Source organism: Xylanibacter caecicola (assembly GCF_013166515.1).
Lineage (GTDB): Bacteria > Bacteroidota > Bacteroidia > Bacteroidales > Bacteroidaceae > Prevotella > Prevotella caecicola.
In genome coordinates this window covers 1-45,591 of the sequence record NZ_JABKKJ010000020.1, presented here as the reverse complement: position 1 = coordinate 45,591, position 45,591 = coordinate 1, and the positions used below count along the sequence as shown (strand labels likewise).

The following is a 45,591-nucleotide window of genomic DNA, read 5'->3' as shown; positions in this document are numbered from 1 at the left end:
TGCATAAAGGTTGTACATACGATGGTTTGAACTTAATGTTTTAATCACCACTAAGTTACTAAAAATCAGCGACATGTACAACTTTTTACTCATATTTATCAACTTAAATTAATTCCGCCAACGGGTAGTTATTGTATCATTGTAGATATTAAATTCTTTGGCAAGAGCAACACAATCTTCATAAAGTAATTCATAGTATAGTTCTCCATTTTCTTTCTGATATTTATCCGATTGAGACATCAAAACTCCCATTATTTTATTATGATAATATCCTAAGGAGTCCTCTTGACTGACACTGTTTTCAGGAATATAATAATCGATACTATCTCCATTACAAGAATAATTATTTACATAGATACGAGGTGATTTAAAGATATTTCTGACACCTTCTTCCATTATTTTTACGGCAGCGTATGATGCAACTGCAGCCCCGAGTAACCTCCCAACACATCTACCTCCTGCATATCCTAAAATAGCACCGACAGGATTGCCTGTAAGACAGCCAATTGCACATCCAACTTGTTGCCCTATATATCCACCGGCTATAAACCCTCCATGGTCTGCATATTTTTCCAAACGCCCTTTACCGACATATTCTAAAAAGCCTCTTGATTTTTTCACTGTTTTTATCTTTTTGTAACAACGGCTTATACTATCAATATTTTGAACAAAAACATTGTAATCTGTTGTTGTATATGCTTTTTGAGGTTGGGTAATAAAATCTTCAGAATTATTACATGAATAAAAAAACATAATCATAATAAACAAGAAGTAAATAGAATTCTTTTTCATAAATTTATAGTTTAATTGTCGTTAATCAAAATATCCCTTCATACACTCTTCATCTACATACACCTCAATAGTGTATTTGTCAATACCCTCTTCTTCCGGCATCGTGATTGTGTTGCTTGTCTTGTCTATCGTTGTCCAACCATTATATATAATGTTGCCGTCAAAGTCTTTTATCACAACATATACATTGTCCAACGTCTCTTGGGCTTTAAGGGTGACGCTTGTGTCGTCATAACTCACACTAATTTCGAAGCGATGTCCTTTTGTACATCTGGCTCCGTCTCCATAGAGATGCATTTCCTGACTGTTTGCATGTACACAACTTAGCATGCAAAGGCATAAAGCTGAAAGTAGTTTTTTGTTTGTCATTTTGCGGTGTTTTAAAGTTCATCGCAAAATTATGTATAAAGAATAGCTAAGGCGTAATTTTTCAATTCACAAATAATTCACAAATGACATCTCAATATAGGACAAATTGACAAAACAGCATACATGAATTTTGTATTGCCTTGATTTATAACGATTTGACAAATTCATCAAAGTCGTTGCCGTTTCCGGATTTTCCTAATATTTTTGTATGTAATCGCTTGCGTACCATTGTTATGGCACTTGAACTACGCCCCACGAGGACTGCTATATCTTTCATTTTCAAGTCCAATCTTATGAGCATACAGATATTATATTCGTGACTGCTCATTTTACATATATCATATAAACGTTTGCGAAAATTTTTTATATTGTTGTTTATAACGACATCAAGTACTTCCCACTCTATGTCAGACAGGGGTTTGTCGGTTCTTGCTTTATTGAGAACAGATTTATAAATTGCCGTGTCATATATGCGTTGCATAGATGATATTTTGTCGTTGTAGTCTGTTTCAGACTTTTTGTTAGCAGCGATGAGCAATGTCCGTTGTTCTTCAAGCATGATTACAAGTTCGTGGTTCTTGTCCTTGAATGTGCTTATCTGCTGTTCCAGTCTGTGTATTTCTGCAAGGTTCTCCTTTCTGTAGTCTTGCGACATTTCATATTGATATCTTCTCAGTCTGTGAAAAAGTTCCTTTTGCCTCTCATTCCTGCGTATGATCTTGTGTAATATATAAAGAGCAATACATGTGCATAAAGATAAAAAAGATATTATCGATGCAAAGATTATTAAATTGTGGGCGCGCTTTGCTTTTAACCGTGCTATTTCCTTTGTGCGAAGATTATAGTTGAATATGGCATGTATATTGGCGACTGCTTCCTGTGCTCTGATTCTTTCAACGGAGTCACAATATTCTTCATATTTATCTGAATATATGCTTACTTTTTCATATTCTTTTTTCTTGCTGCATATTCTCATCAGATGTTTGTATGCAACCCTTTTCGCATGTATGTTTCCGTACATCCTTAGAGAATCACAGTATTTTTCCGCCTTATCATAATCCTCTGTTCCCATATATATGGCGGCTGCAATGTAAAGATGGGCGCTCTTGTCTGTATTGTCAGCAAGAATATTGTATTTGTCTAAAATCATTAATGCTTCTCTGTATTTTCCTCTTTCCACATAGATACCGGCTATTTGTCCTTGTATGTCCCGTTCAAGTTCCTTGTCGCCTTTGTCCTGTGAAAGTACCAGTGCCTGTCTGAAAACTTGTTCGCATGAATCGTTCTCTGCCTTCTTGTTGTATGCGTATCCGATATCGCGCAAACTGTATATCATATTTGCGGTATCTTTCAGGAGCGCATCTTTTTTATATGCTTCCTTATATGCAGAGACAGCCATGTCTGTTAGACCTTGCGACATGAAGACTTGTCCTATCTGGTTGTATATTCGGCTTTTCATTCTCAAATCCTTATCCGGAACATGCTCCAGCGCTTTTTGGAAATACTCCACTGCCTGTGGTGCATCGTTGAGGTCGCGGTATACGCTTCCGGCATAGAAATATGCTTCGGGAAGCAGGCGACTGTCGCCGCCGTTTTCATAGTGATTTAATATTTCGTTTATTTCTTTCGGTGAGGTATGCTTGATATATGCCTTGTCGGCAGCCTTTACGCACAGCAGGCGGTAATACCACAGTGCATCTTCGTCCATTGCACGGCAGCTGTCTTTCATACTGTCCAACATGTGCAGGGCACTGTCCGGACAAGTGCTGCAAAGGCTGTCAACCGTGATGAGCTGCGGAGGATAGCTGTGGCGCACACACGACGGTATGATAAGGACAAGAAGTATCAGTATGCCGTAAAGGTTTCTCATGTTGCAAAAGTAATATTTATTTGAGAAATAGCATTCAAACGCTTTCGGAATTGCATGTTAATGCGATGTCAACGAATTCATATTCCTTGTTATACAACAAAAGAGGTGACAGGATTTTTGTCCTGCCACCTCTTTATATAGATACTTCTACCCTATCTTATTTTATAAACTTTCTACCGTTCTGGATAAGAATACCCTTTGCATCCTTGCCTACACGCTGACCTGCGAGGTTGTATATAGGAGCGTTTTTATCAAGACCGGCATTTACAGTTACATCATTGATACCTGTGCTACCGGCTGTAAATTCAAAACCATAAAGACCTATCTGGCTCTTCGGATTAAACAAGAAATATGTCTTTCCTGCCTCAACTGGGAAACTTATATATCCCAATACCGGACGGTTCTGTGTTACGCCGTTTGTATGCTGAAGGACATAATCATCAGCCATCTTTCCTACATTCAGATATTTAGCTGTACCTTCATCAGCATTTCCTTCATAAGCAAAGCCTGTGTTCTGATAGAATATAGCAACATCTACACTTGCAGGGGCAAGAGGCTGTTTTGTTGACGCATCTACAATATAAGTAGGATTAGTATTTTTATTACCATATATTGCAACTTTCAATGTTCCACCCGCATTAGTGTCAAATTTCCAGTACGAGCCTTTAGCAGGCATATCATTACCCGGTTCCCAATAAGTTCCATATACTCTATGAGATGTTCCATTATCCGTTTCTTCATCAAATTCCCAGTGGGCAAGCTCGGGATTTCCCTGTCCCATCAAATACTTCGCAAATTGTGGTGTGCAACCGTCCACAATAAGAGCATCATTGCCATCAACAGTTCCTTTCAACTGCCATGCATCAGAACCGGCATTAATCGTTTTGTCTCCATTGGGAGTAGAAAGTGCCGTCATAGAAACACTTGCTGTATTAACCTTAATAACAGATGTCATCAGTTCACCCGGAACTGTAACATCTGGAGCATCAGCTGTACCGGCACCATATATACCTTCTGTTAGTTTTTCAAGAGTTGCCGTTCCAAGATCAAAATCAGCAGCCTTCCATATTTCCTGTGCATTAACAGACATTGCCATGCAAGCCACGGCAGCAAGAGTAAAAAATTTCTTCATATACTTCAATATTTTTTAGTTAGTAATTTATTCTTTTAAGCCCAAACGGACTTGTTTATAATAAGACGGATTTATTAGTGTAATGTTATCACACAACATTATTATTTAAACCATTTTAACATAATTAGAAGAAGATATGAGAAGATATAAGAAAATATGTGGCTTGTGCCACAGAAGATAAAAGAAAATAGTTTTATGCCAAGCAACAGGACACGGTTATGATACCTCCATTCTGTCGTCCGTGACACTTGTGACACTTATGACACTTTTCTATATAAAGAGCTGTGGAATATAAAATGTATGTCCTTTAAAGGAAAGGTATTTTTTAATATATATAAATGTTATAAGAACTGGTGTCAAAAGTGGCACAAGTGTCACAAATGCTATTTCATGTTTATAAATTCCATCCTCCCACTATCTCATAAAATTCGCCACTTAAGGCTGCAAAGTGCGCCACTTAACATCGTAAACCTACGCACTTTGCACTGTAAACCTGCGCACTTTGCAACCTAAAGTTACGCACTTTGCATGGGGAATGAGCCTCAATCAAAAATCATACCGATTGGGATTTAAACAGAACGACACAGGCTATACAAAAAAGGAACGCATCTCCAAATGCGAGATGCGTTCCTTTGTGTATTAAATATATTACCGTATTAATATATTCTATTATTCAGCCAGCGGATCGAATGTCCCGGCAGCATTTCCTCTATTGGTATCTGCCCATCCGATGGTCTGCTCTATACCTGCATTGTTACCAAGTGCACCAGAACTGATACCCATGAAGTAATAGTAAGGCTGATACTTCACAAACAGGTCAATCTTGTCGGATGTGCGCGCATCACCTTTCTTAAGCTTACGCACAAGATAAGTATCGTAGAACTCTTTCAGTCTTTCCTGCTCTACTGTAATATCCTTACGCAAGTCTATTGCATAAGCATCACGCTGCGCAACAGTAAGAGCCGGTGTCTTTCCACTAAGCAGAGGGTCAACCTCTGTGCGTGGTCCCTGTTTTGTAGCACCTACTGCATAAGGCTCCTTAAGACGGAATTCAAGATTCTCACGACGCTGGTCGTTCATCGGCTTAACACCGAGCCATGTACATGTGTTTCCGCCCCAGCCGGTAAGTGTCCATGAAGCAGGAGCACCGTCTACAGTCACAGCTCCGCCGTCGAACAACATCCAGCGACGCATGTCGTCAAAGCGCTTACCCTCGTAAGCAAACTCTATCTGACGTTCGTATAGAATTGCAGACATACATGCAGCCTGATCTGTAAGAAGATTTGCCGGCAGGCCATAGTTGTTATCAGCCGTATAGCCTACACGTGCACGGATTTTCTGAAGCATGTCCACTGCAACATCCAAATGTCCTGCACCGCATGCTGCCTCTGCAAGGTTAAGCATAACCTCTGTATAACGTATCTCTATATAAGGAGCGGCATTACGCTTGAACGAACGACCTGTATTCTCAAATATATAGCACGGCGACTTATTTACGTCAGCATCGTCAGAACGTTTACGCACATAGAAGCCCTTACCGTTTGTAAAGAGGTTGTCAGCTCCGTAAGACTTACCCTCCACATTTCCGGCATCATCGGCATTCTCATACCACATATAGTTCCAGAGGATGTAGTCGCCACCCTTGTACGGGTTATAGTTCTGGTCGCTTGTAGGATCACCTTGGAACGCCCAGCGTACACCCGGGAAAGCAAACGTACGGTAGAAACGCGGATCACGGTCCATGAAAGGAAGCTCCGGATCATAAATCTTACCGGATTTCTCAAGTTTTGTGTAAGTTCCTGCTGATTCCGGAACCTTACCGTCTGACATTGGGAACAGGTCGACAAGCATTGCAGAAGGAATGACACCGCCACCTCCCATGGTATTAGACGGACGCACTGCATTCTCCCAGTTGTTGTTACGGCTGTAGTCAGGTGCACCGCCGTCAGCAACATTGTTGTTTATCTGAATGAACACCGCCTCAGGATTGCGCTCTGTGGTAGTAAACATATTAGCCCACGTAGAAGCGTTTGTCCCGGGATTGCCTTCACCATAAAGTCCGTGACCGCACTGTGCCATAACCGTCATGGACTGGTTGATATACTCATAAGCGTCTCTCCAGCGCTGCTCGTCGTTGGCACGGTTGAAAAGCGGGCTTGCCCAAAGCAGCATCATACGTCCCTTCACTGCCATCGCCGTTCCGGCTGTCACACGTCCGTAGTCCTCGGCCTTTGTCCATCCACCGTCAGAAGTATACGGCAGAAGCAATTCTACAGCCTTATCAAGGTCGTTACAGATAAATTCATAAGTAGCCTTTGAAGTAGAACGCGGTGTAAAAGACGAAGCCTCTATAGGAACAACCTTATCTATTACAGGCACACCGCCATACCACTTGAACATCAGATAATAGCACCATGCACGGAAGAAATAAACCTGTCCGAGATACTTGTCCTTAGTAGCCTGGTCAAGCGTACCTCCGGATATACCGGCTATTACATCGTTTATATTTCTGACACGTCCCCATACAGACTGCACTATATTGTTGGCCTGTCCCTGGAAATAATCAGGAACATTGCCAACTTCTGCCTGCATAGGATTCTGCGGATTTACAAAACATCCGAAACCACTGAACTCTTCTGTAGACTTGCTCTCGTCATCGCTCAGTCCGTTCTGTGGCTGCTTCCACAACTGACGTGAGTTAGGCGTAGGAAGACACCACTGATAAACATCGTTCACACGTCCGGCCACACCTTCTATATCGTTGTAGACCTCAGAGCCAACTTGCTCGAAATTCTGCTTTTCCTCAAGGAAAGAATCGCTACATGAGGTCATTGCCACAGCAGCAAGCATAGCCACACCGACAAACTTAATATTTCTATATTTCATTATTTCCACTTTTTAGAATGATACATTAACACCTACAGTCCATTTTCTCAATGCCGGATAGCTTCCGTATCCGCACATCGGATCTATATAGTTGTCAGGATAAGGATTGTAGAAGCTCAACAGATTCTGCCCTGTGACATTCAGACGTACAGACTCTATGCCTATAGGCTTCAGCCAATTCTTAGGAAGAGAGTAAGCCAATGTAAGACGGCTGAGCCTTACGCGCGTTCCGCTTATTCTCCAGAATGAGCTCTGAACAGAGTTCACATTAGAGTATTTCAAGTTCGGCAGATTACCATCCCTATTAGCTTTCATCAGCAAGTTACCGCTTGCATCATATATATCCTCGTATACGAACATGTTGTCCGGATTCCAGAAAGAAGGCATATTGGTGTACTCGATACTATTGCCGGGCTTCAGCGCTGCGCTCTCAACAAAACTGTAACCACCCCAGCTTGCACCAATCTGTGCAGTAAGGGCTACACCCTTCCACTCAGCACTGAGATTGGTCGTAAATCCGTAAGGATTGCTGCGGTTTGACAGACATACCTTATCTTCCGCTTCTGAAACGATACCGTTAGGACCTGCATATATACCGGTCTCTTTATCATAAGCACCACGGACATCCTTGTAAATAAGCATACCAGGACGGACTTCGTCTCGCGACATACCCATATATGATGTGATATTGTACTTGTCAAAATATTCATAGATTTCCTGGAAGCTGCGGAACATACCCATACATTCCATTCCCCATGAACCCATATCCGTACGATGACCGTAATGTATCTGGCGATAAACCTCACTGTTTGTATTCCAGTCCATCAGCAAAACTTTGTTATCATGATATCCGGTATTTATACCAACCTTATACTTAAAGTCCTTGCCAATCTTGTCACGCCATGTAAGGCTAAGCTCATAACCCCAGTTGTCCATCTTTCCGTAGTTGATAGGTGCTGAGATTGTACCCACGGTACCCGGTATCGATGCAGAGTTCTCCAACAACATCTCACGGTTCCACTCATAATAGGCATCGAAGTTTATTGCCAGACGGCTGTCAAGGATATTCATATCAAATCCCAAGTTGCCCTTATAGCTCTTATCCCAGTGGGCATCACGGTTCACACGTGAATTGTTCTTATTAAGAGTAATATGGCTTCCGGCATTATTACCGTTTCCTGTACCGAAGGGTGCGCCCTTGTCCTTATCCGTGGCATACGTCTGCATCCACATCCACGCAGTAGTATTGTCGCGTCCGGTAAGACCGAATGAACCGCGTAGTTTGAAGAAGTCTATTTTCGGCATGGCTTTCTTGAACCATTTTTCTTCAGAAACCACCCATCCCGCAGAGAATGAGGGGAAATAGCCCCAATAATTCTCCGGTGCGAACTTGGTAGAGGCATCCGAACGGAAAAGGAACTCAAAGAGATATTTATTTGCATACGAGTAGTTCACACGACCGATGTATGACAACATACCGGATTCAGCGCGTGTAAACGTAGTAGACATCTCAGAACCCTGTGCAACAGAGTTGGACTGTCCGGTGCTGAAACTGTAAGGATTGGTAACATAGCCGTAAAGATACTCACTTTCGGACTCGCCTTTTTCTATTGAGAAAAGACCAGAAACATGGTGTTCACCGAAATCACGTGCATAAGTCATGGTGAAGTTCATCTGATAATTGTCGCTACGCAACATGTTACGGCTCAGATATCCCGAACCGGAGCCACCATTCAGCACAACTGCACCACCGTTGGCAAGTACAAAATTACCGTCGGTCATAAGTGCATCATAATCTTCGCTTCCGGTAGGAGTATAAAGGTGATTGCCACTTCCGGCACGTTCCGTCATCTGATAAATCTTATAAGACGAACCATATTGGTTACCCTTGTCATTACCTATGCTCTTTGAATAAGAGAAACGCATCTTAAGACCTTTAAGGGGCTTGTACCATCCGAAATCATAGTCAAGGGCAGCATTGATTGTCATATTATTTGTCTGAGTCTTGCTGTAGTCACCTGAGTTCTGAAGAACATCAAAAGCATAATTCTGATCGCCGTTCTTCTGAGTGTTACTCGGACCGTATGCTGCTATCGGCAGACCGTTTACATATTCGGGAATATAGTAAGGACGGGTCAAAAGCAGATTATAGTCCTTCTGGTCATTGGTTCCGCCAACCTTCACATTCGGCTTGTTCTTCTTGCCATAGTCACCACTAACCTGCATCGAAGCCTTAAGCCACTTGCTTATCTTCAAGTCCACACCGGCACGATAGTTCCAGCGGTCATAGTCCATGACTCCAAGGTTACCTTCTTGTGTAAAATAGCCGATGTTTGCATAATAGTTAGCCTTTTCCGACGCTCCACTAAGATTTACACTGTGCTTCTGTGTGACACCGGTTTCCCAGTATTTGTCAAGCAGGTCATAGTTAAGACCTTTCATTGCCTCAAGCTCATCAGCCTGGAACAGGTCTGTCCTAAGGTTCAGGTTTGTCTGCAACGGGTCACCGGCAGCTATAGCATTGTACAGACGGCCATAGTTATAAGCACTGAGCATCTTGGGATGAGACACGGCATCGGTAATACCAAACTGTCCTGAATAAGAAATTTTCGGAGCACCAAGCTTACCTTTCTTCGTTGTAACGAGGATTACACCGTTGGCAGCACGTGCACCATAGACCGCTGCCGCTGCATCTTTCAGCACTGTAATGCTTTCAATGGTCGACGGGTCGAGGTTATTGAATGCCTCAGAGCCGGGATTTGTCTCAACATTGCCGGCTTTAAGAGAACTTGGATAAATGAATCCATCGATTACATAAAGAGGCTCTTCACTTTTGCCACCTACAGAACCAACCGAATTCGCATCACGGATACTTATTCGGGATGGTTCTCCCGGACGGTTGATTGTAGGCGAACTTACATTAAGTCCGTTTACAAGACCGCTCAAAGAACTTGCGACATCTCCTGAAGCAAGATCCTGTATCTCATCCACAGGAACAGTTGCGATAGCACCCGTAAGGTGTGCCTTCTTCTGGGTTCCATAACCTACCACAACGACCTCCTCAAGGTTCTGCGCATCTTCTTTCAGCTGCACGCGCCCACCAGGGGCTACAGTCTGCGAAAGATAACCAATATAAGAGATGACAACCTTTCCGCCTTTAGGTACCGAAATTGTATAATTGCCATCAAGGTCGGTGATGACACCTGAACCTGACTGTCCGGCAACAACAACTGAAGCACCGATAACAGGCTCACCTTTCTCGTCAACGACAGTTCCCTTTACTGTCTGGTTTTGTGCAAGAGCAGGCATGGCAAACAGCGCCATGAAACTGATGCATAAACTTATTATGACTTTTCTTTTCATAATGATATGATTCTTTAATATTAGATTATTCTTCTACTACCGCCGGCAACCAGCGCGGGTCGCCGGTTCTCTTCGCAGCCTGCTCGGAAGATGGATTCACCGTAAAGTCACCATTTGCCGGGTCTGCAAATCCTGGATTGCTTTTTATCGCCGTGGCTGACTGATCATAATTCTCCTCGTTGTCGTATGCATCCGTGGCAACATCCTGTAAATATGTGTTGTTTGCAAAAACATACGTCGGACTTTTGCTAAAGTTTCCACCAATGAATCGACGGGCAATCTCCTTTGCACACTCAACAAAAATACTGTTCGTCATCTCAAACACAGAACATGCCTGTCCACTGAAACCGGAATAGTTGCTCCATTGTCCGGTTTTAGCCACATTGTAGAACGTTGAGTTTGAATAAATAACATAATTCTTCTGATAACCAGCACGAGTGGAACGCCCTGAATTGCTATATTGCACAAAGTACTTTGAATTGGAAGCACCTGCCTGATAGAATGTTGAATTTTTAATGTTAAGCGTGTTGGCAAAACCATTCTTGAAATATATAATGGCATTCCCGGACACTCCGCTTTCCTGGGTTGTAGTCAGTCTTACCACCGTATTGTCTATAAGAACCGTCTCTACACAATACTTAATATTATTATCGTATATGAACTGTGCATTGACACCATCAAATTCGCAATTTGATATATACAGCGTTCCCATGATGTTATAGTAGTCTCCGGAACCAGTTGCCCCTTTCAGTCCCTCAACAGGATTCTTACTGAGACCTATTGCCGCATCTGCCGAAGCGCTACAGTTAACCTTAAGGTTTTTCATTGCCAGAGGAGCAGAAGTACGTATAGTACCTGCATCACCGTAAACTACGGTAGGCTTATTGAATTTATTTGTACAACGAAGCGTCACCTTGTTGCCACCAAAATCAAGAATACCCGAAACGGTGTACTCACCACCTGCCTCCAAGTCAATAGGCAACTCTTCCGTATTACCCTCAGGAAGAGGATTGTTTTGGAAGTATTCATATAAGTCTGTTCCAGACGGTATTGCGGCGAATGCCGGAACGAACGAGGAAAACGCAACCTCAGTGGCAGTCTCCGCATCCTTATTGTTAAGTGCGGTATTGCCGAGAGCCTTGATTGAGAACATATAATTGCTGTCATCTGCACGTGGCACCACAATTGAACATCCATCAACCAGTTTATTGTTCATTTCACCAATTACGACCGGAGCCTCCGGATTGGTGATATCATAAACAGAACACAAATAACCACTGGCTCCCTGCACTACAGGCCATGTAATCTTTGTCTGTGTTCCGTCTGGACTGGCCGTAACCGTTATGTCCTCAGAGTTGGGCGACAGAAGAGTTTCATTCCTTACTCCGGAGCTAAACGCTTCTCCGTCAAAAGGGTCGTTTGTGCACGATGCAAAAAACAACGCACATACCGCAACCATAAGACAAGAGTACCCCTTACCTCGCGGGAGAACATCTTTAATCTTGCAAATTAATGATTTTTTTCTCATAAATTATTATTTTTGGTTAAGTATTAAATTAAAAGTCTATAACAAATGTACATTAATATGACAAATAACGTATTAATCACGCAAATGTAATCAAAAAATAATAAAAAGACAAAAATGTTTTAAACTTTTTGTTAACTGCACATGGCGTTTTGAACAATTTTGAACAATAAAGGAAAGGAGATATTTGTGTTAGTTTATTTTAATTTATGTTTTTTTACATCTTGCAAAACTATCATCGCTTTACCAATTTTCCTTTCTTTTTGATTTTCCATAACCCCGAAATACTGCGATGTTCAGAAAAAAGAAGCTTGTTGGTGCTAAATAACGCCAAAATTCGTGTGCAGATATAATACACTTGATATCAATATGTTACGTGTAGAAGTGAGAAAATGTGCATCATTCGGGATAAGAAAGTTGCCTGATTACTACATGAAAGTTGCCTAATTACATTCCAAAAGCAGCCATTTTACCCTGCAAAATGCGGCATTTCAGCCCCTAAAGACACGTGCTTTACTCCCTTTTGGACGTGCTTTTAGCAAAAAACGCACGTTAGTTTATCACAAGACGCACGCCTTTTCATCAATTACGACCGCTCTTAACAACTTTTAAAACGTAGAACGAGACTTTCAGATGACGGTTTTGAAATGACAAAATGACACGAAAATCTAATTTAACGTGAATTCGATGAATTCAAAATAACACTATAAAAATAAAACAATTTTCGCTAATCACAAAGCTATCAGACAATTAAATTCATCGAATTCACGCTAATAATAAGGGTTAATAATAAGGGAAGAAACGGAGACTTATTTGCAAGATTAAGGATACCTTGTCGCCCGGCAAGAAGCTCTCTTTGCCGGCTGTGGCGGTTCTTGGTCTTATGCTTGCATCGTGTGCGCAAGATGGTTTCGACGAGGACGAGAAGTGGCAATCGAGTGTCATGAACTCTCAACTGGAAACTCCAAAGGTTGATGATATTAAGATTACAGCTTCTCCCGATGAGACAAAAACCATCATTTCATGGCCTGTTGTTCACGGCGCGGGCGGATACATCTGCTCATTATTGGATGTCTCCGACCCTGAAAATCCGGTTCCGGTAGACGGAATGAACGGCAAACTTGTGGACGGATGTTCAATAACCCTTACACGTGAGGAAGATGTGAAATATCGTTTCACTATAAAAACAGCCGGCAACGAAAAACTTAACAACACTGAGGCGGAAACAACATCGGTAAAAGATTTCTCTATATTCACGCCTACTTACAGAACCATACCTGAAGGAACGGATCTTTATCAGTGGTTCATGGACAACCCCGTTCCACAGGGAGATGAGGCTGACGCCATAAAGGCAGAGCTTTATGACGGCATGGGAATTGCCCCGGAAGAGATTACAAACCAAATGCTTAACTATGACCTTGTACCCGGCGGAGAATATACGCTGTCTCAAACAATGGATTTCCTTGGGGGAAAAGTAGTGTTACGCTCAAGCAAGAAAACAGAATTTTCAAAACTTAAACTTATCGGCGACGGCACAAGCTTTAAGACTTATACATCTTTTGGTTTGAAGTATCTTGACATTGACTGTTCTGATACATATAAACCGTTAGTGGAATTAAGTGCGACACCCGACGAAAGCATAAAAGGGGCAACCGGAAAAGGAGATTATTACAACATATTAGGCACAATAATGCTGAGCGGTTGTAATGTGAAAGGTGTTAACGGTAACCTCATTTTTGACGGCAATAAAAAATATTGTCTGCGAACACTGATTATTAATAACTGTAAAATCCAACTCACAAGCAATTCACTGACCAATATAAGCGGAAATGCCGTTATATATTTCGGTAAAGGCTATGCAAACGACTTAACAGTACAAAACTCTACATTCTGGAATACAGGCGAGACAGACGCAAAGTATTTTATAAAATATGATAATAGCGGCAGACCCGACCGTGCCGGTCATGAAAACGGTTCTGTAAGGCATAAAAACTGCACATTCTACAATGTCGCAAGATTGGGCGGCAACGGACAATGGGCTAATTATGACGGAATGGCAAACTGGCAAAATACATTTGAAATGACAAACTGTATCTTCGTTGACTGCGCCAAGGACATTGCACGCCGCTTCATAAAGAATTATAGCACAAAACCGACTTATCTGTTTGCCTACAACACATATCTTCAGGATATGGCGACAGGCACGTTTGACAGCAATGCAACGACGTACGACAGGAGCGGAAGTATTATCACAAGCATACCAGACTTTGCGGATCCTGTAAACGGCGACTTCACACTTACTTCATCTGAACAGGCAGAGAAGCGTACCGGTGATCCACGCTGGCTACCGTAAAGAAATTAAGAGTTAAAAATTAAGAGTTAAGAGGTTAATAATTGGGAATTAAGAGTTAAAAGTCAAGCATTGAGAACTAAGAATTAAGTATATAAGATATTTTGCTTATACATAATGGAAAATATCATTCTTCATTCTTTATTTTCTCTTTATTCCTTATTAAAAGAACAAAATATGAAAAGAAAATTTATAATCGGTTTATGTATGGGTGCAGCGGCATTGTTCGCCACCCCGGCTCTCGCACAAAGCCAGACAGTAAAGGGAACTGTCGTGGACGATAAGGGAGAGCCTGTCATCGGTGCTTCAGTTATTGTTGCCGGACAGCCCGGCTCGGGTGTAATAACCGACCTTGACGGAAACTATACTATCTCTGTTCCCAAAGGCAGCAAGGTGACAATCTCTTATATAGGCTATCTTTCACAAACTGTGGCTCCGGGCGGAAGGGTGCAACTGAAAGAAGACTCGCAAAACCTTGAAGAGGTTGTCGTTGTAGGATACGGAGTACAGAAGAAAGCCCACCTCACGGGCTCGGTATCGACAGTACCGGTGGATGAAATACAGGATCTTGCTTCAGCCGGACTGGCAAGTACACTCAGCGGACTTGTAAACGGTCTAAGCGTAAGCGGTGGCGACGGACGCCCAGGAGAAAATGCGAAAATGACCATCCGCGACACAAACTCATTAGGAGAAGTCGGTTCTACGGCACAGCAGCCTCTTTTCGTAATCGACGGATATATCTATCCCAACGATGTTAAAGTGGGTAACGTTTCACAGAACCTTGGTGCTGAGGCATTCAACAATCTTGACCCAAGCGAGGTAGAAAGCATCTCTGTATTGAAAGACGCTTCTGCTGCTGTTTATGGTGCACGTGCCGCAAACGGTGTAATCCTTGTTACAACAAAGAAAGGTAAGCTTGGTGCTCCACGAGTATCGTACAGTGGCACATTCGGTTTTACAGACGAAGTGGCACGTCCAAAAATGCTTAGCGCATACAACTATGGACGTCTTTACAACGCAGTTATAGCTGCCGACCCTACAAATACATCCCTGAACAAATCGCTCGAACTGTTCCAGGCAGATGAACTTGAAGCCATGAAGAGTCTTAACTACGACCTTCTGGATAAATATTGGGAAACAGGTACAACAATGAAACACAGTGTCAATGTGAGTGGTGCCACAGAGAATGCAGGGTATTTTGCCGGCATATCCTATTTTGAACAGGATGGTAACCTTGGAAGACTTGACTACGATCGTTGGAACTATCGTGCCGGTGTGGATGTTAAAATAAGCAAGTGGCTTAAAGCAAGCCTTACCGTCAGCGGAGACTATGGCAAGAAGAACACTCCGCTTGTAAAGGTTGGAGGTTCCGGTAACGAAAAAGATTACAACTTGTTGCTGACACGTCCGCAATACATGCCGGAAAGTGTGGGTGGCTATGACATTGCCGCTTACGGTCCAAGCAATTCTGAGAAGAACCAGAATCAGAATTACAACTTCAATGTTCTGCAAAACAACGGCGACTATAAGCGCAACATGAATTCAAACATGAACATCGGCGGAAACATTGAATATGATTTCGGTTGGAGTAAAGTGCTGAAAGGACTTAACCTGCGTTTTTCTTACTCTAAGAGTATAAACACAGACAAAGGTAATGAGTATGGCTCGGCATTTACCCTTTATAAAATGAACAGACGTTTCGGAAGCGGAAATCATCTTTATACTCCGGTGGGAGATGAAATGGCGGACGACTATATATACAAGGACAATTTCTCACCGATGACACTTAATAACGGTAACTATCTATATCGCAGCATGACGCGTACGGACAATTATCAGATAAACTTCACGGCCTCTTATGCACGCGACTTTGGCAAACATCATGTAAGCGCACTCTTCTCCATTGAGAAATCGGAGGCGGAAAGCGAGTATCTGGTAGGACAGCGCGAGGCTCCATACGAATTCACGACAGGTAACTCAAACTCGGCAACGGGTGAAATGACAACAACATTTACACGCGCCGAGTCGGGAACATTATCTTATATAGGACGCATCAACTATGCGTATGAAAACAAGTATCTGTTGGAGTTCCTGCTACGCTCGGACGCATCGACGAAGTTTGCACCGGAGAACTATTGGGGAACATTCCCGGCATTAAGTGCCGGTTGGGTCATATCGGAAGAGAATTGGTTCAAAGACAAAGTAAAATGGATCGACTTCCTGAAAGTCCGCGCATCATTCGGTCTTACAGGTCGTGACAACACCGCACCGTGGCAATGGATGCGTGTGTATGCCCTCGATGCCAACCGTGGTGTGGTATTCGGCGAAGGAACCGGAAACGACTCAAGCAACCGTATCACCATAAACAAGAACAATGCAGACGTCAACCGCGATGTACATTGGGACAAGTCATATAAGGCAAACTTCGGTATAGACATGAACGTGCTGGACAGCCGTCTCTCCATAGGTTTCGACGCCTATAGGGAGTGGAACCGCGAAATGCTTATGAACATCAATCAGTCAGTACCGTCTATTGTAGGAACACAATCGGCGGCAAAGAATCTTGGAGAGATGGATAACTGGGGTTATGAGCTTAGCCTTACATGGCGCGACAAGATTGGTAAAGATTTCAAATATCGTATCGGTCTGAATACAGGATACAGCGACAACCGTGTGCTCTTTATGGATTGGGAAACAGACTACATATATCGTCAGATAGCATATAAGGGACGCACCGACATCGGTGTTTGGGGTATGCAATGCATAGGTATGTTCCGTAGCTTCCAGGATATCGATGAATATTTTGACCGCTATATGGTAAAATCAGACGGTACATACGGCACATACATGGGACTTTCAAAAGATCAGGTTCGCCCCGGTATGCTCATGTACAAAGACGTCAGAGGCGCGTATAACAATGAGACCGGTAAATACGCCGGTCCGGACGGTATTGTAGACGAGAACAACGATCAGGTTTGTTTGTCTAACCGTAAGAACAATCCTTATGGATTTACAATAAACCTGGGTGCAGACTACAAAGGTTTCTCGCTGACGGCACAATTCAATGCCAACTGGGGCGGTTATACAATGCTTCCCGGTGCAGCTCTGAAGCCTACGGGAAGCCTTGAATACTGCAATATGCCTTCTTTCTGGAATCCTGACAACATGTTTGTATATCAGGATATTCTAGACGGTTCGGACAACATGATAATGAAAGAGAATCGCAACGGAAGTCTGCCCAACCTTGCTTATACAAGTGTGAACTCAGTTGCATCTTCATTCTGGAGAGTAAGCAGCACCAGAATTACACTTAACCGTTTGACGATTGCATATACAATACCAACAAATATAGTGAAGACCATTGGTCTTTCGAGTGCAAGAGTAAATGTAACAGGACAGAATCTGATTAACTTCTACAATCCTTATCCGGACAATTTCATGAACCCGATGGCAGGTTCGTACGGCAGTTATCCGAACTTAAGAAAATTCACCGTAGGTGTAAATCTTTCGTTCTAAAAAAGAATATAGAATATTAAAAGACCTATTAAAAATGAAGAAAAATAATATAAAGATATTTTGTATAGCCTTAGCGTCAGTCATGTCTTTGACTTCGTGCAGCGACTCTTTCCTTGAGGATAAGAAGAATAATGACAATGTAGGCACAGAAATATACGAATTTACAAGCGGATGTAACGGTCGTCTCAATGATCTTTACAGCTGGTGCCTGCCCGCAATAAACGGTCAGTCATCCAAATATTCTTCAGACGGAAGTGCCGATATATGCGGAAAATCAACAGAGGAATACAGTGGGTTCAGCGATTTTGTAAATCCGCAAATAGAACTGTCTTCAATGAGCACCACCAACAGTGTGCCCGATTATTTCATGAATAATTCCGGCAATATACAGGAAGCCGTTTACGGTCGTATACGTAACATCAACGATTTTATCGGTTATGTTGAAGCTGGACCTATAAGTCAGGAGGACAAAGATGTGTATCTCGGTCAGGCTTATTTCCTGCGTGCATGGTGTTACTACAATCTCCTTAAATGGTATGGTGGAGTTCCTATAGTGACAGAAGTATTGGAAGCATCTGAAACATCATTAAAGCCACGTTCATCTGCAAAAGCATGTGTAACGTTTATTCTTGACGACTTGCAGAAATCGGCAACCATGCTGGCAGCAAAGACAAAGAACGGAGGTTGGAAAGGTTCAGACTACGGTCGTGTCACAACCGGCACGGCACTTGCACTTAAAGGTCGTGTGCTGCTGTTGTGGGCAAGTCCGCTGTTCAACCGTGCCAATGACATGCAACGCTGGACAAACGCGTATGAGGCAATGCAAAAAGACCTTGCAGACATAAACGCATGCGGATATGGTCTGTACAACGAAAGCGGCAATATAAACGGTTCTGCCTTTGCTAATATGTTCCTGCAAAGCAAGCAAAATCCGGAAGCCGTATTTGTTACATTATATAATAATGTGCAGGGCGACGGTCTTGACAATCAAAAGAACAACCGTTGGGAACGAGACATCAGACCTGCCAATACAGGCGGAGGAGGCAAAAATGCTTCGGCAATGCTCGTGGACATGTTCCCTATGGCTGACGGGAAAATACCGGCAACGGTCGGCACATATACAAAACTTGAAACATCATCGATTACGTATGAGAATGCTTATCCGTTCATGAATCGCGACCCGCGCTTTTATCGTACATTTGCACTTCCCGGTTTTCGTTGGACTTATAATGGAAATGCGAGTGAGAAAGACAAGAACAATCCCGCCGACGGCAAGAATTATGTTCTGTGGAACTATGTATGGTATAAGAATGCCAATGATATGGGCAATGCTGAAAGCGGAAGTTCGTATGCAGCCGACAACCTTGGCAACAGCAAGGTTGGTGTATATGTACGTAAAAAATCGGATGATGCAGATATTAACGGTTCACCGCTATACAACTATGTGGCAAATGATACAAAAGGGGCTGCTCCGTTCTATTCTGCGGCTCCGCTCATTGAACTACGCTATGCCGAGGTACTTCTGAACCTTGCCGAAGTGGCTTGTGGTGCAGAACACATGGACGTGGCTGTCGGTTATTTGCAGAAAATACGTGAACGTGCCGGATATACAGCAGAAAACAACTATGGATTGCAAAGCAACCTTGCATCAGACCAGGCTGCATGCATGTCTGCTATTCTATATGAACGCCAGATAGAATTTGCCTATGAGGGCAAGCGCTTTGATGACCTTCGCCGTTGGATGTTGTTCGACGGTGGTACGGAAAGAGTTGCCGGGGCGCCTAATACATGGACTCTTACCGGTTGGGGAGGCAATACATGTACATGGCTCGGTTTCAAACCGTTGAACGGGCAGCGCCGTGAAAATATGGAGTTCCGCACGGCAGACAAGTTTGGAACAGCCGATCCCGAGTATGGCAAGGACCCTCTTATAAAAGCTGGAGTAGAGAGATACAAAGGTGTTGATTTCCGTCTGGAACTTACAAGCCAACTAACAGACCTTAAAACATGGTATAAGAATAATCTTGTACGTAAGATGAAAAAAGGTGATGGTCGTGATGCAAATCACACAGATCTTTATATGAACTTCCGTGCACGTTATTATTTCCTTGGTCTTTGTTCCGGTGCCATGAATGCAACAAAAGGCATACAGCAGACAATTGGTTGGGAAGATTACAACAACGGTGGTGCCAACGGCACATTCGACCCGTTGGCTGAAAATTCTGAGGCTGAATAAACAAAAGGTTTCATTAAGGGTTTAATACATTCTTGACAAAGGGAGACGTCCGAAAAGGATGTCTCCTTTTTACTTTAAAAGTATTAATATTATCTTTATCTATAAATGGGTATGCACTTATAAAACAAATATATTATCTTTGCACGAAGATAAGCTGAGCCTCATCTATTAGCAAGTCTGACTACATTAGGCTTGTATTACCTTTGCAGAAGCATAAAAGGATATTACATTCTTATATCTCCTACGTCTTAAACAAAAAATACATATAAAAGATGAAAAACAAGTTTTTAATTATTGCAACAATACTTCTTTTGTCTTTCCTGCATACTTATGCCGGAAAGAAGCCAAAGGAGGTTTACATCCCTATGGACTATTCTACATGCGGATACCACGCTTCTGAAAAAGGGATACCGAATGTAAGGAATGTGGTTTTTGTAGGTAATACAAAAGGGGACAGTCACGAGAGGATACAGAAAGCCATAGACTATGTGGCATCACTGAAAATAGGGAAAGACGGTTTCCGAGGTGCCATATTATTGGACGAAGGCACCTATTATATCGACAGCCCTCTTAGAATAAGTGCATCAGGTATTGTCATAAGGGGAAAAGACAAAAACAGGACCGTAATTGTAAAGCGGGGCGTTGATCGTGGCGCGCTGCTATATATCGAAGGGTGTAAAGACTTTGTAAAGGGGGATACCGTAAGAATAAGCAGATATACGAAAGCAGGAAGCACGGAACTGATGCTTGACGGCAATCTTGTAGCTGCGGATAAAAGAATAATGATTGTGCGCCCATGCACGAAAGAGTGGATTGAATCATTAGGCATGAACGATTTCGGAGGCGGACTTGACTATACCGGTTGGAAAGCCACGGACATTGACATAACATGGATGCGCGAAGTAAAGGCTATAAACGGCAGCAGCATAACAATAGACTCACCGATAACAAGCACACTCGATCCTAAATACGGCGGAGGATTTGTAGTTACCGGATATAACAGGGGAGAAATAACGGAATGCGGAATAGAAAATCTTACACTGATGTCCGAACACAACACGTGGAACCCCAAAGACGAAGATCATTGTTGGGATGCCGTATGGATGGACAATGCGAGCGACTGCTGGATAAGAAGGATTAACTTCAGACATTTTGCCGGAAGTGCGGTGAACCTTCAAAAGAACACAAGACGCGTGACCGTTGAAGACTGCATTGCAAGCGAACCTGTGTCGGAAACAGGAGGTTGGAGACGTTGCGTGTTCCTGACACGAGGACAACAGACACTTGTACTGCGTTGCGTATCCCGCTACGGACTGCACGACTTTGCAGCAGGTTTCTGCGCTGCCGGTCCTAATGCCTTTGTGCAGTGCGAAGGAGAAGAATCGTTAGGATTCAGCGGAAGTATCGGTTCATGGGCTGCAGGACTGTTGTTCGACATTGTGAATATAGACGGCAATGACATACGTTTTGAAAACCTTGAACAATTCCAATTCGGAACGGGTTGGAACACAGGCAACAGCATGATGTGGCAGTGTACGGGATCAACTCTGTGGTGCTATTCTCCGGACAAAGACAACAGAAACAGTGCAAACGGATGCTGGGGTACGCTTACAGGTAACGGAGAATGGACAAGCAGCAACAACCACGTAAAACCGCGCAGTTTGTTCTATGCACAGCTTGAAAAAAGAATGAGCGGACAAAACATCAACGGATATATACTGCCAAGAAGTACCGATGCATCAAGTAGTCCGGAAATAGCAGCCGCACAACTTATGGCACAGGAATCGCTGACAACACCGAGACTGACGCTTGAAATGTGGATGGACTCTATCCCCTACTCCGCCGATGTTGCATCGAACGGATTGAAAGACATAGACAATATAAAATACTGCAAAAGTGGAAATGACACTCATGATGTCGTGGTATACGGCATAACGGACGGGCATATAACAGCCGGAGGCAACCTAATTATCGGTAACAGATACGCCATACCATGGTGGTCAGGACGTGTAAAAGACAACTTTGCAGAGAATGGAGCGAAGCCGGCTATAACCCGCTTTGTACCGGGAAGAGAAGGAACCGGATGGACGGACCGCATTGACTCTGTAGTAAACTATCTTGACAAGCACAATTACTGTATATTGGACCACCATTACGGACTTTGGTATGACCTGCGCCGCACTGATCATGAACGTGTGCGTCGCGCCGACGGCGACGTGTGGGCACCGTTCTACGAGTTGCCTTTCACACGCACTGGAAAAGGTACGGCATGGGACGGACTGAGTCTTTATGACTTGAAAAAGCCCAACAAATGGTATTGGATGCGCCTCAACGAATATGCGAAAAAAGGCGCTCCCTACGGACAGTTACTTTTCAATCAGCACTATTTTCAGCATAACATACTTGAAGCAGGCGCACACTGGGTGGACAGTCCGTGGCGCCCGGTAAACAATATTAACGGAACAGATTTTCCTGAACCGGTTCCGTTTACAGGGGACAAGCGTGTTTTCATGGCAGAACAATTCTATGATCTGAACAATGCCAAACTGAAAGAACTGCACAGGCAGTATATAAGACAATGTCTTGAAAACACAAAAGACAACGGCAACGTGATACAGCTTATAAGTGACGAATATACAGGACCGTTACATTTTGTGCGTTTCTGGCTTCAGACCATAAAAGAATGGGAGAAGGAAACAGGCAACAACACACTTGTTGCGCTCAGTTGTACAAAAGATGCTCAGGATGCAGTACTTGCAGATCCGGCGCTTTCGGAAGTGGTTGACATAATCGACATACGCTACTGGCACTACAACACAGACGGGCTTTGGGCGCCGCCTGCCGGAAAGAACATGGCTCCCCGTCAGTTCATGAGAAAGATGAAAGTAGGAAAAACCGGTTTTGCAGAAGCTTACAAGGCTGTAAGCGAATATCGCACAAAATATCCGGAAAAGGCCGTTACATTCTTCTCGCAGCAATATCCTCAATATGGCTGGGCTATACTTATGGGTGGCGGTTCGTGCCCCAACATACCGGTACATAACAATAAATTCCTCAAAGACGCAGCAAGAATGCAACCACAAACAGAAAACAACGCAACTGCAAATTATATTGTATCAGGAAAATCCGATGTAGGCTACATCATATATGCCTTAAACGACAAGGATATAAAACTGAACGTTGAGCCGGGAAAGTATAGAATCAACAGTATAAACGGCAAAACCGGAGACATAAAAACACTCAACAAAAGTTACAGGACAAGCGGAATTTGCGAGATAAAAAACAGCAAAGATAACAGTATATACTGGTTAGAACGTTTCTGATAACCTTTGGAAAATATTGATAACAGGTATTGAAAATCACATTCAATACCTGTTTTTTTTATTTTAAGACTGATTTTTCCCATTTTCTTAGTCCTTTCATTCATATCTTTGCAGCCGAAGAACTTAAAAAACCTATGATTAACTTTACCGAACTTTACGACAAACAAATTGACAACCTGTTTGCATTCGGCACAAAATTTACGTCCGATCGTGAAATGATAAAGGACTGCATACAGGATGTATTTGTTAAGTTGTATACAAAAAAAGATGAATTGGATTCAATCGGGAATATAGAATCTTATCTTTATGTATCGTTGAAAAACAGAATCAACGATGAATTTCGTCGTAACACCCACCTCTGTGACGAAGATGTAAACGAAAATCTCATGAAATCCATTTGTGACAGTTCTGAAACTTTATCTTTCGAAAAGAAAGAAGAAGAACAAAACAGAAATACCAAACTCGTTGGATTTATAAAAAGCCTGTCGCCAAGACAGCGCCAGATAATAAACCTATACTATCTGGAGCAGCGCAAATATGATGATATCTGTCAGATTATGGGAATAAACTATCAGTCTGTAAGAAACCTTATGCACAGAAGTATAATACGTTTGCGTACAATGGCAGCAAACAACGGGGCTATATAAGAGTACAAAAAATAAACAATGCCGTCTTTAAGATAAAACGATACCAAAAGATGGCACGTCGAAACCATATAAAGAAACTGACAAGAAAACTGCTGAAAAAAGATATTGCAAAAATTGCAGTCCTTTCAGATATAGAAAAAGAAGAACTTAAGATGCGCATATTATTTGCAATAAAGCAGCAAAACATATCATAAAGATATTTTTTTAGTTTGTTTTTAGGATAACTAATAGCCCCGAACGCTTATAAATTAGCGCCCGGGGCTATTACTTTACAGTAGACAAGTCTATATTACATAAGACTTGTCTTTCCTTTTAATGTATCATGGTTATTTTTCAAGTCAGTCCAATCAATCTTTTCCTTTGTACTGATACCGTTGATATACTTCTCGATGTTAGTATATCCGTCACCTGTACAATCCTTATTGGCATCAGACGGATCGTTAGGATTAAGACCGTTGGCGATCTCCCATTCATCCGGCATACCGTCACCATCCGTGTCCTTATATGGCTTACCCTTATATTCAGGCCAACCGCCCATCTGTGCCGGATCGGTTATTATACCATCTTTATAAGAGTCCTTGCCCAAACGGCGATATTTGAATGTGCCATCCTCAGCCTGTGACTTCGGGCTGAGTCCCCAAAGATCCCCATACGGATTTTTCTTTGGAAGTTTTTTCACATAATAAGCCTTTCCTGTACGTACCTCATCAACAATACGCTGGTCAACTATATCACGTGTAGGAAGCATGGCACCTACGTTATCAAGCACATAGTCAAATGTCTTATCAGAAGGAATAATTGTAAGCGGAGCCATTTCAAACGGCTCGTTAGAACGCATCAGTGCCAATTCGTCCGCACCAAGTTCACCGTCCTTGTCTGCCGTCTGGATACCACCTGCCCAGTTGTCTTTGGTAATCGCATCATATCCTTCAACGATATTACCGGTAGCATATACACGTCCGAACTGCTTGTACGGGAAAAGTTTCTCGCTGCGGCTTTCAGACTTTACTATTCTCCAGCCCACGTTACTGTTTTTCGGAGTAAGAGGTCCAGGTTTGTAATAGTTGTTGATAAAGTTGCTCATAGTAGAGTATTCTCCTCCATCTGCAGTACGGTGTACCCAGTTGTAGATTACGTTGTTCACAAAGTTGAACACGCCGCCCCAACCTATCGACGGATTACGTCCGGTGTTGTCAGCCCAAAGGTTGCGCATGAAAGTAGTGTTCTCACCGCCGATTGTACTGCCGAAAGCATGGTTGTAAGTATCAAGAGCCTTTGCGGAAATCGTGTTCTGAATAGTAACGTTTACTGTCGGCACCTTGCGTTTCGGCTTTCCGTCGTGCATGTCGAACATGTGACGATAAAATGAAATGTTCTCATCAAGTCCCCATTCGCACGAGCAATGGTCTATCATGATGTTACCAACAGGGTTACCTCCGAAAGAATCCTCACGATTCCACACGTTGGTATTACCACGACGGAAACGCATGTGACGTACAATGACATCGTGAGTATCTACCTGGAACGACTCGCCCGAGATGCACACACCGTCGCCGGGAGCCGTCTGACCGGCAATCGTTACATACGGAGCACGGAGTATTACAGGCGTCTTAAGCATTATGACACCGCTTACGTTGAACACGATTATACGCGCACCACCCTGCTCGCACGCCCAGCGGAACGAGCCGGGACCGTCGTCATTGAGGTTTGTAACAGTAAGCACCTTACCGCCACGACCACCGAAAGTATACATACCGCCACCCTCAGCACCGGGGAATGCCGGTATCTTTGCCTGTTTCAGGTCATAAGGACGCGAAGCCCATGGAACATACGGACGTCCTTCCATTGCCTCTTTCTTAACAATAGGGAATGCTACTGCCCATGCCGAGTCCGAATGTTGTGTCCATTCCTTGTTCTGAGCAGCATACTTGGCTTTAGCCTCATCGGTAATCTGAGGATACTGCGCCAAAGCGGCATTGGTTCCTGTAGCAAGCGCCAAAGCCGCAAACAATAATGATTTTGTGTTCATAATATATTTAGTATAAAAATTACATTAATCAACTTAAAGACTATTCAAAAGCACTTTTGTACCTAAGAAACATGTCTTATTTAAGCCATTCCACCTTTATCACCGTATATATTAGTCCGATCAAGACACCGGACAACATATAGCGATGATAAGATGATACCGTCATTGCCTGCTTAAATCACCCACAATGAAAGTATTTTTTCACCAGTTTCAGCATAGCAGGCTCATTGCCGTCTATGTCACGCCTCAGGTTTGCGTCGGCATATCCACACAGACTGTTTATCATACCGTCTATCATTGAAGGACTGAACACCCCGTATTGCTCATATACATGTCTCTGTCTTTCAAGACATCCGGCAGAAGCCTCGCAACTGTCGGGCAACTGTTCGAGCATGAGAAGCCTGTCCTTATTCTCATCGCTATGGATATTCACATCCACATAAGTCTTCTCAGCCAGTTCCAACGCATCCTCGCTCTCAATACCGTGACGGCATGCCACAGCAAGACCGGCAAGAAGCAAATATAAATCAGCCGAACCGTCTGACGAACGCATCTCCACCGTCTGCTTTTGGGTGGTGTCATATCTCTCTTCATGTTCCATGGGATTTGCAGCAGCACACATATCAACTCCCGTCACCCAGCCTAACGGAACACGCACAAGAACAGAGCGGTTGCGGTCGCCCCAGCAGATATTTGTAGGAGCCTCCTGATGAGGAACAAGACGGAAATAAGACATCGGATTGGTGTTGCCGAATGCCGTTATCGACGGTGCAAGCCTCATCATCCCTGCTATTGCCTTACGCGCCACGGATGAAAGCACTCCGCCGTCAAGCATCATACTGCGCCCGTCTTTCATCAGCCTCATGTGTATATGCAGTCCGGAACCGGCTTTCCCTGCCGTTATTTTAGGCGCAAATGTCACGTCATATCCGCTCCTGTACGCAAGATTGCGTATTATCCACTTCGCCACCATCAGCTGGTCGGCAGCTTCCTCGGCATATACAGGCAGGAATTCTATCTCGTTCTGTTCATAAACCATACCTCCGAGCGTAAAGTTTCCGACCTCCGAATGCCCGTACTTGATACGCCCTCCCGCCTGTGCAATATAAGCCATGCACTTTGTTCTGAAGTCATTGAACTTGGCATATGGTGCAGATTCATGATACCCTTTCTGGTCTGTGGCAGGGAACATGCCGTCGTCCGGTGCTATGACATAATACTCAAGCTCGCCCATTGCCTGAAATTCCATTCCCGTAACCTCACGAAACACACGGCAAGCCTTCTTCAATGTATATTCAGGAGAACTCTCCAAAAAATCTCCGTCCTTATTGAAGAAAGAGCACAACATTGACAATGTGGGTATTTCGGCAAACGGATCGAGGAATGCCGTGCGGAACTTAGGTATCACATACAGGTCGCTGCTGTCAGCTTCTATAAAACGGAAAAGACTTGAGCCGTCAACTCTCTCACCACAGGTAAGTATTGAATTAAGATGCTCAAGGTCGTTTATAACAAAATTCAATGTCTTCAGACGCCCGTCTCCGGCAGGATACATAAAATTCACCATGCGTATTCCGTTCTCGCTGACATATCGTATTATGTCTTCTTTTGTAAACTCGCTACAAGGCTTACCGACAAACGCTACCAGACCGTTAGGATTAAGATGTGTTTCTCTATTCATGGCATTGATATGATTTAAGGTTTACATTACTACCTACAAATATAATGCTTTTGTTTTTACTTAAGAAAGGATTTCAATAAAAAGTGTCTTTTGTCTGTCATACGGCGGCACCAACATAACGGTCATACACGCCCCGACAACCGTACAGAAAAGTTCCGTCTAACAGAACAAAAACACTATGCCGAAAACAGACATGAAAGCCCCCGTTTTCCAATATGCCGTCTTTTGCACTCTAAAAGGTGCCCTTTCAGCATGCAAAAGACCGCCTTTTAGAAGCTAAAAGACGGTCTTTTACAACCATACTGATTATCAACAAGTTACAGATTGTTTATTTATGACATGCAACAAGCCTTGTCATTGCTTCACTGACTGTCATTTTCATGTGCCAAAACAGCTATGCCGTGACATGTCATACATCATACATGTTATTTCGACTCCTCGCCAAGATTTTCATAAGTGTTCGTATCTTTCAACTTCGGAGCACTCTGTTTTACGGCGTTCTTGTCATAATATTCTTTCGACAATTCAAGATATTTCGGAAAGAGAGTTTTCACTATCTCACATTCGTCGCCCTCGGTCACGGGCGTGCGTCCCTTGTTGCTGCGCTTAACAAAGTCCAGTTCCCAGTCACCCAGACTGCTGTAGAAGTCATTGGCACGAAACGCCTCTCTGCCGTAAGTCAGCTTGAGGTTGTCCTCATCGTAAGTGGTACCCTCGTCAAGATGCTTCCGGAGCATGTCATAAAACTTCTGCCAGCGCACACAGTAGAAATTCTTTATCAGTCCGGACCACTCTCGCCATGAATAATCGAATATTCTCGGGTCGCCGTCTGCACCCCATATCGTCACCAACGAGGTGGCATCGCGTTCCATCAGGTCTTTCTCCTCCTCAGTCTTACCCCATTTTCTGGCATCGGCAATCCAGCGGTCAAAACTGTATTCCGGGCGCGTACGCAACATCATGTCCAAATCTTCAAGCATCTCGATGAAACGTCCCGAATGTATTTCAAAGCCCTCACGGTCTCCACTCTTGAAACAGTCGGCAGCCCTGCGGTGTATCACCTGTCCGAGGTTGGTCATTATCTGTCGCTGCAAGTCTACTATGTCAAAACGGTAAGGCTTTGAATGCGACATCTTGTCCATGTCTTTCAGCATCAGTTCCTGAGCACGGATAAGCAACTTTGGATTGTAAGATATCTTAAAACCATGGTTGGGACCCGACTTTTTGGGATACAAAGCGGGACGTGCCGCAACAATAGAGCTGCGCTCGGTGCCGTTAGTTCCTTTGCGGTAAGGTCCGTCAAGAAGCATCAACCACGCTTTCCGGGCAGAAGGAGATACAACTCCGTAACGTCGGGTGGCATAGTCGCCAAGCCATTGGTCGAGTTTTATGCTGTCCTGATGACACGGAGCCTCGAACGCCAGTTCGTAATAAACAGGGTTCTGCTCTATAGCTTCGGGAAACATTCCGCTTCCGCATACCGCCGGATTAATGCGCTCTGCACGTTTGAACAGGTTTGAAGACAACAGTCTCAGGTCACCGTGCATATTGATACGCCCACCGAAGTTATGAAGCGTTCCCACCACAAACGGGTATCCCCAAAACGACTCTCGCGATGAACCGTGAGTCTTAAGGTCGAGTATAAGCAGTTTATCCTTGGGCACAGCCTTCACTATCGGCTCTCTGATACTCCACGACTGCATCACCCATGTGCCCTGAGGGTCGAACTTTTGAAACAGCTCGTGTATTTTCATACCTACGTTTCCAAGATACTCCGGAGTATCTACCGGCGGACGTCCCTCATGAAACGGGTCGGCGGCATAGAATCCATGAGTGCCGAAAAGACGCTTCTCTTCTTGCAGAAAAGCCATACCGAAATCCTCAAAGAGAGGGTCGAGAGGATCGAGCTGAGCTGCTCCCTTGAAACCGCACCAGCCTCCCTTCTGCTTGATATTGGCTTTTGGAAACTTCTTTTTCATCTCACGCGGCACATATCCCGAGAAACCTTGCTGTATGGGATGCATGCCCAACTCAAGTTCGCGGCCGAGTATCCTGCGTCCCAATGCCAAGTGACCTTCTATAACCGACTTTGGAAGAGGACCTCCATAGCTCTGGATGTTCTGCATCCACTGCCATGCCGCATGTCCAGGACCTGCAAGAAAACTGCGTGCCTCGGTGTCGCTGAAACCGTATTTCAGCAGTGTATTGTACCATATAGCATCAAGCCCAACAGTAAAAAGAGGCATATTCACCGAGTTCATCGCCATGTAGTCAATCTCACGTTGCCAACGCTCCCAGTCCCAATAGGCAGCGGTATAGCTCACGGTGCAGTAGTTCATGTATACACGGTATTTACCGTTGATTTTGCGACGCTCCCTGTTTTTCGGCTGCGGCAACTGCTCGGGAAGATTCAACTGGTTGCCGAACCATGACACATGGGCGTTGCATGTATACTTAAGATACCAGTTGTATGCTGTCGCCAGAGCCACGGGGGTGCTTCCGCGCAATACAATCTTTTTGCCGTTGCCATCCACTTCAAACACATCCGAGTTTGTTTCACCCTCTATTATCTCAAGTTTGAACTGCCGGCTGTATCCCGGTGTCACTCTTTCTATAAGGTCCAAAACTGCCTTTATACTCTTGTCCGGCTTTGCCTCAGCCGTAAACAGCCAGAAAACGGCTGCCAATAATAATAATGTTCTTATATTCATTTTACTTTGTATTTTAATTTTTTACCAATCATCGGTTCTGAAAGAAGAGGCGGGAAGTCCTACCGAATTGGCATCCTCTTATACCATAACCTATTATAGCGCTAAGCATGCCATTGTACAATATGGAAGGTTTGACTATGTTCTCCATATCGGCATAAGGCTCAAGACTCTCTTTGATCATCCATGACTCCACACGCGAACCGCCACAACTCGAATTGATGATGCCTACCGGCACATCAAGCACCTGATTGAGCTTGCGGGCAAAAAAATATGCCGCTGCCGAAAACCCGGGCACCGTTTCCGACGATGCCTTCAGCCAGCCGCCGTCACAGTCATCGAGAGGGGTGCTGCTCTGCCTGACCTTTTCGCTAAACATCCTTATATTTTCATTGTCGCCGGTCATTATCGCATCAAGGTTACCATATATACCTTCTCCATACCGTCCGCCAACAAACATCGCCATATTCGACTGTCCGCCACACAGCCACACCTCGCCTATCATCACATCGCTGATAGTAAGTTCGTCGCCGTCGGACAGCATTATAATATATGGTCCGCCATGAACGGGAGTAGAGATATCAGTTTCCCATCTGCCGTCACCGTCGGTCTTTACCTTATATTCTTTGTTGTTCCACGATGTTTTTATATTCACCGTGCAATTGCTCCTGTCGCTTTTGCCCCGGCATAGACTTGTGTTAAACTTATGTTAATATGAGGAAAACGGTTGGATTGTAACATAGAAAGCAAAAGGAACGACAAATCGAAGTTTTTGTATTTGAATTCGTTGCTAAATCCCCATGTAAAGTCGGGATAAGGATTGCCCAACGGCACACGATCGTTATCGTCTATGATACCGTTATTATCGGCATCGAGCACTCTTATACCGCCGGGACGGTCGGATGTATGATGCGGATTGGCGTCGATCTCTTCCTGATTTTTCCAAACTCCGATGGATTTAAAACCGTAGAACTGTATCAGAGGATCACCGACACGTGCTATATAGTACTCCTTGTAGCTTCCGAGCGTAATCTGTTCTTTCGGACCTCCCAAGTCAAGAAGTTTGTTGCGGTTAAGAGAGAAATTCGCAGATGAGGTCCATCTGAACTGTTTTGTCTTTATATTAAAGGTATTCAATTCTATTTCTATACCGCGGTTTCTAAGCTTTCCTTCGTTTGTCCATGCTTTGTTGTAACCTGATACGCTGTTTATGCTCTTTTGATATAAAAGACTCTTTGTCTGAGAATTATAGAAATCGAACGAGAGATTTATGCGGTTCTTGATTATAGAAAGGTCGAAACCGATATTGAACTCGCCTGTCTGTTCCCATTGCAGCAATCTGTTACCAAGCGATGTGGAGTTGTTGGCAAAGCCGTTGACCACTGTTCCGTTTCCGGAACCGAGCACGTATGGCGCCGAATTAAGCAAGTCGGTGTTCGCATAGTTTGATATTGAATTTGTTCCGGTAAGTCCATAGCTTACTCTTAACTTGAACTGGTCGAGCCATTTTACCTTTCCTTTGATGAACGGTTCTTCCGATATGCGCCAGCCGGCAGCTATCGACGGGAACCAACCCCAGCGTTTGTCTTGTCCAAACTTAGAACTGCCGTCGGCACGAAGCGTTCCTGACAGGAGATAACGTTCAAGAAGCGAGAAGTTCAGACGACCATAGAATGAAGCCATGGCGTCATCACTCTTCCACGTTCCCGTTCTCAATGCGCTTCCTTCATACTGGTCTATACGACCTGCTGCACTTAATGAGTGTATGAAGTCTGTGGCAAAATCGAAACCAAGGATGCCCGCCTTTGTAGTTGTATTCTGATATATAGACGAACCAAGCAGTGCATTGAGCGTAAAGATGTCATCATAGCGGTAATCATAGGTAAACGTATTCTCCGATGAAAGACGCACCGTCTTGCTGTTTGAATAATATGCACGGCTCGGATCTGAGTCTGACCGGGCACCCTCATTGCGGTATTGTGTCGACTCCTGATAGTTATAGTTGAAGCTGTTGGCTGTTCTGAACTTGAGATTTTTCATCAGCAATATCTCCATATATGCTTGCAGCTGCATACGGTACTGATCTATTGGCTGCGAAGTGTTATCCAGTGTACATAGAGGGTTGCTGTTGTTCGAGTTCCAGGGAGTAGCCTTTACGGTCACCTCCTCGCCTGTCTCGGGATTGATACCCGTATATGTGCAGTTGCTGAAATGTGCACCTTTGGCATATTCACCTATTTCGCGCCCTGTTATCGCTGCCGTATACTCATCATGCTTCGCGGGGAGCCACGACGGCTGGCGTACAAAACCCATGAAGTTAGTTCCGGGACGTTCAGATTTTGTATAACTTGGGGCAATGTTGACGCCGAGCTTTATATTCTTCGTAAGATCAGCATCAATACGTGCCCTTACATTAAAGCGCTTATAATAATTCTTCTTAAGAATACCCATATCATGGTTATACGCACCCGATACGTAATATTTCATTCTATTGTTACCGCCACTTACAGACAGATCTCCCTGTATATAATAAGGATTGTCCTGTATGGCCTCTTTCTGCCAGTCGGTCTCTCTGTTCTGTGCAAGTATGTACTGTGCGATGTCTGCGGTTCCTAATGTTTGTCCCGTTAGTGCGTAATCTTGAAGACGGCGGTTAATATACTGCGTTGTGTTCATCATATCATAATACTTATAAACACTACGTGTACCGAATTTTGTCTTGAATGAGAACTGTGGTTTGTTGGCTTCGCCGCTTTTTGTCGTTATCAGTATAACGCCGTTGGCAGCACGCGAACCGTAGATGGCAGATGCGGCAGCATCTTTAAGTATCTCTACATTCTTGACATCTCCGGGGTTTATGGCATCGATACCGTCTTCGTAAGGATATCCGTCGACAACAATAAGCGGCTGGCTGCTGGCGCTGAATGATGATGTACCGCGCACAATGATATCGGGATCGGCACCCAATTCAGATGTAAGATTAAGTACTTGCAGACCTGCCGCCTTTCCCTGCAGTGCCTCGTCAAGGCGAGCAGTAGTAAGGTCTTCAAGGTCATCGGTCTTAACCTTTGCTATACTGCCTGTAAGATGAGACTTGCGTTGTACTCCGTAACCGATTGCCACAACCTCGTCAAGATGTTGCGATGTCTCCTTCATCACGACGACAAGGTTTCTCTTTCCTTTTGCCGATACTGTCTGTTTTGAGTACCCGATATATTCAAAGCTGAGAGAATTTCTGCCTTCAGGCATTTTCATTGAGAACTTTCCGTTTACATCAGTAACAGTTCCTTCTTTCCCACCGGGCACCTTAACGGTAACACCTATCAAAGGTTCATTGTTTTCATTTACCACCTGTCCCGTAACCACACGGCTTTGGCTTACCTGCTGCGTGGTTTGAACCGCTGCAAAAACAGACGGTTCGCACGTGAACGTAAAAATGGTAGCGGTCAATAAGATTGTTGCAATTTTTACCATATCATTTGTTGTTTAATATTTAGATTCATGGATTAGTTATTGATTTTCGCCACAAAGATATATTATTCCATATTACATTATTTACAATATTGTGTCTGAGATTTGTAAAAATATGTCAAAGCCTTTATAACAAGCATTTTAAACATTTACTATAAATAACTGATAAAAGAATTCTAATCTGTTGATGTGAATACATAGCACCATACTCTTCATTAATTTGCTTTAACTGTAGAAATCTGATATCATGTCGTTCCATGTCATAATAAAATCCGTAATCGGGGTACTTACGTCCGTAAAACAGGTATCGGGTTATAAGATATAACGCATTAATTTTGCAGCATACAAAAAAATATAATGAAGTCATCTAAACTTTTATGAGATTCAATATTTGCCTTTATTTTTTGAGGGTGTTTTTGCACTTGAAGAGAGAGTGTAGCGGGCTACTCGACCGATGAAAGGGTAAAAACAGACCAAAAAGAAAGGTGAAGATTGGATTTAGAAGATATAAAAGGTTAAGATTTTTATTCATCATAAAAGTTGAGATGACTTCAATAACTACAAATTTATGAACAGGAGATTAATCGCGCTATTTGTGATATGTACTATAATTATCACGGGAGCAACCGGCAAAAGAACGAGTAATTTAAATAACGAAAAGAATATGGAATATCTTAATTTGACTACCGTATGGAATAAGACGTTTCCCAAAAGCGACAAGGTGAATCACAGCAAAGTTACATTTACCAACCGCTATGGCATCACGCTGGCTGCCGACATGTATGTACCTAAGAATGCCACATCAGGCAAACTGCCGGCAATCGCAGTGTGCGGACCGTTTGGTGCTGTCAAGGAACAAGCCTCAGGACTTTATGCACAGACAATGGCAGAACGCGGTTTTCTAACCATTGCTTTCGACCCTTCTTATACCGGAGAGAGTGGTGGTGAACCTCGCTATGTGGTATCACCCGATATCAACACCGAGGATTTTTCGGCAGCCGTCGATTTCCTTATAACCAATGACAAAGTAGATCCCGGGCGTATCGGCATCATCGGTATCTGTGGCTGGGGCGGACTGGCAATCAATGCTGCAGCAGCCGACCCACGCATCAAAGCGACAGTTGCATCCACGATGTATGACATGAGCCGGGTAAATGCCAACGGTTATTTCGATGCCGATGACAGTGCCGAAGCACGCAACGCGCTCCGCAAAAAGCTTGCTGCACAGCGCACGGAGGATTTCCGAAATGGTTTTCCTAAGCCGGGCGGTGGTGTTCCGGATATTTTGCCTGCCGACGCTCCGCAGTTTTTTAAAGACTATCACGCCTATTACAAAACACCGCGCGGATATCACGAGCGCTCGCTCAACTCCAATCAAGGACGCAACGCCACCGAAGCAATTCCGTTCATCAACTTCCCGCTTATGAGCCGTGCCGGCGAGATAGAAAACGCAGTGCTTATCATTCATGGCGAAAAGGCACACTCCCGTTATTTCGGTGAAGATGCGTTCAAGAAACTGACGGGCGACAACAAGGAACTGATGATTATTACGGGTGCAAGTCATACGGACCTTTATGACAATTTTACCGTAATTCCGTTCGACAAAATGGAAGCATTCTTTCACAAGCATCTCAAATAAACGTTTAAAAACGAAGTTCGATATCACATCGAACTTCACGTAAAGTAGCGGGCTGCTACTGTTTCAGTGCAAAGATAATGCTTCCGGCATGTCCGTTGGCGGGAATTGGCAGCTATTGTCAGGATTTGGCATTATTTGGCAGAAATTGATAAAGAAACGGATATATATATGAACATATTGCCGTGCACTTTTTGATACTTGTGACTGTGGTTTATATAACATCATATAATAAAATAAGTATGCCCCATTTTAAAGGATTTGCATTTTATTTTTCTTGCACAAAAAACATGTCAAAATAGCAGGCTTTGTAAAGTGCGCCACTTTATAGTGCTATGTATGCCACTTTACAGCGTAAAGCAAGGCATATCAGACTGTAAAGTGCGGCACTTTACAAAGTAATATAACGTACTTTGTTTTGACGTGAGGCACGTATGAACGCCGGATGTAACCGTTATTCTGCCGGTATCCAGCTGCTGTCCGATTTGAACACTTCTGCTATAGTTATCTTGGCAGCCTCTTTTTTCGTTAGCTGCCGGCTCCATGGCGCACGCTGTGCGGTGCCGGCACCTTCGCCGCGGTTGTTGTATTCCATGTAACGTGCGGTCTGTTCATTTGAAGTCTTGCCCCAGTTGTGCCAGCCACGTGGAACGATATGCCCGCCCAGTTCGCAGTTCATGAACAGGGTGTGGGCGTATGGCCGCCATGGACGTCCGAGGTGTACTTTGTCTGCCGCAGGTGCTGCCGTCAGACGGCAGTTGTTGAATACATATCCGTAGGCGATGTCTGCCGGTGTGGATGCAGCGGTTACGTATGAGTTTATCTTGCTGTATATGGTACAGCCATCAAACCATGCTGTCGACGGACCGAAGATAAAGTCGGTCGTTCCCTCTATATAGCAGTTCTTGAAGTATAGACGTGTGCCGCCTACGCCGGTATATATCGTGTCCTGGTTGCCGAGAAAGCGGCAGTTGATGAATACGAGGCGGTCGCCCTCGGTGTGCAGTGCCACAGCCTGACCGAGCCGTGCGGCGTTGTTCTCTATCGTTATGTTCTTGAACGTGATGTCGTTGCCTTCCACCTTTACCGTGTATGTGCGGAAAGTTCCCATCTTGCGGTCTGTGCCCGGAATGCGTATGTTGGCGTGGTCGTCGTATGTGATGATTGTGTTTTCCGCGTCTTCACCGCATATTTCTATGTTCGTGAGCCACGAGGGTATTATCAGTTTTTCCTTGTAAACGCCTTTCTTTACGTAGATAACCTTGTGATAGTCCATGAATGCCCGGCAAACCTCCACTGCATCGTCAATGGTGCGGAACTCGCCGGTGCCGTCGCGCGACACGACCAGCGTATCAGGATTGTCGTAAGGATTGGCTGCGTCCATGGCTACTGCGCACATGAGAGCCGCGATGATTGTAAAGAACTTTTTCATTGTCGGTCTTAATATTTTAAGGTTATTGTAATTAATAATTTATAATGAGGAGATAGGGGGGAGGTAATGGGGAGATAGGAGACGTGTGTCCTGTTGCTTGGAACAAGGCTATTGTCCCTTATCTTCTGTGGCGTCAGCCACATAACTACCCGTAACTTCTTTTAACTCCTTATTTCTATACCGTCTGCTTTATTTCCTGAAGCCCCTTTATCGCCTTGAGCTTCTTCATTATCACTTTCACGTCGTCCCTGTCGTGTACGAGCAGTTCGAGCGAGCCGTCGAAAATGCCCTGGTCGCAGGATATCGTTATCTTGTGGATGTTAACGTTGAGCTGTTCGGATATCACCTTTGTCACCTCGTTGAGCATTCCGATGCGGTCTATGCCGCGTATGGCTATCGTGGCGTCGAAGAGAAGACGCTTGTGCATATCCCATTTGGCGTCGAGGATGCGGTTACCGTAGCCCGACTTCAGTTTTGAAGCAACGGGACACGAACGCTTGTGTATCTCTATGCGGTTCTTGCGGTCTATAAATCCAAGAACGTCGTCGCCCGGTATGGGATGACAACACTGGCGGAAGACAAACTGGTTTATGCTGTCGTCGGTGATGTATACGGGCTTTTTACGATTGAAGCCTTCGGTAACGATAAAGTAGTTCTGTTTGTTCTCTTCCTGCTTGCCTTTGTCCTTGGAGAGGAAAGGTACATACTTGCGCCATTTCCTGCCTGACGCCGGCTTGTGTCTGCCGTTTATCTCGTCGACATCCTTTTCGCCGAGTATTACAGACCTGTCTCCTATGGCGGCAAGCAGCCTGTCGTATTTGTCTATGCTGTGAAACTCGCACAGTGTGTCTGTCACTGCCGGGGTGAACTCGATAGAGTTGTTCTTTAGAAAATCCTTCAGTATCTGTTCGCCTTTCTTCTGCAGTTCGCGCCCCTCTTTTCGAAGTATGCTCTGTATCTTAGACTTTGCCTTGGCTGTCGTGGCAAAATTCATCCACGACGGCTGTACACGCTGGGAGTTTGATGTGAGTATCTCGACCTGGTCGCCGCTGTCGAGCTTGTGGCTCAGAGGCACAAGTTTATGGTTAACTTTTGCTCCGATGCAGTGTACTCCCAGTTCGGTATGCAGGAGAAACGCGAGGTCGAGAGCCGTACTGCCTGCCGGCATTGTCTTTATTTCCCCTTTTGGCGTGAAGACGAATATTTCCGACGCAAACAAATTCATCTTTATGGCATCGAGAAAGTCCATGGCATCCGGCTGCGGATCGTCGAGAATGTCTTTTATCGTGCGCAGCCAGTTGCTCAGCTCGCCCTCATCTTCCATTATCTCGTTGCCTTCCTTGTATTTCCAGTGTGCCGCAAAGCCCTGCTCCGCCACTTCATCCATACGGTCCGAACGTATCTGCACCTCTATCCATCGCCCCTGCCTGCTCATCAGTGTCACGTGTATTGCCTGATAGCCGTTTGCCTTGGGCGTGTTTATCCAGTCGCGCACACGGTCGGGGTGCGACTTGTATATCTTGCACAGCGTGGTGTATATTTTGAAACACTCGTCAACCTCGTTGTTGCGATCCTTCGGTGTAAGTATTATCCTTACGGCGAGAATGTCGTATATCTGGTCAAAAGTGATATGCTTTGCCTCCATCTTGCGCCAGATGGAATAGGGACTTTTCACACGTGCCTTTATCTGGTAGCTTACTCCCATGTCGTCGAGAACCTTGCGTATGGGCTGTGTGAACTTGTCGAAGAGCATGTCGCGAGAGTCCTGCGTGCTCTGCAACTGGTGTTCTATGGCGGCATAACGCTCGGGATGTTCGAACTTGAAGCTGAGGTTTTCCAGTTCGGTCTTTATCTTGTTCAGTCCGAGACGGTTTGCAAGCGGAGCATATATATATAATGTCTCGCCGGCTATCTTATACTGTTTGTTTGCCGGCTGGCTATCGAGTGTGCGCATGTTGTGCAGGCGGTCGCATATCTTTATCAGTATTACGCGGATGTCGTTGCTCATGGTCAGGAGCAGCTTCTTGAAGTTCTCTGCCTGTGCCGATGTCTGGTCGCCGAATATTCCGCCTGATATCTTTGTCAGTCCGTCTACGATGAGGGCTATTCTTGCCCCGAAGATGTTCTCGATGTCTTCAACGGTGTAGTCGGTATCTTCCACCACATCGTGCAGCAGTGCCGCGCAGATGCTCGTCGAGCCGAGTCCCATTTCCGAACAGGCGATCTGTGCCACGGCAATGGGATGCATGATATAAGGTTCGCCCGACAGGCGGCGCACTCCCTTGTGTGCCTGGCGGGCAAAGTTGAATGCCTTTGTTATAATGTCCGTTTTCTTGCGGTGACGTGACGCAAGATAACTGTCAAGCAGATTTTGAAACGCGCCGTTTACCAACTTTTCCTCTGCCGTCTCTCTTTCGTTAACAGTGTTTCTTTGTTCCTCCATAGTGTTCTGCCTGTATTTGTTATTCGTATGGAAAGTTGCGGGTCATTTAAACAAGTATCTGTTCAGAATTAACCATGTATATAATAATGTGTATGTGTGACCGGCTTTGCCGCCGGTTACGGACATGGACACGATATTATTTCACCCTGAGCTTTTTGCCTGCGCGTATGTTGCTGCCTTTTATTCCGTTGAGCTGTTGCAGTTTCTTCACGGTGGTATGGTTCTTTCTTGCTATTTCGGACAACGACTGTCCCGGTTTGATTGTTACGCTCTTCGCTCTTCTTGACTTGCCTTTGCTCCTGCGCGACTTCTTATACGTCTTCTTGCTGCCGCTGTATGATGTTCCGCGTCTGTTGTAGCCCGAATACTGGTTGCTGTTGTCCTGCACCTCCACTATCGAACGGCGTGTAAGGAAACGGTCGGCCTGGTGGTTGTATATAGAGTCTTCGTTCTGTATGAACGTGTTGACAACGGTGGCAGGCAGGCGCAGTACCGACGGCTTCGTCCCTCCGTTTACTATGTCGCGGCGATATTGGGGATTGAGCGTGCGCAACTCTTCAAGTTCAATGCCGCACACATCCGAGATCTGTTGCAGGTGCACGTCGCGGTTTACCACAACCGTGTCGGTCTTTGCCGGCAACTTGGTGCGCATCGGACATATATTGTGCTCGCAATAGTAGTTCATGGCATAGTTGGCGGCGATAAATGCCGGGACATATCCGCGGGTCTCGCGCGGCAGATATGAGTATATGGACCAATAATCCGCCTTTCCTCCCGAGCGCTGTATAGCCTTGCGCACGTTCTCCGGACCGCAGTTGTATGCTGCAATGACAAGGCTCCAGTCGCCGTAGATCTTGTAAAGGTCTTTAAGGAAGCGTGCTGCGGCATATGAAGACTTGATGGGGTCGCGGCGCTCGTCTACGAGAGAATTTATCTCCAAACCGTATTGCTTGCCTGTCGCCACCATGAACTGCCACAGACCGGCTGCACCTACATGCGATGTCGCCTTGGGATTGAGTGCAGACTCGATGACGGGAAGATATTTCAGTTCGAGCGGAAGACCGTATGCTTCGAGCGCTTCTTCGAATATGGGCATGTAGAAGTTTGATGCACCGAGCATGTAGCTCACCGAGCGACGCAGCCTTCCGGTATAGCGGTCGATGAACTTCTGCACGATGTCGTTGTAGGGCATCTCCATAACATTGGGCATTCTGCCCAGACGCTCTATATACACTTCCTTGGGATATTCGGGATTTACGTCGCGATAGTTGCAGTCTACATCGGGCTGCAGGTAGTTCTGCGAATAATACAGTTGCAGCAGACTGTCCACCCCGAGGTTCATCGCCTCGGGAATGTCTATCTGTTCCGTCTTGCCGTCTTCGTCTGTTACGGTTATCTCTTTGTCGTCGCTCTGTGCATGTAAGGCACTGCCTGTTCCGAAGAGCAGTGTGAATATTGTAATGAAAAGTTTGTTGTTTATATTAATCTTCATATCTTTTTATTGTAAAGAAAATGTTGTCAGAAATTAAGCGAGCACTGGACTCCCAATGAAGAAGACTTTATGGGGTTCAGTGACGAACGGTTGTTGATGACCGACGGTTCTATCTTAAGGCTGAGATCCTCGGATATGTCAAACTGTGACAGTGATGCGTCTACGTAGGCGTCTATCACAGACAGGGCGTATACGCCGATGAGGGCGAAGATACTCAGGTCGCGATACTTGCGGTAGTAGTCCTTGCGCCTTTTGAAAAGGTTCTCGTATCGCGACTTGTTCTCTTCCGTTATTTTGTTGCCGAGATGCAGAAACTGGTTGTAGCTCTGCGTGTTGGGATCGTTGTCCATGAGGTCCATGTATGCCTGCGAGTAGTCGCGGTACATCTGGTTGTTCCACCTCATGGCATAAATACATCCCACAAAGCCTCCGTAGACAATGGGCAGTTTCCAATATTTGCGGTTGTATATCTGTCCGGCTCCGGGCAGTACTATGGCAAGCCACAATGCCCTCTTGGGGTCGGGGCTCCATTTAGCCCAGTCGCGTTTCATCTTTTTTACAACGGCACTGTCTTTTGCAACCGTCATTACGGTTACCGTGCTGTCTGCCTTGTATATCTCTTTTGTAATAGAGTCTGTTACGGAGACGATACTGTCCGTCTGTTCCTCCGCCCCATGACATGGCATACCTGTTGCCAGCATTATGAAGGCAAACACCACTTTGAGCATGTATGGTATGTATCTGTTCACAATCGGGATATGTTGTTATTCCTTCATCTTGTCTAAAACGCTCATGATATGCTCCAGCTCTTCCTCGTTGGCAAAAGGAATGCTTATTTTCCCTTTTCCTTTTGCAGAGCATGTCATCTGCACCTTGGTGCTGAAAAAGTCGGAAAGACGTTGGCGCAGTGCCGTAAACTCCTCAGGCATTTGCGATGCTCCCGATATTCGTTTCTTTCCGCTTGTTATTTCCTCTCCGTTTTTCAGTTGTTTTACAAGTTCTTCCACCTTGCGCACGGAGTAGTTGTTGCGTTGTATCTCTTTGAACAGCTTTATCTGCAGCGACGGGCTGTCTATGGAAAGCAGTGCCCTTGCGTGCCCCATGTCTATCTCTTTGTTCTGCAGAGCCATCTGCACCTGTGCCGGAAGTTTCAGCAGACGGAGGTAGTTGGCTATGGCAGTGCGGCTCTTTCCCACGCGCTCGGAAACCTTTTCCTGTGTCATGCCCGTATTGGCGAGCAGATGTTCGTATGCCAGTGCTATTTCTATGGCGTTGAGGTCTTCGCGCTGTATGTTCTCTACGAGTGCCATTTCCATGACATTCTCGTCCTTTATCGTCCTGATATATGCCGGTATGGCTGTCAGTCCTGCAAGTTGCGATGCCCTCCAGCGGCGTTCACCGGCGATTATCTGGTATCTTTGATCTGCCACCTGCCGCAGCGTTATCGGCTGTATGATGCCTATCTCCCTTATGCTCGTGGCAAGTTCTTGCAGCGACTCTTCGTCGAACTCGCGTCGCGGCTGGTTGGGATTGGCTTCAATCTGTTCCAACGGAATCTCGTTTATTGTCGAGCTTCCCTGCGGACGCACGTCTTCGGTGGATATAAGTGCATCGAGTCCGCGCCCCAGTGCATATCTTTTATGTATTGCCATTGTATGCTGTTATTTGTTCTTGTTTATGATTTCCTTTGCCAGTGCCAGGTGGTTCTTGCTGCCGGTAGAGTCGGCATCGTATAATATTACGGGCAGTCCGTGGCTCGGCGACTCGCTCAGCTTCACGTTACGTTGTATCACTGTTTTGAATACAAGTTCCTGGAAGTGGCGTTTCACCTCGTCGTATATCTGGTTTGCCAGTTTCAGGCGGCTGTCGTACATGGTGAGCAGAAAACCTTCTATCTCCAGTTTCGGATTGAGTTTGCTTTTTATTATCTTTATGGTGTTGAGCAGTTTGCTTATGCCTTCAAGGGCAAAATACTCGCATTGCACCGGTATTATGACGGAGTCGGCGGCAGTGAGCGAGTTTACCGTTATCAGTCCGAGCGACGGCGAGCAGTCGATAAGTATGAAATCGTAGTCGTCTTTTATCGGTGCGAGCATTCTTTTCAGTATCTGTTCGCGGTGGTCGAGGTTAAGCATTTCAATCTCCGCCCCTACAAGGTCGATGTGGCTCGGTATGATGTCAAGCCCGTCTATGTCGGTTGTGTATACAGCGTCGCGCACATCGGCATTGTCTATTATGCACTCGTAGAGCGAGCAGTCCACGTCTTTGGCACTTACGCCCAGTCCGCTGGACGCGTTTGCCTGCGGGTCGGCATCGATTACGAGCACCTTCTTTTCCAATGTGGCCAACGATGCCGCAAGGTTTATCGTCGATGTCGTTTTGCCCACGCCACCTTTCTGATTGGCAAGTGCTATGATTTTTCCCATTATAATTTGCTAAAATTCTACTGAACGGCAACGAGACGCTATAGGTAATGACGCCGTTTGCCTGATAAACTTTTCGGCAAAGTTACATATTTTATGTGAGAAAATAGGTAGATTATACCTTTTTTAGTACTTTTGCGGACTAAAGAACAGTATTTATGAATGAAAAAAGACCGCTGATCCTTATTTCAAACGACGACGGATATGAGTCGTTGGGAATAAACAGTCTTATAGAATATGTCCGCGACATGGGAGATGTCATAGTGTGTGCACCCGATGCGGCACGCTCCGGTTTCTCGTGTGCCTTCTCTGCAACGGAACCGTTGTTGCTTACTCTGCGTGCAGAAAGCGACGGAGTGCAGATATGGTCGTGCACCGGTACGCCGGTGGACTGTGTCAAACTGGCGTTGAGCGAGATATGCCCGCGTAAGCCCGATCTGGTGCTGAGCGGCATCAACCATGGTGACAACGGTTCGGTGAACACCCACTATTCCGGCACAATGGGCGTGGCAATGGAAGGTTGCATGAAGTATATCCCTTCGGTGGCTTTCTCGCTGTGCGACCATAATCCACGGGCTTGTTTCAAACCGTTGAGGAACTATGTACGGGAGATAGTGAAGCGTGTTCTTGCCGAGGGACTGCCGATGGGCGTGTGCCTTAATGTCAATTTCCCTTTGGCAACCGAATTCCGCGGTATGAAAATTTGCCGTATGGCACATGGAACGTGGGGCAATGAAGTAGTGAAGGCACGCCATCCCCGGGGGTACGACTATTATTGGCTCGTGGGTTCGTATACCAGTGACGAGCCGCAAGCCACCGACACGGACAACCGCGCATTGACAGACGGATATGTCGCCGTGACACCTACACGTATAGACGTGACGGACTATGAGACGATGAACAGGCTGAAAGACTGGGAGAACATTATCTTATGAAATATTACATCATTGCCGGCGAGGCGAGCGGTGACCTTCATGCTTCACATCTGATGAAAGCGCTGCAGAGAGAGGATGCCGATGCGGACTTCCGCTTTTTCGGAGGCGACATGATGTCCGCCGCAGGCGGAACACGTGTAAAGCATTATCGCGAGCTGGCATATATGGGCTTTGTCCCCGTGCTGCTCCATCTACGCACAATTTTCCGCAACATGGCAATGTGCAAGGATGATATCGCCACATGGCAGCCGGACGTGGTGATACTTGTGGATTATCCGGGCTTCAATCTCAGCATTGCACGCTTTGTGAAAGACCACATGGACATACCGGTCTACTACTATATATCGCCCAAGATATGGGCATGGAAAGAGTACAGGATAAAGAACATACGCCGCGATGTGTCCGAGATGTTCTCCATATTGCCGTTCGAGGTTGACTTCTACGAGAATAAGCACGGATATAAGATAAATTATGTGGGCAACCCTACGGCAGACGAGGTGGCACAGTTCCGCATGTCTTACAAAGAGACGTTCGGCGATTTTGTCAAGCGCATCAACGGCTCGGTTGCCGATGACGCGGACAAGAACGGCACGACATCCTCATCGGTTCTTCCGTTGCGTAGCGACAGACCCGTTATAGCTCTGCTTGCCGGCAGCCGCAGACAGGAAATAAAGGATAATCTGCCCGATATGATAAAGGCTGCCTATGCCTATGCCGACCGCTATCAGATTGTGCTCGCCGCGGCTCCGGGCATATCACCGGAATATTACCGCCGGTTTGTGTACGGCAAAAAGGTGAGCGTCGTTTACGGAGAGACTTACGCACTGTTGTCGCATGCCGTGGCGGCTCTTGTGACAAGCGGTACGGCGACACTCGAAACGGCGTTGTTCGATGTTCCGCAGGTTGTGTGTTACGAGACGCCCATACCGAAAGTCATCGCGTTCTTACGCCGCCACGTGTTGAAGGTAAAGTATATATCGCTCGTCAATCTTATTGCCGGCAATGAGGTGGTGCCCGAGCTGGTGGCAGACACTTTCACTCTGGACAACATCCGCCATAATCTTGGCAGAATACTTCCCGGCGGAGACGGACGCGAGGAAATGATGTGCGGTTATGAACAGGTTAGGGAAAAGCTTGGAAATGCCGGTGCTGCGGAGAATGCGGCAAGAATTATGGTTGCGAAACTGCGTCCGTGACATATCTCAAGTGAAGATTCCAAATCGAAGTGCAAAATTTTGATTTAGGAATTACCTCTTTCAGAGTATTGTCCGTCCTCTCTTGGGGGCGCGCCCCCAAGAGAGGACGGAGCCAAAGTTTTTAACTGACAAAACA

26 protein-coding genes are annotated in these 45,591 nt (G+C 45.0%); 8 read left to right on the top strand and 18 right to left on the bottom strand.

What is annotated here, in order from left to right:
• Nucleotides 1-108: 108 nt before the first annotated feature.
• From HPS54_RS10270 to HPS54_RS10240, 7 genes are all read right to left on the bottom strand, one after another.
• A complete protein-coding gene (locus tag HPS54_RS10270; RefSeq protein ID WP_172345365.1) occupies nt 109-792 on the bottom strand; it encodes a hypothetical protein in 684 nt (227 codons plus the stop codon).
• A 21-nt stretch (nt 793-813) separates the two neighbouring features.
• Nucleotides 814-1,161: a DUF3244 domain-containing protein gene (locus tag HPS54_RS10265; protein ID WP_172345364.1), complete on the bottom strand. Its 348-nt coding sequence runs from the start codon at nt 1,159-1,161 to the stop codon at nt 814-816.
• Between the two features lie 145 nt (nt 1,162-1,306).
• On the bottom strand, nt 1,307-3,031 hold the full coding sequence (locus HPS54_RS10260; RefSeq protein ID WP_172345363.1) for a tetratricopeptide repeat protein: 1,725 nt from the start codon (nt 3,029-3,031) through the stop codon (nt 1,307-1,309).
• A 157-nt stretch (nt 3,032-3,188) separates the two neighbouring features.
• A complete protein-coding gene (locus tag HPS54_RS10255; RefSeq protein ID WP_172345341.1) occupies nt 3,189-4,163 on the bottom strand; it encodes a hypothetical protein in 975 nt (324 codons plus the stop codon).
• A 669-nt stretch (nt 4,164-4,832) separates the two neighbouring features.
• Entirely contained in the window at nt 4,833-7,049 is a 2,217-nt protein-coding gene (locus tag HPS54_RS10250) for a RagB/SusD family nutrient uptake outer membrane protein (RefSeq protein WP_172345362.1), read from the bottom strand.
• Nucleotides 7,050-7,061: 12 nt separating this feature from the next.
• Nucleotides 7,062-10,412, bottom strand: coding sequence for a SusC/RagA family TonB-linked outer membrane protein (locus HPS54_RS10245; RefSeq protein ID WP_172345361.1), 3,351 nt, complete (start codon nt 10,410-10,412; stop codon nt 7,062-7,064).
• A 25-nt stretch (nt 10,413-10,437) separates the two neighbouring features.
• A complete protein-coding gene (locus HPS54_RS10240) occupies nt 10,438-11,940 on the bottom strand; it encodes a DUF4992 family lipoprotein (RefSeq protein WP_172345360.1) in 1,503 nt (500 codons plus the stop codon).
• Between the two features lie 829 nt (nt 11,941-12,769).
• On the opposite strand from HPS54_RS10240, the gene HPS54_RS10235 reads away from it, so the two are divergent.
• From HPS54_RS10235 to HPS54_RS10215, 5 genes are all read left to right on the top strand, one after another.
• The gene (locus HPS54_RS10235; protein WP_172345359.1) at nt 12,770-14,290 is read left to right on the top strand and encodes a DUF4992 family lipoprotein; all 1,521 of its coding nucleotides are present in this window, start codon (nt 12,770-12,772) and stop codon (nt 14,288-14,290) included.
• A gap of 174 nt (nt 14,291-14,464) precedes the next feature.
• On the top strand, nt 14,465-17,803 hold the full coding sequence (locus HPS54_RS10230; protein WP_172345358.1) for a SusC/RagA family TonB-linked outer membrane protein: 3,339 nt from the start codon (nt 14,465-14,467) through the stop codon (nt 17,801-17,803).
• A 34-nt stretch (nt 17,804-17,837) separates the two neighbouring features.
• Nucleotides 17,838-20,039: a RagB/SusD family nutrient uptake outer membrane protein gene (locus HPS54_RS10225; protein WP_172345357.1), complete on the top strand. Its 2,202-nt coding sequence runs from the start codon at nt 17,838-17,840 to the stop codon at nt 20,037-20,039.
• 272 nt (nt 20,040-20,311) lie between these two features.
• Complete coding sequence (locus HPS54_RS10220) at nt 20,312-23,362, top strand: DUF6298 domain-containing protein (protein ID WP_172345356.1); 3,051 nt, start codon at nt 20,312-20,314, stop codon at nt 23,360-23,362.
• Nucleotides 23,363-23,496: 134 nt separating this feature from the next.
• Complete coding sequence (locus HPS54_RS10215; protein WP_172345355.1) at nt 23,497-24,009, top strand: RNA polymerase sigma factor; 513 nt, start codon at nt 23,497-23,499, stop codon at nt 24,007-24,009.
• A 289-nt stretch (nt 24,010-24,298) separates the two neighbouring features.
• Here the strand turns inward: HPS54_RS10215 and HPS54_RS10210 are convergent, their stop codons facing one another.
• The 5 genes from HPS54_RS10210 to HPS54_RS10190 all read right to left on the bottom strand — a co-directional run bounded on the left by HPS54_RS10210 (nt 24,299) and on the right by HPS54_RS10190 (nt 33,901).
• Complete coding sequence (locus HPS54_RS10210; protein ID WP_172345354.1) at nt 24,299-26,038, bottom strand: polysaccharide lyase; 1,740 nt, start codon at nt 26,036-26,038, stop codon at nt 24,299-24,301.
• Between the two features lie 178 nt (nt 26,039-26,216).
• Nucleotides 26,217-27,719, bottom strand: a complete 1,503-nt coding sequence (locus HPS54_RS10205; protein ID WP_172345353.1) for a glutamine synthetase family protein — start codon at nt 27,717-27,719, stop codon at nt 26,217-26,219.
• A gap of 425 nt (nt 27,720-28,144) precedes the next feature.
• A complete protein-coding gene (locus HPS54_RS10200; RefSeq protein ID WP_172345352.1) occupies nt 28,145-30,430 on the bottom strand; it encodes an alpha-N-acetylglucosaminidase in 2,286 nt (761 codons plus the stop codon).
• Between the two features lie 28 nt (nt 30,431-30,458).
• On the bottom strand, nt 30,459-31,082 hold the full coding sequence (locus tag HPS54_RS10195) for a sialate O-acetylesterase (RefSeq protein WP_172345351.1): 624 nt from the start codon (nt 31,080-31,082) through the stop codon (nt 30,459-30,461).
• Nucleotides 31,079-33,901 (bottom strand): SusC/RagA family TonB-linked outer membrane protein, encoded by a 2,823-nt coding sequence (locus tag HPS54_RS10190; protein ID WP_172345350.1) that lies wholly within the window; start codon nt 33,899-33,901, stop codon nt 31,079-31,081. The genes HPS54_RS10195 and HPS54_RS10190 overlap by 4 nt, the downstream gene beginning before the upstream one ends.
• 565 nt (nt 33,902-34,466) lie before the next feature.
• On the opposite strand from HPS54_RS10190, the gene HPS54_RS10185 reads away from it, so the two are divergent.
• Nucleotides 34,467-35,537, top strand: coding sequence for an alpha/beta hydrolase (locus HPS54_RS10185; RefSeq protein WP_172345349.1), 1,071 nt, complete (start codon nt 34,467-34,469; stop codon nt 35,535-35,537).
• 451 nt (nt 35,538-35,988) lie between these two features.
• Here the strand turns inward: HPS54_RS10185 and HPS54_RS10180 are convergent, their stop codons facing one another.
• The 6 genes from HPS54_RS10180 to HPS54_RS10155 form a co-directional block, all read right to left on the bottom strand.
• A complete protein-coding gene (locus tag HPS54_RS10180) occupies nt 35,989-36,966 on the bottom strand; it encodes a pectinesterase family protein (protein ID WP_172345348.1) in 978 nt (325 codons plus the stop codon).
• A 175-nt stretch (nt 36,967-37,141) separates the two neighbouring features.
• Nucleotides 37,142-39,409 carry a RelA/SpoT family protein gene (locus HPS54_RS10175; protein WP_172345347.1) on the bottom strand — a complete coding sequence of 756 codons (2,268 nt, stop codon included), beginning with the start codon at nt 39,407-39,409 and terminating at the stop codon, nt 37,142-37,144.
• Nucleotides 39,410-39,545: 136 nt separating this feature from the next.
• A complete protein-coding gene (locus HPS54_RS10170) occupies nt 39,546-40,901 on the bottom strand; it encodes a lytic transglycosylase domain-containing protein (RefSeq protein WP_172345346.1) in 1,356 nt (451 codons plus the stop codon).
• A gap of 26 nt (nt 40,902-40,927) precedes the next feature.
• Entirely contained in the window at nt 40,928-41,650 is a 723-nt protein-coding gene (locus tag HPS54_RS10165) for a DUF5683 domain-containing protein (protein WP_420907320.1), read from the bottom strand.
• 15 nt (nt 41,651-41,665) lie between these two features.
• Nucleotides 41,666-42,553, bottom strand: a complete 888-nt coding sequence (locus HPS54_RS10160; RefSeq protein WP_172345345.1) for a ParB/RepB/Spo0J family partition protein — start codon at nt 42,551-42,553, stop codon at nt 41,666-41,668.
• Nucleotides 42,554-42,562: 9 nt separating this feature from the next.
• Entirely contained in the window at nt 42,563-43,327 is a 765-nt protein-coding gene (locus HPS54_RS10155) for a ParA family protein (protein WP_172345344.1), read from the bottom strand.
• Between the two features lie 155 nt (nt 43,328-43,482).
• Between HPS54_RS10155 and surE the strand changes: the two genes are divergently transcribed.
• Nucleotides 43,483-44,259 (top strand): 5'/3'-nucleotidase SurE, encoded by a 777-nt coding sequence (gene surE / locus HPS54_RS10150; protein WP_172345343.1) that lies wholly within the window; start codon nt 43,483-43,485, stop codon nt 44,257-44,259.
• On the top strand, nt 44,256-45,455 hold the full coding sequence (locus tag HPS54_RS10145) for a lipid-A-disaccharide synthase (protein ID WP_172345342.1): 1,200 nt from the start codon (nt 44,256-44,258) through the stop codon (nt 45,453-45,455). The genes surE and HPS54_RS10145 overlap by 4 nt, the downstream gene beginning before the upstream one ends.
• Nucleotides 45,456-45,591 lie beyond the last annotated feature (136 nt).

Bases quoted from the DNA above. Each gene is read 5' to 3' on its own strand.
- HPS54_RS10270 (WP_172345365.1), bottom strand. From the start codon at position 792: ATGAAAAAGAATTCTATTTACTTCTTGTTTATTATGATTATGTTTTTT.
- HPS54_RS10265 (WP_172345364.1), bottom strand. From the start codon at position 1,161: ATGACAAACAAAAAACTACTTTCAGCTTTATGCCTTTGCATGCTAAGT.
- HPS54_RS10260 (WP_172345363.1), bottom strand. From the start codon at position 3,031: ATGAGAAACCTTTACGGCATACTGATACTTCTTGTCCTTATCATACCG.
- HPS54_RS10255 (WP_172345341.1), bottom strand. From the start codon at position 4,163: ATGAAGAAATTTTTTACTCTTGCTGCCGTGGCTTGCATGGCAATGTCT.
- HPS54_RS10250 (WP_172345362.1), bottom strand. From the start codon at position 7,049: ATGAAATATAGAAATATTAAGTTTGTCGGTGTGGCTATGCTTGCTGCT.
- HPS54_RS10245 (WP_172345361.1), bottom strand. From the start codon at position 10,412: ATGAAAAGAAAAGTCATAATAAGTTTATGCATCAGTTTCATGGCGCTG.
- HPS54_RS10240 (WP_172345360.1), bottom strand. From the start codon at position 11,940: ATGAGAAAAAAATCATTAATTTGCAAGATTAAAGATGTTCTCCCGCGA.
- HPS54_RS10230 (WP_172345358.1), top strand. From the start codon at position 14,465: ATGAAAAGAAAATTTATAATCGGTTTATGTATGGGTGCAGCGGCATTG.
- HPS54_RS10225 (WP_172345357.1), top strand. From the start codon at position 17,838: ATGAAGAAAAATAATATAAAGATATTTTGTATAGCCTTAGCGTCAGTC.
- HPS54_RS10220 (WP_172345356.1), top strand. From the start codon at position 20,312: ATGAAAAACAAGTTTTTAATTATTGCAACAATACTTCTTTTGTCTTTC.
- HPS54_RS10215 (WP_172345355.1), top strand. From the start codon at position 23,497: ATGATTAACTTTACCGAACTTTACGACAAACAAATTGACAACCTGTTT.
- HPS54_RS10210 (WP_172345354.1), bottom strand. From the start codon at position 26,038: ATGAACACAAAATCATTATTGTTTGCGGCTTTGGCGCTTGCTACAGGA.
- HPS54_RS10205 (WP_172345353.1), bottom strand. From the start codon at position 27,719: ATGAATAGAGAAACACATCTTAATCCTAACGGTCTGGTAGCGTTTGTC.
- HPS54_RS10200 (WP_172345352.1), bottom strand. From the start codon at position 30,430: ATGAATATAAGAACATTATTATTATTGGCAGCCGTTTTCTGGCTGTTT.
- HPS54_RS10190 (WP_172345350.1), bottom strand. From the start codon at position 33,901: ATGGTAAAAATTGCAACAATCTTATTGACCGCTACCATTTTTACGTTC.
- HPS54_RS10185 (WP_172345349.1), top strand. From the start codon at position 34,467: ATGAACAGGAGATTAATCGCGCTATTTGTGATATGTACTATAATTATC.
- HPS54_RS10180 (WP_172345348.1), bottom strand. From the start codon at position 36,966: ATGAAAAAGTTCTTTACAATCATCGCGGCTCTCATGTGCGCAGTAGCC.
- HPS54_RS10175 (WP_172345347.1), bottom strand. From the start codon at position 39,409: ATGGAGGAACAAAGAAACACTGTTAACGAAAGAGAGACGGCAGAGGAA.
- HPS54_RS10170 (WP_172345346.1), bottom strand. From the start codon at position 40,901: ATGAAGATTAATATAAACAACAAACTTTTCATTACAATATTCACACTG.
- HPS54_RS10160 (WP_172345345.1), bottom strand. From the start codon at position 42,553: ATGGCAATACATAAAAGATATGCACTGGGGCGCGGACTCGATGCACTT.
- HPS54_RS10155 (WP_172345344.1), bottom strand. From the start codon at position 43,327: ATGGGAAAAATCATAGCACTTGCCAATCAGAAAGGTGGCGTGGGCAAA.
- surE (WP_172345343.1), top strand. From the start codon at position 43,483: ATGAATGAAAAAAGACCGCTGATCCTTATTTCAAACGACGACGGATAT.
- HPS54_RS10145 (WP_172345342.1), top strand. From the start codon at position 44,256: ATGAAATATTACATCATTGCCGGCGAGGCGAGCGGTGACCTTCATGCT.